Annotated in this window: 47 protein-coding genes and 4 pseudogenes (2 of these 51 cut by a window edge); 14 read left to right on the top strand and 37 right to left on the bottom strand. The window is 65.3% G+C overall.

The window, feature by feature from the left end; genetic code table 11:
- The 3 genes and pseudogenes from VSR71_RS18045 to VSR71_RS18035 all read left to right on the top strand — a co-directional run.
- A protein-coding gene (locus VSR71_RS18045) for a flavin reductase family protein (protein WP_342915209.1) crosses the window boundary here: on the top strand, nt 1–760 show its 3' portion. Its footprint begins 38 nt before the window's first position; only the last 760 of its 798 coding nucleotides appear in the window; the start codon falls outside the window, past its left edge; its stop codon occupies nt 758–760.
- Nucleotides 761–768: 8 nt separating this feature from the next.
- A pseudogene (locus VSR71_RS18040) lies at nt 769–976 on the top strand (CoA transferase); the annotation flags it as partial.
- Between the two features lie 40 nt (nt 977–1,016).
- The gene (locus VSR71_RS18035) at nt 1,017–2,009 is read left to right on the top strand and encodes a tripartite tricarboxylate transporter substrate binding protein (RefSeq protein ID WP_342915208.1); all 993 of its coding nucleotides are present in this window, start codon (nt 1,017–1,019) and stop codon (nt 2,007–2,009) included.
- A 257-nt stretch (nt 2,010–2,266) separates the two neighbouring features.
- Here the strand turns inward: VSR71_RS18035 and VSR71_RS18030 are convergent.
- The 10 genes and pseudogenes from VSR71_RS18030 to VSR71_RS17985 all read right to left on the bottom strand — a co-directional run.
- Nucleotides 2,267–2,443: pseudogene (locus VSR71_RS18030) on the bottom strand (porin); the annotation flags it as partial.
- A 101-nt stretch (nt 2,444–2,544) separates the two neighbouring features.
- Nucleotides 2,545–3,693 carry an acyl-CoA dehydrogenase family protein gene (locus VSR71_RS18025; RefSeq protein WP_342915207.1) on the bottom strand — a complete coding sequence of 383 codons (1,149 nt, stop codon included), beginning with the start codon at nt 3,691–3,693 and terminating at the stop codon, nt 2,545–2,547.
- A gap of 21 nt (nt 3,694–3,714) precedes the next feature.
- Nucleotides 3,715–4,545: an SDR family NAD(P)-dependent oxidoreductase gene (locus VSR71_RS18020; protein WP_342915206.1), complete on the bottom strand. Its 831-nt coding sequence runs from the start codon at nt 4,543–4,545 to the stop codon at nt 3,715–3,717.
- Between the two features lie 83 nt (nt 4,546–4,628).
- Nucleotides 4,629–5,048, bottom strand: coding sequence for a MaoC family dehydratase (locus VSR71_RS18015; protein WP_342915205.1), 420 nt, complete (start codon nt 5,046–5,048; stop codon nt 4,629–4,631).
- A 13-nt stretch (nt 5,049–5,061) separates the two neighbouring features.
- Nucleotides 5,062–5,505, bottom strand: a complete 444-nt coding sequence (locus VSR71_RS18010) for a MaoC family dehydratase N-terminal domain-containing protein (RefSeq protein WP_342915204.1) — start codon at nt 5,503–5,505, stop codon at nt 5,062–5,064.
- Between the two features lie 54 nt (nt 5,506–5,559).
- Nucleotides 5,560–6,750 (bottom strand): lipid-transfer protein, encoded by a 1,191-nt coding sequence (locus VSR71_RS18005; RefSeq protein ID WP_342915203.1) that lies wholly within the window; start codon nt 6,748–6,750, stop codon nt 5,560–5,562.
- 47 nt (nt 6,751–6,797) lie between these two features.
- A complete protein-coding gene (locus VSR71_RS18000; protein WP_342915202.1) occupies nt 6,798–7,718 on the bottom strand; it encodes a TauD/TfdA dioxygenase family protein in 921 nt (306 codons plus the stop codon).
- 109 nt (nt 7,719–7,827) lie between these two features.
- Complete coding sequence (locus VSR71_RS17995; RefSeq protein WP_342915201.1) at nt 7,828–9,465, bottom strand: fatty acid--CoA ligase; 1,638 nt, start codon at nt 9,463–9,465, stop codon at nt 7,828–7,830.
- Between the two features lie 59 nt (nt 9,466–9,524).
- Nucleotides 9,525–10,826: an MFS transporter gene (locus VSR71_RS17990; RefSeq protein ID WP_342915200.1), complete on the bottom strand. Its 1,302-nt coding sequence runs from the start codon at nt 10,824–10,826 to the stop codon at nt 9,525–9,527.
- Between the two features lie 132 nt (nt 10,827–10,958).
- A complete protein-coding gene (locus VSR71_RS17985; RefSeq protein ID WP_342915199.1) occupies nt 10,959–12,383 on the bottom strand; it encodes an aldehyde dehydrogenase family protein in 1,425 nt (474 codons plus the stop codon).
- A 136-nt stretch (nt 12,384–12,519) separates the two neighbouring features.
- Between VSR71_RS17985 and VSR71_RS17980 the strand changes: the two genes are divergently transcribed.
- Nucleotides 12,520–13,443, top strand: a complete 924-nt coding sequence (locus VSR71_RS17980) for a LysR family transcriptional regulator (RefSeq protein ID WP_342915198.1) — start codon at nt 12,520–12,522, stop codon at nt 13,441–13,443.
- Nucleotides 13,444–13,545: 102 nt separating this feature from the next.
- Here VSR71_RS17980 and VSR71_RS17975 read toward each other — a convergent pair whose 3' ends face one another.
- The 5 genes from VSR71_RS17975 to VSR71_RS17955 form a co-directional block, all read right to left on the bottom strand.
- Nucleotides 13,546–14,613, bottom strand: coding sequence for a maleylacetate reductase (locus VSR71_RS17975; protein ID WP_342915262.1), 1,068 nt, complete (start codon nt 14,611–14,613; stop codon nt 13,546–13,548).
- 134 nt (nt 14,614–14,747) lie between these two features.
- Nucleotides 14,748–15,578: an intradiol ring-cleavage dioxygenase gene (locus VSR71_RS17970; protein ID WP_342915197.1), complete on the bottom strand. Its 831-nt coding sequence runs from the start codon at nt 15,576–15,578 to the stop codon at nt 14,748–14,750.
- 17 nt (nt 15,579–15,595) lie between these two features.
- Nucleotides 15,596–16,186, bottom strand: coding sequence for a malonic semialdehyde reductase (locus VSR71_RS17965; RefSeq protein WP_342915196.1), 591 nt, complete (start codon nt 16,184–16,186; stop codon nt 15,596–15,598).
- Between the two features lie 61 nt (nt 16,187–16,247).
- Complete coding sequence (gene tcpA, locus VSR71_RS17960; protein WP_342915195.1) at nt 16,248–17,801, bottom strand: 3,5,6-trichloro-2-pyridinol monooxygenase TcpA; 1,554 nt, start codon at nt 17,799–17,801, stop codon at nt 16,248–16,250.
- A 120-nt stretch (nt 17,802–17,921) separates the two neighbouring features.
- Nucleotides 17,922–18,473, bottom strand: a complete 552-nt coding sequence (locus VSR71_RS17955) for a flavin reductase (RefSeq protein WP_342915194.1) — start codon at nt 18,471–18,473, stop codon at nt 17,922–17,924.
- Between the two features lie 149 nt (nt 18,474–18,622).
- Here VSR71_RS17955 and VSR71_RS17950 point away from each other — a divergent pair, with 149 nt between their 5' ends.
- Both VSR71_RS17950 and VSR71_RS17945 read left to right on the top strand, forming a co-directional pair.
- Nucleotides 18,623–19,594, top strand: coding sequence for a LysR family transcriptional regulator (locus VSR71_RS17950; RefSeq protein WP_342915193.1), 972 nt, complete (start codon nt 18,623–18,625; stop codon nt 19,592–19,594).
- Nucleotides 19,591–19,746 (top strand): hypothetical protein, encoded by a 156-nt coding sequence (locus tag VSR71_RS17945; RefSeq protein ID WP_342915192.1) that lies wholly within the window; start codon nt 19,591–19,593, stop codon nt 19,744–19,746. The genes VSR71_RS17950 and VSR71_RS17945 overlap by 4 nt, the downstream gene beginning before the upstream one ends.
- Here the strand turns inward: VSR71_RS17945 and VSR71_RS17940 are convergent.
- The 14 genes and pseudogenes from VSR71_RS17940 to VSR71_RS17875 form a co-directional block, all read right to left on the bottom strand.
- Nucleotides 19,746–20,513 (bottom strand): annotated as a pseudogene (locus tag VSR71_RS17940) (hypothetical protein); the annotation flags it as partial. The gene VSR71_RS17945 and the pseudogene VSR71_RS17940 overlap by 1 nt on opposite strands.
- Nucleotides 20,514–20,728: 215 nt before the next feature.
- Nucleotides 20,729–22,330, bottom strand: coding sequence for a GMC family oxidoreductase (locus VSR71_RS17935; RefSeq protein ID WP_342915191.1), 1,602 nt, complete (start codon nt 22,328–22,330; stop codon nt 20,729–20,731).
- Between the two features lie 10 nt (nt 22,331–22,340).
- Nucleotides 22,341–24,323 carry a preprotein translocase subunit YajC gene (locus tag VSR71_RS17930; RefSeq protein WP_342915190.1) on the bottom strand — a complete coding sequence of 661 codons (1,983 nt, stop codon included), beginning with the start codon at nt 24,321–24,323 and terminating at the stop codon, nt 22,341–22,343.
- Nucleotides 24,324–24,451: 128 nt separating this feature from the next.
- Nucleotides 24,452–24,916 carry a (2Fe-2S)-binding protein gene (locus tag VSR71_RS17925; protein ID WP_342915189.1) on the bottom strand — a complete coding sequence of 155 codons (465 nt, stop codon included), beginning with the start codon at nt 24,914–24,916 and terminating at the stop codon, nt 24,452–24,454.
- Complete coding sequence (locus VSR71_RS17920; RefSeq protein WP_342915188.1) at nt 24,885–27,209, bottom strand: xanthine dehydrogenase family protein molybdopterin-binding subunit; 2,325 nt, start codon at nt 27,207–27,209, stop codon at nt 24,885–24,887. Before VSR71_RS17920 ends, VSR71_RS17925 begins: the two co-directional genes overlap by 32 nt.
- Before the next feature lie 450 nt (nt 27,210–27,659).
- On the bottom strand, nt 27,660–28,523 hold the full coding sequence (locus VSR71_RS17915; protein WP_342915187.1) for an alpha/beta hydrolase: 864 nt from the start codon (nt 28,521–28,523) through the stop codon (nt 27,660–27,662).
- 169 nt (nt 28,524–28,692) lie between these two features.
- Nucleotides 28,693–30,372: a 2-isopropylmalate synthase gene (gene leuA, locus VSR71_RS17910; RefSeq protein WP_342915186.1), complete on the bottom strand. Its 1,680-nt coding sequence runs from the start codon at nt 30,370–30,372 to the stop codon at nt 28,693–28,695.
- 394 nt (nt 30,373–30,766) lie between these two features.
- Complete coding sequence (gene catA / locus VSR71_RS17905; RefSeq protein ID WP_342915185.1) at nt 30,767–31,684, bottom strand: catechol 1,2-dioxygenase; 918 nt, start codon at nt 31,682–31,684, stop codon at nt 30,767–30,769.
- 45 nt (nt 31,685–31,729) lie between these two features.
- Nucleotides 31,730–32,788 carry a phenol 2-monooxygenase domain-containing protein gene (locus VSR71_RS17900; protein WP_342915184.1) on the bottom strand — a complete coding sequence of 353 codons (1,059 nt, stop codon included), beginning with the start codon at nt 32,786–32,788 and terminating at the stop codon, nt 31,730–31,732.
- A 33-nt stretch (nt 32,789–32,821) separates the two neighbouring features.
- Complete coding sequence (locus VSR71_RS17895; RefSeq protein WP_342915183.1) at nt 32,822–33,184, bottom strand: phenol hydroxylase subunit P4; 363 nt, start codon at nt 33,182–33,184, stop codon at nt 32,822–32,824.
- Nucleotides 33,185–33,208: 24 nt separating this feature from the next.
- A complete protein-coding gene (locus VSR71_RS17890) occupies nt 33,209–34,810 on the bottom strand; it encodes an aromatic/alkene/methane monooxygenase hydroxylase/oxygenase subunit alpha (protein WP_342915182.1) in 1,602 nt (533 codons plus the stop codon).
- Nucleotides 34,811–34,859: 49 nt separating this feature from the next.
- Entirely contained in the window at nt 34,860–35,132 is a 273-nt protein-coding gene (locus VSR71_RS17885; protein WP_011297864.1) for an MmoB/DmpM family protein, read from the bottom strand.
- Between the two features lie 16 nt (nt 35,133–35,148).
- On the bottom strand, nt 35,149–36,171 hold the full coding sequence (locus tag VSR71_RS17880) for an aromatic/alkene monooxygenase hydroxylase subunit beta (protein WP_342915181.1): 1,023 nt from the start codon (nt 36,169–36,171) through the stop codon (nt 35,149–35,151).
- Nucleotides 36,172–36,218: 47 nt separating this feature from the next.
- The gene (locus VSR71_RS17875; protein WP_342915180.1) at nt 36,219–36,482 is read right to left on the bottom strand and encodes a phenol hydroxylase subunit; all 264 of its coding nucleotides are present in this window, start codon (nt 36,480–36,482) and stop codon (nt 36,219–36,221) included.
- 340 nt (nt 36,483–36,822) lie between these two features.
- Between VSR71_RS17875 and VSR71_RS17870 the strand changes: the two genes are divergently transcribed.
- From VSR71_RS17870 to VSR71_RS17855, 4 genes are all read left to right on the top strand, one after another.
- Nucleotides 36,823–38,448, top strand: coding sequence for a sigma 54-interacting transcriptional regulator (locus tag VSR71_RS17870; RefSeq protein WP_342915179.1), 1,626 nt, complete (start codon nt 36,823–36,825; stop codon nt 38,446–38,448).
- A gap of 193 nt (nt 38,449–38,641) precedes the next feature.
- Nucleotides 38,642–39,514 (top strand): LysR family transcriptional regulator, encoded by an 873-nt coding sequence (locus VSR71_RS17865; RefSeq protein WP_342915178.1) that lies wholly within the window; start codon nt 38,642–38,644, stop codon nt 39,512–39,514.
- Between the two features lie 106 nt (nt 39,515–39,620).
- Nucleotides 39,621–41,285, top strand: a complete 1,665-nt coding sequence (gene panP / locus VSR71_RS17860; RefSeq protein WP_342915177.1) for a pyridoxal-dependent aspartate 1-decarboxylase PanP — start codon at nt 39,621–39,623, stop codon at nt 41,283–41,285.
- Nucleotides 41,286–42,403: 1,118 nt separating this feature from the next.
- Entirely contained in the window at nt 42,404–44,503 is a 2,100-nt protein-coding gene (locus VSR71_RS17855; RefSeq protein WP_342915176.1) for a TonB-dependent siderophore receptor, read from the top strand.
- A 122-nt stretch (nt 44,504–44,625) separates the two neighbouring features.
- Here VSR71_RS17855 and VSR71_RS17850 read toward each other — a convergent pair whose 3' ends face one another.
- Nucleotides 44,626–45,087 (bottom strand): isoprenylcysteine carboxylmethyltransferase family protein, encoded by a 462-nt coding sequence (locus VSR71_RS17850; RefSeq protein WP_342915175.1) that lies wholly within the window; start codon nt 45,085–45,087, stop codon nt 44,626–44,628.
- Between the two features lie 311 nt (nt 45,088–45,398).
- On the opposite strand from VSR71_RS17850, the gene VSR71_RS17845 reads away from it, so the two are divergent.
- The 3 genes and pseudogenes from VSR71_RS17845 to VSR71_RS17835 all read left to right on the top strand — a co-directional run bounded on the left by VSR71_RS17845 (nt 45,399) and on the right by VSR71_RS17835 (nt 49,097).
- Nucleotides 45,399–48,101: a DUF3141 domain-containing protein gene (locus tag VSR71_RS17845; protein WP_342915174.1), complete on the top strand. Its 2,703-nt coding sequence runs from the start codon at nt 45,399–45,401 to the stop codon at nt 48,099–48,101.
- 222 nt (nt 48,102–48,323) lie between these two features.
- Nucleotides 48,324–48,527: pseudogene (locus tag VSR71_RS17840) on the top strand (TauD/TfdA dioxygenase family protein); the annotation flags it as partial.
- 9 nt (nt 48,528–48,536) lie between these two features.
- The gene (locus VSR71_RS17835; RefSeq protein WP_342915173.1) at nt 48,537–49,097 is read left to right on the top strand and encodes an RBBP9/YdeN family alpha/beta hydrolase; all 561 of its coding nucleotides are present in this window, start codon (nt 48,537–48,539) and stop codon (nt 49,095–49,097) included.
- Nucleotides 49,098–49,161: 64 nt separating this feature from the next.
- On the opposite strand, the gene VSR71_RS17830 is transcribed toward VSR71_RS17835, so the two are convergent.
- The 6 genes from VSR71_RS17830 to VSR71_RS17805 form a co-directional block, all read right to left on the bottom strand.
- Complete coding sequence (locus VSR71_RS17830) at nt 49,162–50,157, bottom strand: tripartite tricarboxylate transporter substrate binding protein (protein ID WP_342915172.1); 996 nt, start codon at nt 50,155–50,157, stop codon at nt 49,162–49,164.
- A 175-nt stretch (nt 50,158–50,332) separates the two neighbouring features.
- Entirely contained in the window at nt 50,333–51,709 is a 1,377-nt protein-coding gene (locus VSR71_RS17825; protein WP_342915171.1) for an amidase, read from the bottom strand.
- Nucleotides 51,709–52,410 carry a DUF2848 domain-containing protein gene (locus VSR71_RS17820; protein ID WP_342915170.1) on the bottom strand — a complete coding sequence of 234 codons (702 nt, stop codon included), beginning with the start codon at nt 52,408–52,410 and terminating at the stop codon, nt 51,709–51,711. Before VSR71_RS17820 ends, VSR71_RS17825 begins: the two co-directional genes overlap by 1 nt.
- Before the next feature lie 84 nt (nt 52,411–52,494).
- On the bottom strand, nt 52,495–53,826 hold the full coding sequence (locus tag VSR71_RS17815) for an MFS transporter (protein WP_428979425.1): 1,332 nt from the start codon (nt 53,824–53,826) through the stop codon (nt 52,495–52,497).
- Nucleotides 53,827–53,831: 5 nt separating this feature from the next.
- The gene (locus tag VSR71_RS17810) at nt 53,832–54,500 is read right to left on the bottom strand and encodes a hypothetical protein (RefSeq protein WP_342915169.1); all 669 of its coding nucleotides are present in this window, start codon (nt 54,498–54,500) and stop codon (nt 53,832–53,834) included.
- 161 nt (nt 54,501–54,661) lie between these two features.
- The gene (locus VSR71_RS17805) at nt 54,662–55,573 is read right to left on the bottom strand and encodes a LysR family transcriptional regulator (RefSeq protein ID WP_342915168.1); all 912 of its coding nucleotides are present in this window, start codon (nt 55,571–55,573) and stop codon (nt 54,662–54,664) included.
- Between the two features lie 300 nt (nt 55,574–55,873).
- On the opposite strand from VSR71_RS17805, the gene VSR71_RS17800 reads away from it, so the two are divergent.
- The gene (locus VSR71_RS17800) at nt 55,874–56,512 is read left to right on the top strand and encodes a DUF302 domain-containing protein (protein WP_342915167.1); all 639 of its coding nucleotides are present in this window, start codon (nt 55,874–55,876) and stop codon (nt 56,510–56,512) included.
- A 63-nt stretch (nt 56,513–56,575) separates the two neighbouring features.
- Here the strand turns inward: VSR71_RS17800 and VSR71_RS17795 are convergent, their stop codons facing one another.
- Nucleotides 56,576–56,999 carry the 3' end of a LysR family transcriptional regulator gene (locus VSR71_RS17795; protein ID WP_342915166.1) on the bottom strand. The gene runs 476 nt beyond the window's last position, so 424 of the gene's 900 nt are visible here — the last part of the coding sequence; the start codon falls outside the window, past its right edge; the stop codon is at nt 56,576–56,578.

Below are 56,999 nucleotides of genomic sequence, written 5' to 3'. Positions count from 1 at the left end.
GCGCGACCCGGCCGACTTCAAGCGGCTCGACGTGCTGATCGATCCGCAGCCCGGCGAGCGGCTGGAACGCGCCATCGCGCGTATCGGGCGACGCGAGGATGAGGGTCACGTCCGCCTGGCGCCGTCGGTGTTGCGCTTCCTGTCGGGGCATGCGGGCGATCCGGCATGGGAGGACGGCTTCTCCTCCATGGTGGGATACGCGGCGCGGCACGGCTGGGTGGACGAGCGCGGCGACATTCGCGCCCATCTCACCCTCAACGAACAGGACGAAGTCGTCTCCGCGGACGACTTCAAGTCGGCCATGCGTGCGCTGCCGGCCGGCATCAGTGCCGTCACCACCGGCAGCGGCGAGGACGTGGCGGGCATCATCGTCTCCAGCCTGACATCGGTGTCGGCGGATCCGCCAATGGTGGGCTTCTTCGTCCAGAAGTCGGCCTCGGCACACGGGGCCCTGATGCAGACCGGGCGGTTCGTGGCCAATGTGCTGGGCGAAGGACACCGCGCCATCATCGATACCTTCCTCAAATCCCCGCAAGGGCGTGACCGCTTCGTGTCCGGTCAATGGCGCGAAGGCGGGCATGGCCTGCCGGTGCTGGATGACGCGCTGGCCAGCATCGAATGCGACATCGTCTGCACGGAGGCACTGGGCACGCATGACCTGATCGTCGGCAAGATCCGCAAGACCACCTGCAACCAGGCCAGCCCCATCATCAACTTCAACGCCGGCACGCACCGCATTGCGCCGGTATCGGTCCAATAGGAGAACGCATGGCTGGCAAAGGCAAGCCTGCCGGTGCGCTCGCGGGCATCCGCGTGATCGACCTTTCGCGCATCCTCGGTGGCCCGTATTGCGGCCAGGTCCTCGGCGAGCACGGCGCCGACGTGCTGAAGATCGAGCCACCGCAAGGGGGATGACAGGCGCACCTGGGGGCCGCCGTTCAAGGATGGCGTGGCCTCGTACTACCTTGGCCTGAACGCGCGCGCCCCCTGATATAAAATACATTTGGAGACAAGCCATGCATCACTCGCCCGCCCGGCGGCGAACCTGCCTCGGTATCGCCGCATTCCTCGTTTCCCGGTCATGGGCCGGTACCAGTGCCTCGACAAACGGCTGGCCAAAGCGGCCCATCCGGCTGGTGGTGCCCGGACCGGCGGGCGCCGGCATGGACATCTTCGCGCGCGTGATCGCCTCCCATCTCCATCGGGCGCTGGGCCAGCCAGTGGTGGTGGACAACCGGCCCGGCGCCAACAGCCTGATCGGCACCGACATGGTCGCCAAGAGCGCCGCCGATGGCTACACGCTGCTCATAACGCCATCTTCCGCCGTCGCAATCAACCCGGTCATCCAGCCAAAGATGCCGTATGACGCGCTGAAGGACCTGACGCCTGTCGCGCAGGTCGGCGCCGCCGGAATCCTGCTGCTTGCCCATCCGTCCAGCGGGTTCAGGAACCTCGCCGACATGGTGCGCTATGCCAAGGCGAACCCCGGCAAGCTCTCCTACGGATCGTGGGGAAACGGGTCGACCGGGCATCTCGTCATGGAAGGCATCAAGGCGCACTATGGCCTCTCGATGCAGCACGTGCCATACAAGGGCAACGCCCAGCTCGTGACCGACCTGCTGTCCAAGAACATGCTGCTGGGCTTCACGGATATCGCCTCGCCCGTCCCGCACGTCCGCTCGGGCAAGCTGGTGGCCCTCGCCTGCACCGGCTCCGCACGGGGACCGGCATTGCCCGAGGTGCCAACGCTGACCGAGCAGGGCTATCCGTTCAGCAAGGAAGGCTGGTACGGCGTGTTCGCGCCGGCCGGCACGCCGGTGGAGATCGTGCAGCGGCTCAATGCCGAGATCAACCGCATCCTCGCCAATGACGACGTGGTGCAGAAATACGCCCAACAGAACATGCCGCGCCCGGCCACGAAGACCGTCGCCCAGTTTGCCGCCATCGTGCGTGACGACGTCACGGCCTGGCAAAAGCTGGCCAAGGGGGCCGGCTTGCAGATCGACTGAACCTTGCGCAGGATACCGGCCGCGATCGTGGGAGTGGCTGCGAACTACAGAGCGCCGGGCTGGCCAATGCCTACGGCAAGCAGGGCGCCGGGGACGACGCAAGAAGGAAGCATCGAAGGAGCGCCAGTGGATTTGGCGCAAGCGCTGACCGCCGGCCCGCCAATGTTCAGCGCTGCGTTGCGATCGAATAGCCCGGCTGCGGTGCTCAGAAAATGTAAGGTATTGGGCCCGAGAATATCCGGGTCGAGCAGCGCCCTGCCGCGCAGTCCCCAGCGCGAGGGGACCGTGGCCGTCAGGTTGTTCATGCGCACAACACGATCGCTGTCAGCGCCAATGCGATTGACGAACTCGATCCCGGTGTCGACCACCTCTTAGAGCGTGACCGATTGCGCGCTGGCGAGCGCGGGCAACCACCCCAGGCCAGTGGCAGAAATTTCATTTTCAAGAAATGTCTCCTCGATGCGCGGGTCGTAATTCAATCTCTCTCGACCAGGCCTGCAGGATTCGCAGGCCTGCGCGGCCTCCAATCCCGGCGTTACAGCGAACGCGCCACCAGTTCGCGCTGGATCTCGTTGGCGCCGCCGTAGATTCGCTGCACGCGGGCATCGGCATACATGCGGGCAATCGGGTATTCCAGCATGTAGCCATAACCGCCGAAGCACTGCACGCACTTGTCGATCACCTCGCCCTGGCGCTCGGTCAGCCAGAACTTGCCCATCGAGGCAAGTGACGAGTCGAGCGTGCCGTCGATCCAGTGCCTGATAATGTGATCGGCAAAGGCGCGCGAGGCCGTCGCCGTGGCCTTGACATCGGCCAGCACGAAGCGGGTGTTTTGCTGCTCGATCAGCGCCTTGCCGAAGGCCTTGCGCTCCTTGACGTATGCCACAGTCAGTGCGAGGGCCCGCTCCATCTGCGCGGCGGCCCCCACGGCAATCATGGCGCGTTCGTACGGAAGCTGGCCCATGAGTTGGAAGAAGCCCTGGCCTTCCACGCCGCCGAGCAGCGCATCGGCCTCCACCACACAGTCGTCGAAGAACAGTTCGGAGGTGTCACCGGAGTCCTGGCCCACCTTGTCGAGGCACTGCCCACGGCGGAAACCAGGGTTGCTGGAATCTACGATCAGCAGCGAGATGGCCTTAGCCCCCGGTTCCTCGCCAGTCCTGGCGACCACCACCACCATGTCGCACATCTGCCCGTTGGTAATGAAGGTCTTGGCGCCATTGATGACGTACTTGCCATCGGCGCGCTTGCGCGCCGTGGTCAGCACGCCCTGCAGGTCCGAGCCGGTGCCCGGCTCGGTCATGGCGACTGCCGTGATGATCTCGCCGGACGCGATGCCGGGGAGCCAGCGACATTTCTGGGCCTCGGTGCCGTAGCTGCCCAGGTAATGGCCCACCAGGTAATTGATGCCATAGCCGAAGCCGGTGCTACCGGCGTAGCCCATCTCGCGCATCACTACCGCCGCATGCGCCGCCGTGCCGCCCGCGCCGCCATAGGCCTCGGGCAGATCGGGCAGGATCAGGCCGAGTTCGCCGGCCTTGCGCCAGACGTGACGATCGACGTGATGCTGCGCGCGCCATTTCATTTCGTTGGGCTCGATGATGTCCTTGCAGAAGCGCCGCACCGCATCAGCGAACGCGTCCAGGTCCTCATCCATCCACGGCGAACGGAAATTTTCGAGCATGCCAGTTCCCCCTGTTTCGCCTCAGATGCTGCCGATGCCGCCGCCGCAGATCAGCACCTGCCCGGTCACGTAGTTCGACTCCTGCTGGCAGAACAGGTAGACCGAACCGGCGGCCTCGACGGCTGTGCCTGGTCGGCCGAGCGGGATCATCCTTTTCGACTGTTCGACCAGCGCCTCGCTGATGCCGACCTTGATCTCGCGACCTTCGATATTGACAGTGGCATTTTCCTTGCCGGCAACTGGCACCGTCAGGCGGGTCTCGATGTGGCCGAAGGCAACGGCGTTCACGTTGACCTTCAGGCGACCCCATTCCTTGGCCAGCGTCTTGGTCATGCCAAGGATGCCGGCCTTGGCCGTCGAATAATTGGCCTGGCCGACGTTGCCGCCGGCTGACACCGACGAAATGTTGACGATCTTGCGGAACACCTCCCTGCCCTCGGCAGCCTCAGCTTTGGCGGCGGCGCTGATGACCGGGTATGCAGCGCGCAGGATGCGGAAGGGAGCCGTCAGGTGGCAATCCACGATGGCGTACCACTGCTCGTCGGTCATCTTCTGGATCACGTTGTCCCAGGTGAAGCCGGCGTTGTTGACGATGATGTCGATGCCTTGGAAATTCGTGACACCAGTGCTCACCAGGCGGTCGGCGAAGTCGGAAGCGGTCACGCTGCCGACGCAGGCCACGGCCTCCCCGCCTTGCGTTTTGATCAGCTCGACGACTTCGTGCGCCGGCTCCGCGTCGAGGTCGTTCACCACCACACGTGCGCCTTCGGACGCCAGCTTCAGGGCCACTTCCCGGCCGATGCCACGGCCCGAGCCGGTGACGATGGCGGACTTGCCTGCGAGTTTGGTCATTCAGGAATCTCCTTTGGATGCTCTGTCGGGTTCAGCCCCGCTCTCCCGCCGAGGGGCGTGGGGCGTGGGGCGATAGCAATCAGTCAGCACAGCGCGACGATGGCCTCGCCAACCAGCTTGTCCTCGCCATGCTGGTTGGTCGACCTGATCGCTACCTTCACGCGATGCTCGCCGTTAACCTCGAATTTCTCGACGACTTCGCCGGTACATGTTGGCTGGTTACCCAGGTGGGTGATGCCGGTGAACCGGATCGAGATGCTTCGCAGCGCCGACTGTGGCACCCAGCCGGTCAGCAGTCGGCCGAGGTAGGCGGCCGACTGCATGCCGTGCGCGAACACGTCCGGCATGCGCGACTTGCGCGCGAAGTCCATGTCGATGTGGATTGGGTTATGGTCAGCCGAGGCGCCGGCGTACAGCGCCAGCGTGGTACGGTTGATGGCCGGCAGGGCCAGGGCCGGCAGTAAGTCGCCGACCTTCACGTCGTCGTAGCGCGGTGTTTGCATTGGGAATATTTCCTTAGCCACGGCGCTCGACCAGCGTGCTGCGCAGGTCAGCGACGTGCTCGCCCTTCTGGTTGGTGACGCGGGTTTCCTGCACGACGAAGTGCAGCGCGCCGCCCTTTTTGTCGTAGACGTCCGAGACCCGGGTCTCGAAGTGCAGCACGTCGCCGGCGTAGGCCATGCGGTGGTAGTCGAAGACCTGCTCGGCATGCAGGACGCGGCCCAGGTCCATCTGCAGGACTTCCAGCGTCTTGCTCAGTTCGCCCACCTCGCTATTCAGGCAGAAAAGGAAGGTCGGCGGGACCGGCAAGGCCGGATGGCCGTCGTCGCGCGCGGCGGATTCGTCGGTGTAGATCGGATCGGTTTCGCCGATCGCCTTGGCAAAGAAGCGCAGGCGGCCCTTCTCTACGTCGATGGTGCCGTGCGACAACTTGCTGCCTATGAGACTTTGGTCTGCCATGCGGGAATCTCGCTGTTCATATCCGGTGGCGCCGCCATCCGGCGCCACTTCGTCCTAGCCGCGGCCATACAGTGTCACCACGCAGGCGCCGCCCAGGCCGAGGTTGTGTTGCAACGCCAGGTTCACGCCCTCGACCTGCGTCGGCCCGGCCGTGCCACGAATCTGGCGCGTCAGCTCATAGCACTGCGCCAGGCCGGTCGCGCCCAGCGGGTGGCCTTTCGACAACAGGCCGCCCGACGGGTTGGTCACGACCTTGCCACCGTAGGTGTTGTCGCCGTCAAGCACGAACCTCTCGGCGCCCCCCACCGGCGCGAAGCCAAGCGATTCATAGGTCAGCAACTCGTTGTGCGCAAAGCAGTCATGTAACTCCGCGACCTTGATGTCCGACGGGCTGACGCCGGCGGCCTCATACACCTGGCGGGCGGCTTCCTGCGCCATGCTGAAACCCACGACCTCGATCATCGATCGGCTCTCGAAGGTCTTCGGGCTGTCAGTGGTCATGGACTGGGCCAGGATGCGCACGTCGGCGCGCAGGTTGTGCTTCCTGGCGAAGGCTTCCGAGCAAAGAATGGCGGCAGCCGCGCCGCAGGTCGGCGGGCACGCCATCAGGCGGGTCATCACGCCCGGCCAGATCACCGGATCGGCCATCACATCTTCGGCAGTAAGTACCTTGCGGAAGATCGCCAGCGGATTGTTGGCGGCATGGCGGCTGGCCTTGGCACGGATCGCGGCGAAGGTTTCCTGCCTGGTGCCATACCGCTCCATGTGCTCCCTTCCCGCGCCGCCGAACTGCAACAGGGCGATTGGGATGCCTGCAGCCGATGCTTCCTGGTTGAGGTCACGGGTGATGTCCAGCAATGTGCCCAGCGGGGCCGGCCTGTCATCCCACTGCGACTTCAGCGCGCCCGGCTGCATCTGCTCGAAGCCCAACGCGATCGCGCATTCCACCGCACCGCTCTCGACCGCCTGGCGGGCCAGGAACAATGCAGTCGATCCGGTCGAGCAGTTGTTGTTGACGTTGACGATGGGAACTTGCGAGAGGCCTACCGGATACAAGGCAGCCTGGCCGGCGCACGAGTCGCCGTACACATAGCCAACGTAAGCCTGCTGCACAAGGTCATACGAGAGGCCGGCGTCGCCCAATGCCATGCGCGCGGCTTCCGAACCCATCTCAATGTACGTACCGCTGGCGCCTGGCTTCCTGAACGGAATCATGCCAACTCCTGCGACTACGACTCTTGACATATGAATCTCCCTCCCTGGTGGCAGAAAAAAGCTTGACGGTGTGGCACTCAGAACGGCGCGTCGCCGATGATGGTCGCGCGCAGCATGCAACGGCGCGCAGGGAAGTAGTCCTGGACGGCGTAGTGCTGCGTGGACCGGTTGTCCCAGAACGCGATGGTGTTGGCTCGCCAGCGCAGGCGCACCTGGTATTCCGGCGCGCTCGCCTGGCGGAACAGGTAGTGCAGCAGGTCCATCTCCTCGATCCGGAAATCAAAGCCGAATCGATACTGGCTCTCGTGCTGTTCCAGGTAGTTCGACATGTGTGTGGTGAACGCCTCGTTCACATACAGGATCTGCTCGCCGGTCTCGGGGTGCGTGCGCACGACCGGATGTGTCGCCGGCGGGAACTCCTGGCGACGGGCCTCGCGCTGTTCGGCAGTCATGCGCGAGCCAAAGGCCGGCAGGATATCGTGCACGGCTTGCAGGCCGGCAAGCCGCTCACGCACCCCTGCGGGCAGGCCCGAGTACGCTGCGGCCATGTTCACCCACAGCGTATCGCCCCCGACCGGCGGGCATTCGACGCAGCGCAGCAGCGAACCCATTGAGGGAAGCTTGCGCCAGCTCACGTCGGTGTGGAAGATATTCTCGCGCGCCGCCTGCTTGTTGTCGCCACCGAGTATCACCAGCTCCGGGTGGCCGGGGTGGTGGGGAAAGACGGGATGTACCTCGAGGTCGCCAAAGCGACGCGCCAGCGCGACCTGCTGCGCAGCACTGATGTCCTGGTCCCGGAAGAACAACACCTTGTGTTTCAACAGCGCCGCGCGCAATGCCAGATACTGATCGTCTTCGAGTGGCACCCTGAGATCGATGTTGCCGATCTCCGCCCCGAGGCAGGTCGCGACGGGTTCCACCGTGAACGAGGCCTTGCGGACACCCGGGTGGATAATGGCCGGGCTATTCGGCGCCGCGGCAAATGCTTGTTCGCTCATTCCAATCTTCCTTGAGGCAACCGGTCAGGCAACCGGTCCGGTGCTTACCTGACCGCGATTGATGGTTGCGCCTTTCAGCGCCGGAACACCATGGCCAGCACGACGCTGGTCAGTTCTGCTGATAACGTTCGCGCAGGCGCTTCTTGTCGAGCTTGCCCACGCTGGTCTTGTCGATGTGGTCGACCAGCAGGATGCGCTCCGGAATTGCGTACTTCGAGATCGTTCCGGCATCCGCCAGTGCCGCGAGGTGGCAGCGCACGGTGTCGGCGTCCAGAGGGGCATCGCCTGCGCGTGGCACCACTAGCGCCATCGGCCTTTCTCCCCATTTGGCGTCCGGGACGCCGATCACGGCCACCTCGGACACGCCCGCCACCTGGGAGATGGCATCTTCGAGGTCGATCGACGAGACCCACTCGCCCCCGCTCTTGATCACATCCTTGGCCCGGTCCACCAGATGCAGATAGCCATCCGCGTCCAACCGGCCGATGTCGCCGGTATGCAACCAGCCGCCCTCCCACAGCGCGGAACTGGCGTCGGGGTTCTTCATGTAGCCTTGGGTCAGGTAGGGCGTGCGCACTACCACTTCGCCGACGGATACGCCATCCACCGGCACTGGCTGCATATCGGCGCCGACCACCTGCATCTGCGTCAGCAGCGCTGGCAGCCCGGCACCGACGCGGATCTCGATTTCGCGCTCATGTCGCGCCCGGGGGTCGGCGATGTCCTGGGCCACGTCGCTCTTGATCTGGCCCAGGCTCAGCAGCGGGCAGGTCTCGGACATGCCATAGCCGGAGAAGATGTCGATGTTGCGCGCCAGCGCCTGCCTGCACAGCGCGCGGGACAGGGCACTGCCGCCGATCACGACCTTCCATCCGCGGAAGTCGGCGTCCTGCGCCGCCGGCGCCGACAGCACCAGGTGCAGGACGGTCGGCACGCAATGCGAAAAGGTGACGCCCTCCTTGCGGAACAGGTTCACCAGCTTCGATGGCTCGTAGCGGCCGGGGTAGACCTGCTTCCAGCCGCACAGCGTGGCGATGTACGGAAAGCCCCAGGCATGCGCGTGGAACATCGGCGTCAGGGGCATGTACACCTCGTTGCGCGAGAAGCTCGCGTTCACGCCGGACTGCGACAGCGTCGCCAGCGCGGTCAGGCTGTGCAGCACGAGGTCGCGGTGGCTGAACGAGACGCCCTTCGGCAGGCCGGTGGTGCCCGTGGTGTAGAACAGCGTCGCGCGCGTGTTCTCGTCGAATTCCGGGAACGCATGCGCCGGATCGCCGGCGGCAAGCAGCGCCTCGTATTCGCCGGCCCAGTCAAGCTCCGGTGGCACCTTGCCGTCTTCAGCCAGGCAGATAAGGCGCTTGACGCGCGGCAAATGCGCGCGGATTTCGTGGATCAGCGGCAGGAAGTCGACGTTGACCAGCAGCGTCTCCGCCTCGGCATGGTCGAGCGTGTAGGCAATCTGCTCGGGCGACAGCCGAATGTTGGTCTTCATCAGCGTCGCGCCCAGCATCGGCACGGCGAAATAGGCTTCCAGGTAGCGATGGCTGTCCCAGTCGAGCACCGCGACCGTGCTGCCGCGGGCCACGCCCAGCCGGGTGAGCGCGCTGCCGAGCCGGCCGATGCGTTCGACCAGCGTGGGATAGCCAAAGCGCACGCGGTCGTCATAGACAATGTCGTTGCGCGAGCGCTGCGCGATCGGCGTGGCCAGCAACTGCTTGATCAGCAGGGGAAAGTGGTAGGCGGTCATATGTCTCTGCTCCATTCAGTGTCTTTGTCGGGTATTGCTTGCCAGGGCGCCATGGACTGTCACTGGCTCGATGCCGCGGCCTCGCCGCGATAGTGGTGGCCGGGCGTCGCGTGCCGGCGCACGGACAAGGCGGCGCGCGCCGGATCGATCGCCAGGCCCCCGGCCAACGCGCCGGCGACCATCAGCAGCCCGCAGAGGGCAAAGCCCGCCTCATAGCCCGCGTTGCCGCTCATGCCTTGCACCAGGAAGCCGGTGACCAGCGGCGCCAGCACGCCGGCAAACGAAGCAATGGAGTTGTCGATGGCAAGGATGGCGCCGCGCTGCGAATCGGGCACCACTTCCGCCAGGATGGCGGGCCCCACCGCATACATGACCTGCGCCAGGCCCAGCGTGAGGCCGATCAGCGCCGCGCGCCACAACGGCGGCAGTTCTCCCAGCCACACCAGCATGAATGCCGCGCCGCCCATGGCGACGGCCGCCGCGGCCACCTTTCCGCGAGCCGTCCGCGACGACACGCCTTGCGCCAGCAACTGACGCACCAGCCACGATCCCGCGAGGCTGATCGGCAGGCCCATGGCAATGAGTGCCGCGTACAGCCTTCCCGATTCGACGGCGCCATATCCCAGGCCCTTCTGCAGATAGGCTGGCAACCAGGTCAGCGTCAGCGCGAGGCCCCAGTAGGAGACGAATTTCATCGCGATGCAGGCCGCGACCGTGGGTTCGGCCAGCAGCCGGCGATAGGGCACGTGCATGGCCGCCTTCTCCTCGCGCTTATCGGCGTCGGCGCCCCGGCCTTCCTTCCCCAGCGCCATCCACAGCAGCGCCCAAGCGAAGCCGATCACGGCAAGCGCGTAGAAGTTGGCACGCCATCCCCAGTGCGCCGTCACCAGCGGCATGGCCATGCCTGCCAGCAGCAGCCCGATGGCGCCGCCTTGTGCCAGGCAGGCCACCGGCAGTTCGCGCTTCTCATTGGGAAACCATTTGTAGCAAGCGTGGACCGCAATGGGCCACGCCGGTCCTTCGGCGGCGCCCAGCAGCACGCGCGCAGCCACCAGCACGAAGAGGCTGGACGACATGGCCATCGGGATTTGCAGCACCGACCAGGCCAACGCCATCGCCAGCAGGATGCCGGTCGTGGGCCGGCGGTTGGCCAGGAAGCCGCCGCTGACGCCCGCGATGGCGAACAGCCAGAAGAAGCTGCTGCCGATCAGCCCGAACTGTGCTGGCGACAGGTCCAGTTCCGTCATCATCGGCACGGCCAGCAGGCCAACCGCGATCTTGTCGGCGAAATTGATGACCATGTAGACCACCAGCAGCAAGGCGGTGCGCCAGGCCATGGCCGGTTGATAGGAGGTGCTCATGCGTTCTCCGGCAAGGGTGCACGTCTCCGCGGCGGGTCGCCGTCGAAGGCGGCCGCCGGGGAAATCGTCAGTGGGACAGCGTAGGGCGCCGCGGCCCGCAGGCCGCGAGAGAACTGCAGGCGGCGTGCCCGCTCAGGGCGACGTCACCGTCCTGGTCTCGAGGAACTCGGCCAGGCCTTCCGGACCGCATTCCCGCCCGTTGCCTGAGGTCTTGCATCCGCCGAAAGGCGCAGCCAGGTCAAGCATGGCGCCATTGACGAAGACCACCCCGGCGCGCAGTCGCGCCGCCACGCGTTGCGTGCGGTCAGGGTCGGTGCCGGCCACGTAGGCGGCCAGGCCATAGTCGGTATCGTTGGCGATGGCGATCGCCGCCTCCTCACCGTCGTAGGGGATCATTGCGAGCACCGGGCCGAATATCTCCTCGCGCGCGATCGTCATGTCGTTGCGGACGTCGGCGAAGATGGTCGGCCTGGCATAGAAACCGCATTCGAGCCCGTGTGGACGTCCCGCTCCCCCCGCGGCCAGGCGCGCGCCCTCCTCCAGGCCGATGCCGATCATGCGCTGCACTTTCTGGTACTGCGCGCGATTGGAGATCGGGCCCATGCCGGTCTGCGGATCGGCGGGATCGCCCACGCAAATGGCATTGGCCGCTGCCGCGGCAATCGACACCGCCTCTTCGTAGCGCGGGCGCGGCACCAGCATGCGCGTGGGCGCGATGCAGGTCTGGCCGGCATTCATCATGCACTGCGCCACGCCGGTGGTGACGGCAGCCTGCAGGTCGGCATCGTCGAGGATGACCAGCGCCGACTTGCCGCCTAGTTCCTGCGCCACGCGCTTGACGGTTGGCGCGGCGTTAATGGCCACCTCTACCCCGGCGCGGGTCGAGCCAGTGATGGAAACCATGTCCACGTCGCGGTGCGACGACAGCGCCGCCCCTACCACGCTGCCGTCGCCGAACACCATGTTGAAGACGCCAGCCGGCACCCCGGCCGCGTGCAGGATCTCGGCGAACAGCACTGCATCCAGCGGCGCGATCTCCGACGGCTTGAGCACCATCGTGCAGCCCGCTGCAAGCGCCGGCGCCACTTTTGCCGCAATCTGGTTCAGCGGCCAGTTCCATGGAGTGATCAGCGCCGCCACGCCGACCGCCTCCCGCCGGATCCGGCTGCGGCCGCGCTCGCTCTCGAACTCGAAATCACGCAATGCTTCAAGCGTGGCCTGAATCTGGCCCAGGCCGATTGGCGCCTGCAGCGTTTGCGAGAGCGTCACAGGAGCACCCATCTCGCACCGCACCGCGTCTGCCAGTTCGCCCAGACGCGCCTGGTAGCCCGCCATCACGCGCTCCAGCAGCGCGATACGGGTCTCACGCGGGCTGGCGGACCACGACGGCAGCGCTGCCTTCGCGGCCTCTACGGCACGCCCGGCGTCCTCGGCGCTGCCCATGGCCAGCTTGCCGATGACCGCCTCGGTCGCGGGGTCGATGATGTCGGCATAGGCGGCGCGCGCGCACGGGGCTACCCACGCGCCGTTGATGTAGAACTTGTCCAGCACTTTCATGGTGTCTCCGTTTGTCCTGCATCCGGTCCGTCCCGTTCGTCGCCGGGACTTGATGCGCTGACTTTAGGTTTGCCACCCTGATTCGTCAAATGCATAATCAGCATCCGATCAATGCGTTGGACGCAATGCGTGTAGTATGGATCTCCGCCGTCTCAGCCACGTTCTTGCCTTGGCCGATGAGCTGCATTTCGCGCGCGCGGCCGCGCGCGTCCATCTCAGCCAACCGGCGTTCAGCCGCAGCATTCAGGCCATCGAAGCAGAACTGGGCCTGCGCTTGTTTGAGCGAGGCGATGCAGATGTCCGCCCAACGCCGGCGGGACAATTTGTGATCGATGGTGCGCGCAAGCTCCTGTTCGACGCCCGCTGCCTGCAGCGCAACATCGACCTTTATAGGGATGTGGAACTGGGCGACACGGCCTTCGGCGTAGGCCCCTTCCCCGCCGTAACGCTGATGCCGCGCGTCTTGTCCGAGTTGCGGCAACACCATCCCAGAGTCGCGCTGCGGGTGGAGGAAAGCAACTGGAAGCAGTTGCTGGAACGGCTACGCGGGGAAAACATCGAGTTCTTTGTCTCGGACACCAACGAGCTGCCCGAAGAAGCTGCGCTAACCATCCGGCTCCTGCCTGCGCAACGGATCGAGTTCTACGCTCGCGCGGGCCATCCGCTGGCCGGAAATCGCTGCGCATTCGCGCAAATCTGGCAATTCGGGCTGGCGTCGGCGACGCCGCCGGCCATGATGCAGGCCACGCTGGCCGCAACCTTGGGCCAACCGGCCAGCACCACGGTGCCGGCGCTGGAGTGCGACAACTTCGGCATCTTACGTGCCGTGGCACTCAGCACAGAAGCGGTTCTGGCAAGTCCACGTGCACTCGTTGCCGCCGACGTTGAAGCCGGCGCCCTGGTCCAGCTTGCGGTCACGGATGCTCCGGTATTGATCGTGCGCCCGGGCATCGTTTCGCTGACGGGACGAACTCCTTCGCCCATTGCAAGATACGCCATGGAATGCATTGAACGTGTAGCGAACAGCGTGTTGAGGCCAGCCGAAGACTGCCCGCCATGAAAGGAAAGCTCGAGTACACGTCACGCCCAGACCGAAGGCCCTCATACCAGCAAACATAGTGGCGGTTGCCTGAGACCGCGCCAGTAAGGAATCTCTCCCGTGTCAGTCGGGCCGGCGGCCCTCCCACGCATTCTGCAGCAATTCGCGGATCGCCCCGGCTTCGAGTGGACGCGGATTCGGGTACTGGTTCTGCAGGGCGATCTCGCACGCCTTGTCGAGCTCATCCTCCCGCATGCCGATCTGGTGCAAGGCTAGCGGGGCTCCGGTCGTACGCGCCAGATCGAAGGCACCCTGTGCCGCATCGGCTGCGCCCAGGGCCTGCGCGATGGAGACCATGGCGCCCGGTGCCGCCTTCGCGTTGTAGGCCAGCGCGTGCGGCAGGATGATGGTGTGCGTTTCGGCATGCGGCAGGTTGAAGCTGCCGCCGAGCGTGTGGCAGAGCTTGTGATGCAACGCCACGCCCACGCTGCCGAGCACGGCGCCGCATAACCACGCTCCATACAGCGCTTGCGCGCGCGCCTCGTGCAACACGGCCGTATCCCGTTCGCGGACGAGCACCGGCAGCGCCGCCGCGATGGCCTGTATTCCCTCCCTTGCCATCAGGTCCGAAATCGGATTGCGGTCGTGCGCGTACAAGCCCTCGGCGGCGTGCGCCAACGCGTTGATGCCGCTGGTGACGCTGACTGCAACCGGCAGCGAATAAGTCAGTTCAGGGTCGTAGATGACGGTGCGCGGCAGCACTCTCACGTCGGTGCCCGTGCGCTTCACTCCCGCATCGGTGAGGCCGTAGATCGTGGTCATCTCCGAGCCGGCATAGGTGGTGGGAATCGCCAGCACCGGCAGGCTCATCTCAAGGGCGATGGCCTTGGCGAGCCCCGTCGTCGAGCCGCCGCCGATCGCCACCACGCTGTCGGCGCCCAGCTCGAAGGCCATCGCGCAGGCCGCGCGCGCCGTTTCGACCGGCACGTGCATCACGGCACGGTCGAAGATCCCGATCGCGCGAGTACCGAGCAAATCCGTCACCTGTTCGGCCAGCCCGCGCTGCTCGGGGGTACTGAGCACCAGGACACTGGATGCGCACAGCGCATCGATTTCCTTGCCTACCTGCTGGATCGTGCCAGCGCCGAAGACGATGCGCTGGGCACGGGCGGAGTACTGGAATGCTTTCATCATAGGGACTCCATGCTGCTCGGGGCAGTCAGAAAGATAGGCGGGCCATGGCCCAGACCCCGTTGCCTTCCTGGCGATTGCGGGCACCGAACTCAGCCGCGCCGCCGGCAAAGGCGGCGCGCCGGGTTCCGGTGCTAGCGGACCGGATTGAGCACGAAGTCGAAGTCGAGCCGGTAGGTGCCGTCGGTCAGGCGGACCCAGTCGCCGATCAGGGACTTGCGCACGCCGAACACGGCGTCGGAGTCGAGATACTTGTCGCCGCGCCTGAAGACGTGCGTGACCAGCGTCTCGTAACCAGGCGCCTTGATCATGAAGTGCAGATGCGCAGGGCGCCACGGATGGCGCCCGGTGGCGCGCAGCAGCGCGCCGACGGGACCGTCGTCAGGAATCGGATAGGCCTGCGCGACGATGGTGCGGAAATGGAAGCGGCCATCATCGCCCGACTTCAGCACGCCGCGGCCCTGCGCCACTTCAAGCCCTTCGTACTGCACGTCATAGTGGCCGTCAGCGTCCGCCTGCCAGGTTTCCACCACGGCGTCGGCAACCGGACGGCCATCCACACCCGTGACCCGTCCATAGACCATGCAGGGCTCGCCCTTTGCGCCGTTCGCCACATCCGCGCCATGCTCGTAGTGCGGCGCGCCTTCGACGTGGAAAGGACCGAACACGGTGGCCTCGGTGCAGCCTTCCGGCTTCTCCTGGTTCATTGCCACGGTCAGCATCGACAGGCCCAGCACGTCGCTGAGCAGGATGAACTCCTGGCGCTTGTCATCGCACATCTGGCCGGTGGCGGTCAGGTAGTCGATCCCCTGCTTCCATTCGGTCTCGGTCAGCCGTACCTCACGCGCGAAGTCGTGCAGGTGCCGCACCAGGCTGGTCATGATCTCCTTCGTGCGCGGATTGGGCGTATCGGCCAGCCGTGCAATGACGGCCTTGGTCAGGTTATGCTGGTCATACTCTTGCATCGCTGGACTCCCGGCCACTAGGCGAGTTGGCAGGCCTGCTCGAACGACAGGCGCGGACTGCGGGCGAACACCTTTTCGGGGTCGCCGTGCCCAAGGCCGCAGATGAAGTTCGAGCGGATGCTGGTGCCGGCGAAGAAGGCCTGGTCGACGGCCTGGTTGTTGAAGCCGGACATGGGGCCGCAATCCAGTCCCAGCGCGCGCGCCGCGGCGATGAGATAGCCGCCTTGCAGCGTGCCGTTGCGAAACGCCGTGGTGTTGGCGAAATCCACCTTCTCGTCGCCCTCGAACCACGCCCTGACCGCCGGGTTGTGCGGAAACAGCTCCGGCAGCTGGTCGTAGAAGCGGGTGTCGTAGCCGACGATTGCGACAACCGGCGCAGCCATGGTCTTCTCGACATTGCCCGGCGCCAGTGCCGGACGCAGTTTCGCCCGGCCCTCCTCCGTGCGCACGAACACCAGCCGGGCCGGCGAGCAGTTGACCGAGGTAGGGCCGAACTTCATCAGGTCATAGAGCTCCCGCAGCTTGCCGTCGGGTACCGGCGTGGGCAGCCAGCCGTTCTGGCTGCGCGCGCCGCGGAAAATCTTGTCGAGCAGATCACTCGTTTGCATCGTTCACTCCTTGCAAGTTTCGGGTGTTCCGGCCAGAAACGCTGGCCGGAGGGTCAGGCGGTCACACTGTCATCGTGCCGCTCAGGGCCAGTTTTTCCTGGTGGCGCGCCGAATCCAGCGCCTTGGCATAGCCGGCGGTGGCCTTGTATTCGCTCTCGTTGCCTTCGCTCAGCTCGATGCCGCAGACCTTGCGGGCCAGGGTGCCATACGGGCCCGCGCCCGAGAACTCGGCGCGTTGCATGGTCAGCATGCGGATCGCCTGCAGCGGGGTGCCGTTGAAGTTCTCGAAGACGAACAGGCGGTTGCCCCAGTCGGTCAGGAACAGGTCGCGGATCACGCGGCCGATCTTCACGCGGTCGTGCGGCTTGCCCATCGGGCCGTTGTTCATGCGTTCGAACCATCCGTTGAGCGCCTCATCGTTCCACTGGTCTTCGCTCGCGAAGATGAGAGCGCTGCGCCCGGAGAGATCGACCAGCTCATAGATCATCTGCGAGAAATTCTCGAGGTAGAGCGCCCGGCCGAAGTCGTAGATCAGGATGTTCGGCTTGTAGGCACCACCCGGCGTATGGAAGCCCAGCTCTTCGCTGGCGACGATGTGCGCGAGCATGGCCTGGTGGAAGCCGATCAGCTTGGCCACGCGAGTCTGCACGGCCGGGATCTTGCTGGTACCGATATGCTCGGTGATCAGGATCGCCAGGCCGGCCATCAGTTCGGCGCGCACCGACTGGCGGATGAGGGCGTGATAGTGCAGCCAGTCGAACACACGCTGCGGATAGAGCTTGGCGTGCTCGGGATTGCCCAGGTGGAACACATGCGACCATGGGATAAAGACATTGTCAAATACCGTCATGCCGTCCAGTTCGTCGCCCTGCGCGGCCAGAGGGTGCTCGATGGGGTCGTCCTTGACCACGCTCTCACGACAGACGATGGTCACGCCCGGGGTGTTGACCGGCGTGGCGGCGAAGATGACCTGGTCGCCCGGGATACCAGGGCGGAAGAACACGCCGATATGGATCCAGTCCGCAAAGGCGACGCCAGTGCCGATAGCCTTGACCCCTGACACGATGATGCCCTTGTCGTTCTTTTCGATGACGCGCAGGCCGGGCGAGCGCTGCTGGGCATCCGGGCTCGAGCGGTCCATCTGCGGGTCGACGAACTGCGGCGCGCAGTTCAGATCGTGTTTCTTGGCGAAGTTGACGAAGTCGACAATATTCGTCGCCTTCACCTTGCCTTCCGCGCCGATGGTCTGCGTTTCCCAAGGCGACGGATCGTCGATGTACGTCTGGAGTACGTAGTTGTTGACGTCCGGCGTGCGCGGAAACGACGCGCCGGCCATCTCGCGCATGATCGTCTCGTGGTACTTGCGCTTGCGGCGCAGTTGCTCCTTGTTGAAGTGGCCGAACCACTGCATGGTGCGGCGTTCGCCGTCGGTATCGACGAAGGTCATCACGTCCTGCAGGTCGGGACGATGGTGCAGGTCGTAGAAGTCAGCGTGACGCTGCGCGTAGTCCCGCGTCTTGAGGTGCGTCGCGATGTTGTCGATCTTCTCGTTGCCGACCCATACGCTGCGGCCGTCGTTGAGCGATTCCAGGTACTGCTTGCCGGTGCGAATCATCGCGGGGTCTCCTTGGTAGGTATTTTCGGGGTGTGACAGTCCCTGCCCGAAGAAGGGCATATGGACGCGGATTCAAGATTCGGGTGCCGCCTGGCGCGCGCCAGGCCGCCTCGGGCGACCTCAGGCCGCGACTGGCTGCGTGGTGGCGTAGCTGCGGCGGCAGTAGACCAGCGGCGTGTCGTTGCTGCCTTCGGCGCCGGAACTGCGGAGCACCTGCGCGACGAAGACGCTGTGGGTGCCGATCTCGAGCTGGTCGACGACCTTGCAGTCGAGGGCGACCATGGCGGATTTGCTGTATGGCGCGCCGGTGGCGAACACACCCCAGCTGTCACCGTCAAAGCGCTGCGCCATCGGCACCGCTCCGGCTCCGGCGAACAGCTGGGACACCGCGGTCTGGCTGGCGTGGAGCCAGTTGATGCTGACCACCCCGTTGGACTTGATCACGCTGTTTGCCGCGCTGCGGCGATTGATGCAGAAGAGCACGGTTGGCGGCGAATCGCTCACCGAACAGACAGCCGAGCACGTGACGCCGGCGCGGCCGCCTGCGCCGTCGGTAGCAATGACGGTCACGGCGGTGACCGCACGCGACAAGGCGTCGCGGAAGCTGCTGGCGTCGATGGCGGCATCGGTAATGCGACTCGCGCCGGTCTCGATGAAGACTGCGGACGTCATGGCGATCTCCTCCTTGTTGGGGCCTTCCTCGTTGCCCTGCGACAGGGCCTGGATGAAGCGTTGTCTCTGGAAACCTGCTTTCTGATCTGTGTCAGCTGTGTGAAACTAGACTAGAGCCGAGCCGGCCCGTTTGCTAATCACCTTGCATCATGGACACTATTCCCCAGCGTCATGAAGATGAACTCAGCCTGAATCAACTGCTGGTGCTTGATGTGCTGCTAAGCGAGCGCAGCCTCACCAAAGCGGCGCGGGTACTCAACCTGACCCAGCCTGCATTGAGCAAGACGCTGGCGCGGCTGCGCCAGTATTTCGGTGATCCGCTGTTCGTTCGCGTCGGCCTGCGCATGGAGCCGACACCCAAGGCACTGGAGCTGGCCGAGCCGGTACGGGGAATCCTCCAAAGCGTGCGGGCGCTGCGCGCGGACCATGTCGGCTTTGACCCACGCACCAGCCAGCGCAGCTTCAGCTTCTTCCTGCTCGATGCCGGCGCGTCGCAGATGCTGCCGCCGCTGCTGAGCCGGCTGGCGGACGAAGCGCCGGGCATCCTGGTGCAGGCGGTCAACGCCGATGCCACGCATCTCGATATCTGGCTGGAGAACGGCCTTGTCGACCTGGCCATCGGCTCGTTCCCCGGGCTGACGCAGAGCATCCGCCGGCAACTGCTATGGCATGAAACCTACGGCGCGGTCGTGCGCAAGGACCATCCGCGGCTGGCCCGGCTTGGCGATCCGGATGCCTTCATCGCCGAGAAGCATGTGCTGGTCTCCGCGGTGGGCACCGGCCATCAACACCAGAGCATCGAGCGCGCCATCGAAGCCGCCGTGCCGCACACCAACATCGTCTGCCGCGTGCCGAGCTTCGCCACCGCGGGCCTGATCGCCAGGCATTCGGACGCCGTGGCGGTCTTGCCTCTGACCCTCGCCCGTGCGCTTTGCAAGGACCTGGATCTGACGGTGGTAACGCCACCGCTGACGCTGCCCGGCATGGACATCGCCCAGCACTGGCACGATCGCGTGCACCGGGAGCCGGGCAACCAGTGGATCCGCGCGCTGGTGCACAGGCTGTTTGCCAGGCACGATGCCTTGGCGGGCGCGGCTGCCGCGCCGGACATGGAGGAATGAGCGCTGGTTATGGTCACAATGAAGCCAAAGGATGGCGTCCTGCGCAACTGGGGGCCGTGAACGGCATGGCGCCCGTGGTCAGCGACGCGCAGTTCGCGCCGACACCCGGCAGCGCCGTGTCGGTGCGCTTCTTCAGTCCGGCGCCGGCCTAGCCGTCGAGGCACCCGCGCAATGTTCGCGCCAGACGCGACGCTTCTCTCGCATCGGTGACGTTTGCGAAGCCCATTACCAGACCACGCGGTGTGCGTTGCGTGCGCCCGTTCGCATACCAGATCGACAGTGGCAGCACCCCGAGCCCCGCGTCGCGTGCGCGCGCGGCAAAGGCCACGTCGTCGACGGGACCTATTGCGGCACGTTCAGCAAGGTGATGTTCCCCGGACTGCGGCTGGCATATGCCGTGGTGCCGGAGCGCGCTGTCGAACGCGTAGAACGCGTGGCGTGCAGCCATCGGGGCCTTCCGCAAACTGGACCGCGAACTGGATTCCGCCGTGCGGCAAAGCGATAATCATGCGCTCCCCGAACGCTTGCTCCAGCGCATGCGCAATCAGCACGCGTCGCTGTCCGTACAACGCACGCATCCGCTTCACGTGCCGCGCAAAATGTCCCTGCTCGATGAAGTCCGCCACCGCCGCCTGCAATAGCATCGGAGAGCCGGCGTTCATGCGATCACGCGATCGTTCTTGTCGAGGCTTTTCAAAGCCGGCAGTGGCCGGCCCACGTACCGGAATTCGCTGTCGTAGTCGTCTTCGATGATCCAGCGAGACCCTTTCGACGCCCAATCCAGCAGCGCCATGCGCCTGGCCAGCGACAATGTGTGCCCGAGCGGAGCCTGATGCGATGGCGTCACCAGTGCGAAACGCGCTTGCGGGTCCAGCGCGATGCCGCGCTCGACATCGATGCCTTCGCTGTCGATCGGCACCGATCAAGAATAAGGGCGCACCAATTCTGACTCCCGTGAAGTGAATCGGCGCAGCGGCTTCGACCTGCAATGGCGGTCGTGGTAGAAGAGCGCGGCCTGGTTGCGGCAAAGGGCATCGGCAGAACTGGAAAGGCCGCGCAGCAAGCGTTGGCTGGGCCGGAACGACTGCCGAACCTTCAACCACCGCTCGCGCATCATGCAGATGGGGGCCTGCGTCAATCCTGCTCGCGCAGGAGCATCGCCACATTACGCTCCGCGAGTGCCGCGATGGTGCGCGAAGGGTTCAGGCCGAGCGGACGGGGGACGATCGCGCCGTCCATCACATACAGCCCCGGGTAGCCAAATACCCGGCTCCGTGCATCGACGACGCCGTCCGCGGGAGAGGTACCCATGTTGCAGCCTCCCAGCGGGTGCGGCGTGATCAGGTTGTGCCACCGCCGCCAGGTGAGCGGTACCCACGGATCCCCGCCAGTCGCTTCCGAGAGCTGCGTATGCGCTGCGATCATGGCCTCGATGACAGCCACCGAAGCCTGATAAGACCAGTCAAGCCGCAGCACCCGACGCCACGGCGCGTACCATGTGCGGCCCAGCCTCAGCTGGCCATCGCCCGGGTCCACGCCTTGCCCGAACCAGGGCATCATGCTCTCGATCGGATCGCCGTCGTCAAACAGCCCTCCGATCTCCTTCCACACAGCGCGCAGCTTGCGGGAACGCGTTCTCTTCAAATGGCGTCGAATGAAGTTGCCTGCGAGATTCGGGAAGCCACCATCCTCCACGAAGAGGGCCTGTCCGTTCGGGCCGCTGTGGTCCAGCAGGTCGATCGCAGCAGAAATGGTCAGGCCATGGGAAGGCGAGACCGTCCTGTTGCCATAGAAGGCTGGCGTCACGAAGTCGCCATTGTGGGCCCATCCATATCCCAGGCGTGGTGAAAGCCCGGGCAGAGTGCGATGCTCATCCCGGCAGCGCAGCAAAAGCTCGGTGCTGCCGATAGAGCCGGCTGCCACGATCACCCTGGCAGCCGTGACTTCGCCAGGGCTCATCGTGCGGTCTTTCGGGTCGATTTTCCTGAAGCGCACCCGCCAGCCCTGCTGCAGCGGCTCCAGCCTGTCTACCAGGTGCAAGGGACGGATCTCGGCGCCATTGTCTTCAGCCACCGCCAGGTAATTCAGGTCCAGCGTATTCCTGGCCGATACCTGGCACCCCACATCGCAGTTGCCGCAGTGGACACAAGTGCCCTGCCACCTGCCGTGCCGGTTCAGGAATCGTTCTGAATGGCGGTCCGCCCGGGGGTCTCGCCGTGCGGGGTCCCAATGCTCGGAAAAGGTCACGGCCAGCGGCAGTTTGCGGAAGCGGTCGCCCCATCCGCATGCCTGCGCCCCCTCGTGCAATAGCCGGGTTCGCTCGCTCAACTGACTATCCGGAACCTCGCTCACTGCCAGCATGCGCCCGACCTCTTCGTAGTGGGGCTGCAGCTCGGCATAGGTAACCTCTTCCGGCCAGCCGCGCCGGAAGGCCTCTGGCCTGGCTTCCACGGAGACGTTGGCATAGATCAGCGAGCCGCCACCGACGCCGGCCCCGGCGATGACCCAGACATCAGAGAATGTCCGGATATCGGCCCAGCCATTGAAGCGATTTGCGCGTTCCTGGTTCCACAGCCAGGGGTCATTCTCGTCGCGCGGGTAGGTCGCCGGGCTCCAGCGTCGTCCGCGCTCCAGCACCAGCACCTTGCGGCCGGCCTGTGCAAGCCTGCAGGCCGAAACCGCACCACCGAAGCCGCTGCCGATGACGACGACATCGTAGGCAAGCGCATTGCTCATCTGACGCTCCCTATCGTGGGATGATGATTGCCCTCTCCTCAATCATCTGCACCGCCTCCGGCGGCGATACCTCACCGTCCGACGGCACGAAGCGGGGGCCGCTTGCGCCGGGCCTGGCGCGCACGCGCCAGGTGCCGCGGACCTTTGCCAGTCGCTTGACGCCCTCCCCCAGCTTCCACTTCCGGCAAACCTTTTCCAGCTTGAGCGGGTAGATCGTCAATTTCCCGTCCTCGAACCGCATCCGCAGAAAGCACTTGTAATCGGCGATGCGCTGGGAGGAGAACACCTCCTCGGGGTGCAGGCGCCACAGGGCGTTGCCCAGAACCATCCACCCGCCGAACAGCAGGCCGCCGAGGGTCCCGCCCAGCAGCATGGCCTCGACGAGGAAGAGCAGCATGGGTGGCGCATTGTCCGCGCCAAAGCCATGGAGGTTGAAGCGCGTGACGAGCCATAGCATGGCGACCGCCAGTGCCAGATGCAGCAGCCCGTGCAACGCGCCGACAACGCACGCGAGCCCGACACCCCGCCTGACATCCCTGGTCGACAGCGCACCACAACAAAAGACAATGGCTGCCACAAACAACACTGACGCCGGACTGTGCGCCATGACCCGGAACAGTTCGCGATATACCTCGCCGATATTCCCGAATGTCACTTCGAGGTCGACCAGCCTTTGCATGAAGCTGCGGTGATCGCTTCCGGGCAACGGTACGAGGCTCGCGCTTTGAACGATCCAGCCGAACAGCAAGTACACGCTGGCCACCAGTGCACAAAAAGAGAGGTTGCGCCCCGGCAATTGCCACGCCCGATTGCGCAATTGCCGGGAGGTCGCCTTTTCCGGATACGCGGCCTTCAGTTCGTAGAACTGCCTGGCCGGCCCCACGACGATAGGCCTGGGCGGATCCGGCAGCAGATGCGTGCCGTGAAGAAAGGCGCCACCGCCTCCGCAGGTGATGCGGTGCGGGCCCGCCGTGCCCTCCTTTGGCACGTAGTGCGCGAAATGGTGCGAGTTGCCGGCCAGCACAAGCGCGAGCCGGTCGCCCAGCATCCCCTCGATCTCGCTCAGGCTCCGAAAGCGCGGCGTCTTGGTCTCGATCGACGGCACGGCCCGCCGTTCCCCGCGGCGCACGCGCTCCATCTCTTCCACCCAGCTTGCCTCGGGCGCGCACAATACCACGCGATCACCGGGCTGCAACTCCGCAAGCATCTTCTGGAAGTACTCGCGCTGCGGCCGGTCGATTTCCGACTCCAGTTGCAGGTCCAGGCCCCAGATCCACCAGCCGCCGGGCAACTGCAAGGCGTAGTAACCCGTGCGCTGGCGCGTCTCCCAGCCGCCCACGGGCTTGCCAGCGCAGAACAGCCGGGCGAAGCCTCGCAAACCATCGTACCAGTCGTGATTGCCAGGCGTGGCGACCATCCACGGTGCGTCCGGCAACTGGATCTGCTGGTCACTGTACGCGGGGTGCGCCGCCTCGACCGGCGCAGGGAACGCGGCCCGGAAAGGATCGACGAAGCGGGACCGATAGCCGTCATGGGCAGGCGTCGGATACACCTGGTCGCCACCCAGCAACAGTACTTTCGACCGCGGCAACGTCACACCCTGATCGCGCAGTGTCACCCCGTGACTGACGCACAAGGCCATGGAGTATGTCGAGTCCCAACCGTCACCCGTGTCGGACAGATAGTCTACCCAGACACCGCCTTGCTCGTCAGCGGGTACGGGAATCGGCGGATTCGGATTCAGCGTGGAGAGCGCGGCCTGCACCATGCGCTGGTCCGCAAAGGTGCCGACTGCCATCGCCACGGCAACGCGCATGGCGGTGAACGGAAGCTGCAGCGGGCTCAGCCAGTTCACCATGGCTCTTTGCGTATAGAGTTCCACGCGCCCGATCGCAGCCGACACGGATGGATTCGCCGCGGCACCGGCAGCAGCGGCCGCAGGTTTCAACCCGCCCGGATAGAGCGGCGCGGGTGCTGCCCCGGAATCCTTCATCGCTTTTCCCCTGAGATTTCTGGCTCGCCTGCAAGACTGGGGCACGCACGCATGCCGGCGCGATGGCGGCCACTCTCAAATGGCGCCTTTATGCCATCAAGCGCCGATGCCCCGATGCCCTGATGCCCTTACCCCCTCAGCATCCCGACCGCTTCCGCAATCGCCCGCCTGATCCGCGTATACGTGCCGCAGCGGCAGATCACGCAGCTCATCTGGTCGACGATCTCCGTCTCCTTCGGATTTCGCGTGCGCTTGAGCAGCGCGCTCGCAGCCATCAGTTGCGCGCTCTGGCAGTAGCCACACTGCACGATCTCGTGCTTCAGCCAGGCCGCCCGCAGCGCGTTCACTTCGGGGCCCTCGAGTCCTTCGATGGTGACGATCTTCTTGCCTTCCATCTCGCCCGCCTGGTGCTGGCACGACAGCAGCATCTTGCCGTCGACATGCACCGCGCAGGCACCGCATACGCCCACGCCGCACCCGAACTTGGTGCCCGTCAGCTTCAGCTCGCAGCGCAGCACCCACAACAAGGGCGTGCAGCCGTCCGAGCGGATTTCGACGCTCTTACCGTTGACACTGAGCTGGCTGTCTGGCATCGCAGGCTCCGGAAGGCGGCAGGGTCTTCAACAGCGGCAGGTCGCGCAGGCGCTCGCCGGTCGCATTGAACAAGGCGTTCGCCACCGCCGGCGCGATCGGCGGCGTGGTGGACTCGCCCACGCCCTGGGGCGGCCCCATCGAAGGCATCACGTGTACCTGGATGTCCGGGCAGTCGCGCAGGCGCATGACCGGAAAGGCGGTGTAGTAGTCCTCCTTCACCTTGCCCGCATCCAGCGTGATCTTCTGCCACAGCGCCGCCGACAATCCGAACACGATGCCGCCTTCGACCTGCTGCTCGATCAGGGTCGGGTTGACCGGCATGCCGCAATCGATAGCGCAGAAAACGCGATCCACGCGCACCTGCCCCGCGTTGTCCACCGACACTTCGGCCACTTGCGCCACCACACTGCCGAACGACTCATGCATGGCCACGCCCCGCCCCACCTTGGCCACGCCAGGCCTCCTGCGCATAGGCTGGCCCCAGCCCGACATCTTTCTCAGCTGATCGAGCACCGCGCGCTGACGCTCATCCCTGAGCAGGCTCATGCGGTAATCGAGCGGATCCACGCCGGCAGCCACCGCCAGTTCGTCAACGAAGCTTTCCATGAAGAAGGCGTGGTGCGAATGCCCCACCGAGCGCCAGTAGCCCACGGGGATGGCCAGATCCACGGTGTGGTGGCCAACCCATATGGCTGGCCAGGCATAAGCCTGGTCAAAGGCGCCTTCCACCGTGGACTTGTCCAGCCGCGACACGAAGATGTCGGGCACGCCGAAGTTGCGTTTCGCGGTGCTCTGCAGCACCGACTGGCTGGCCGAGATATTGCGCACGGCGATGACCTTGCGGTTCCCGTCGAGCCAGGCCTCGAAGCGCGACACGCTGGCCGGACGGTAGAAGTCATGCTGCATGTCCTCGGGGCGCGACCAGATCGTCTGCACCGGCACGCCCTTGCGCCTGGCGGCGATGGCGGCCGCCTGGCAGATGAAATCCACTTCGAGCCGGCGCCCGAATGCACCGCCGATGGATTGCTGGCGCAGTTCCACCTGGTCCGTGTCCAGGCCGAGCGTCTTCGCCACGCAGCGCCGAGCCAGCCCGGGCATCTGCGTGCCGGCCCACACGATGGCGCGATCCTCCCGGACCAGCACCGTGCAGTTGACCGGCTCCAGCGCGGCGTGCGCGAGATAGGGTGCCGAGTACAAGCTCTGGATGGCGGGCTTGCCCTGCGCCATCGCGCGCCCGTCACCATGCTCATACCAGACGCGCGGGCTGGAGGCGTCGAGCGCCTTCACCAGCATGTCGCGGATACCGGGGCTCGAAAGGCTTTGCGCCTCGCCCGCGTCCCACTTGCACTGAACCTTTTCCACCGCCTGCATGGCAATCCACGCATCGCTGGCGATCACCGCCACGCCACCGCTGCCGCCCGGGATCGGCGGTAGCGCGACAAGGTCGAGCACGCCGGGCAATTTCTTGACATCGTCCGGCGGCGATCCCTGCAGCTTGCCGCCCAGCGTCGGACACATCTGCACGCTGGCGTAGACCATCGCGTCCGCCACCACGTCGATACCGAAGCGGGCGGTGCCGTGAAGCTTGGCCGGCGTATCAAGCCGCGCCGTGCGGGTGCCGATAAGCCTGTAGCTGGCCGGGTCCTTCAGTTCGACCTTGCGCGGCAGGCCCTCGCGCGCGGCTGCCGCAGCCAGTTCGCCGAAAGTGGCACTGCGTCCCGACGGGTGCACGACCTTGCCGGCCTGTGCGCGGCATTCCCCGGCCTTGACGTCCCACTGCCTGGCAGCTGCCGCGCACAGCATCATGCGGGCGGCGGCGCCGGCTTCGCGCATCGGATTCCACAGGTCTCTGATGCTGGTTGAGCCGCCGGTGAACATCATGCCCACCTCGCGCACGCTTTTGCGCACGAACCATTCCGCGGCCCGCCTGGTCCATCCTTTGTCATCCGGCCGGAACGGCAGATTGGCGACCACACCCTCGATGTTGTTGTACAGGTTGTCGACGGCAGACGGCTCGACCCGGACCTGCGACCAGTCGGCCTCCATCTCCTCGGCCAGCAGCATCGCCGCGCCGGTATGCACGCCCTGACCCATCTCGGCCTTGCTCATCACCACCGTGACGGTGTTGTCAGACGCCACCTTGACCCAGCCGTTCAGCGCGATTTGTCCGTCGCGCACTGCCAGCGGCTCGCCGCCCACCAGGCGTTGACGCGGCGGCAGCCAGGCCCATCCAATCACCAGCACACCAGCGGCGCCCACACCGCCGAGCAGGAAGGCTCTGCGCGTCAACATGGCAAGGCTGGCGGATCGATCATCATAGGAAGCCCTCGTGTCGCCGATGGCATGGCCTATATTAGGTCGGGAAGTGCTGCAGCGCGAATGCGAAACGAGGTTGGCGCTATCTCGCAACACCCGGCATGGCCACGCTGCCCTGATGCCTGCCTGCCAGCGCAGGCTGAAGTGCTCCGTGGCGAGTGCCCGCGTTCCGGCAAATCCTTGAGCGTGGGAAGCCTCTCGTGCCCGGCATGCAGTGGCCGCCCCCGATTCGATCCATCAATCGAATTCCTAGTCAAATCAGCGCCTTAGCTCGTGTGCCAGGCAATGCAGCCGTGCGGCAGGGTGCCGGCCCGAGAGACAACATGCGTCATGCCCTAGCACCGCGCTCGCTGGCGCTGCCATTCAGTTGATACCAGCTCCCTGCTCCCTTATGCAAACATGGATGAGTAACGCCTGAACGGGACACTAGCCGGCCAACCCGGCAATCGCCCGATTGAACGCGCCCGGGTTGGCGATATTCATGCCGTGGGAGGCTCCGGCAATTGTCTGGCGCTCAGCGCGCACTATCCATTCATGAAGCTTCTCGACCGTGCTGCGGAACATGCGCGGACTCTTTTGCCCATCGATCAGCAACGTTCGACACTGGACTTCCCGGGCGGCTTCGCGTGTGTAGGCGGGCAACGGGTCACGCAGTTGCTTCGGCAGTGTGAGTGCATTATCGAGTGCCATCCTGCGGAAGCCCTGAGAACTCTTGCTCCAGAAGCCGGGCAGGGTTACCGAGTCTACGAACAGATTCAGGCCGGCATCGAATTCGCCTTGCTCGATCAGTTCTGCGGCCTTCGCTCTCAATGCATGAGTGCCCGGCGGCAATTTTCCTGCCTCGGCTTGCGGCGCTGTCTGCAATGGGCCGCCCGGGTCAGCGAGCGTGAGCGTCTTCACCGCGTGAGGGTATTCGCGCGCCAGATGAAACGCAATGCAACCGCCACGCGAGTGGCCGACCAGATGGACCGGCCCCAGGCCCAGCGCATCGATAAACTCCGCGATCTCGACGACGTGCGCCTCCCAACTGAAGTCGCCGCGTCCGAACGCACTGGTTTCCGGCCAGTAGTGGCCCAGGCTCGGAGCGAAGCAGTGGAAGTTCTTCGACATTGAAGCGAGCTGCGGTTCCCAATAGCGATAATCGCACAGCGACCCGTGCACAAATACCATTGGCTCGCCGCTTCCAGCTTCCACATATGGAACCGGGGTGCCGGAGGCAGTGGAAACAAAAGAAGGTTGTGGCCAGGCACCGGCCAGGGCCAGCGTAGTCAGGGGCGCTCGTGCGTTCATGTTCAACTCCTTGCGCACACTTTGCTGCATCGCCCCCAAAAAGAAAATCGAATAATATTGATGGAATCTTTCAGATTTTCTGATAGCTCCGCGCCGGCAATTGCGCACGGGGTCACCGCCTCGCTCACGGCAATGGCGAGGCAGTGAAACTGCGCCCCGGATTCCCCGCTTACGCCCTCGACGGAGCCTGGGCCCGCCGTTGGCGCAGCAGCCGGTTTGCCACGCCGATCACCGCCTGCACCGAAGCCTCGACGATGTTGTGGCTCATGCCGACGCCGAAGCCTGTCCCCGGCACGCCTTCCAGCGCTGCCTCGACGATGGCCATCGCCTGCGCTTCGGCGCCGGCGCCGGTGGCACGCTCTTCATAGGCGTCGATGCGCATGCGCAAGTCCAGCGCATGCACCGCCGCCGCGATCGGGCCGTTGCCTTGCCCGTGCAGTGTCTTGCGCACGCCGTCGACCGTGACGTCCAGCGCAATGCCCTGCCCGCTCTCGTCCAGCTTGTAGCCGTGGTACACGATTGCGGCGCCCGTCGCGTCGGACGACAGATAGGTTTCGCGGAACAGTTTCCACAGATCCGGGGCACTGATTTCCGTCTCGCTGGCGTCGGTGGCCTGCTGCACCACGGTGCTGAACTCGACCTGCATGCGCCGCGGCATCACCACGCCATGCTCGCGCTCGAGCAGGAAGGCGATGCCGCCCTTGCCCGACTGGCTGTTGACACGGATCACGCTGTCATAGGTGCGGCCAAGGTCCGCCGGGTCGATCGGCAGGTAGGGCACCTCCCAGATTCCGTTGGGATCCTGCGCAGCAAAGCCTTTCTTGATCGCGTCCTGGTGCGAGCCGGAGAACGCCGTGAAGACCAGGTCGCCTGCGTAGGGATGACGCGCGTGGACCGGGATCGAAGTGCACTCCTCGGCGATACGCGCCACCGCATTGATGTCCGAAAAGTCCAGGCCGGGATGCACGCCCTGCGTGTACATGTTCAAGGCGAGCGTAACGATATCCACGTTGCCGCAGCGCTCGCCGTTGCCGAACAGGCATCCTTCCACGCGGTCGGCGCCCGCCATCATGGCGAATTCGGCGGCGGCCACGCCGGTGCCGCGGTCGTTGTGCGGATGCACCGACAGCACGATATGCTCGCGCGGCACGAGGCGGCGGTGCATCCATTCGATCTGGTCGGCAAAGATGTTGGGCGTGGCGTTCTCGACCGTGGTCGGCAGGTTGATGATGACGCGCCGGTCCGCACGGGCGCCCCACGCCTCGATCGCGGCGTGGCAGGTCTGCAGCGACACCTCCAGTTCAGTCGCGCTGAAGGTCTCGGGCGAATACTGCAGCGTCCACTGGGTCTCGGGATGCTGGTCGGTGAGCTGCTTCAGGTAGCCGACATGATGGCTCACAAGGGCCATCACTTCCGGCACGCTCATGCCGAACACGATGCGGCGCCAGGCCGGCGCCGTGGCGTTGTAGACGTGGACGATCGCCTTGCGCGCGCCCTTCACCGCCTCCACCGTGCGCGCGATCAACTCTTCGCGCGACTGCGTGATGACCATAATCGTCACGTCTTCCGGGATCAGGTCTTCGTCGATCAGCTTGCGGATAAAGTCGAAGTCCGTCTGCGACGCCGACGGGAAACCGACCTCGATTTCCTTGAAGCCGATGCGCACGAGCTCCTGGAACAGCCGCATCTTGCGCTCGCCGTTCATCGGCTCGAACAGCGCCTGGTTGCCATCGCGCAGGTCGGTCGAAAGCCACACCGGCGCGGCGGCGATGGCGCGGTTCGGCCAGGTGCGGTCGGTCAAGCCGACGGCGGGGAACGGTTGGTACTTGGCGGAGGGTTGGGCAATCATTATTGGTCCACGAATCAGGTTGCCGGACGGCTTGCAACGGAGCCATGCCGGCGAATAATCAGGCAATCTCGGCTGTGACTTCCCCTGCAGCGCTTCGCATGGCGAAGGCTGGTTCGTGGGCCGGGGTCAGGGGGAAATCAGGCGGCGCGCAGCGAATCGGTTCGATTCAGGCGCCAGAGGCTTGCACAAGCGGACCCCGGCCGAGCACTAGGGCTAGGCGGCTTAGGGATAGGGTCGTGAGGTGCTTGCGGTACATGTGTCGGATTCTAGCAGAGGATCTCGCCAGGCATGGTTGAAAATCTGCGAACTGCGGGTTCGCTGTCAGCGAAGGGGGTGCGCGGCACGACACCACTCACGGTAGTCCGCCCCTGCGCCCCCCGGGCCCCTGCTCGCCTTACGCCGTCACGGCGGCGCGTTGCCGCGCCACTTCGGCCTGCGGCGCGCCAGCATTGTCGGCGTGCAGCGTGAAGTCGAAGCGGATCAGCGAGAACGGCTTGTCCACGCCCAGCGCCTGCATGGCGGCCGCATCCTCGACTCGCGTGACCGGCGGCACCAGTCCCTCGCGCGTGGCGAAGGCGAAGTCGTCCCACAGGTACGGGTCGCCGTCGATGTTGATCTGCGTGGTCAGCTTGCGATGGCCCGGCGCGGAGACGAAGAAATGGATGTGGGCCGGGCGCGTGCCGTGGCGGTCCAGCTGCTTCAGCAGGCGGTCGGTGGCGCCGTCCGGCGGCACGCTGTAGCCCACCGGCACGATGCTGCGGAAGCGGTACCGTCCCTCGCTGTCGGTGACGATGGTGCGCCGCAGGTTAAAGGCGCTCTGGGTCGGGTCGAAGTACGAATAATTTCCCATCGAGTTCGCGTGCCAGACTTCCACGTTGGCACCGGGCAGCGGCTTGCCGGCGCTGTCGAACACCCGCCCTTCCATCACCAGCACCTCGCCTTCGTCGCTGCCGTCGTCAAGGCGCGTTTCGCCCTGGGCGACCGGGGCGCCTGCCACGTACAGCGGCCCTTCGATGGTGCGCGGCGTACCACCCGTGATGCCGGCGCGCGCCTCGGCCTCGTCCATGCGCAGGTCCAGGAAATGATCGAAGCCGAGCCCCGGCGCGATCAGGCCGAGTTCACCCCTGCGGCCGGCATCTGCCAGGTAGTTGAGCCCCGCCCAGAATTCCTCCGGCTGGATATCGAGGTCCTCGATCATGTAGAACAGGTCGCGCACCATCCGGTGCACGATGGCGGCGATGCGTGGGTTGGCATTCTGCCCGGTGCCCTCCTCGATGCGGTTGAGTACGGCGTCGATCGCGATCTTGTCCATGGTTGTCTCCTATGGGCTTTTGGGGTGGTGAAGTGGGGAACGTTGTCAGAGCGAGCGGAACAGCGGACTGCGGGTGGCCTGGCTCGCGTCGGCCGCCGACAGGAACTTCTCGGTGAAGATGTCTTTCTCGAACAGCCGGCCCTGCATCAGCGTGGCGATGCAGGCCTCGATCATCGGCGGCGGCCCGCACAGGTAGGCGCGCCAGCCGCGGAAGTCGTGGCTGAAGTGGCGGCCGGCCAGGTCGTGGACATAGCCGCGCTCGCCGGCCCAGTCGCTTTGCCCGGGCTCGCCCGACAGCACCGGCAGGTAGGTGAAGTTGTCGTGCTGACGGGCCAGTGCCTCGAAGGCCTCGCGATAGTAGAGTTCGCCGGCATTGCGCGCGCCCTGCACCAGCACGATTTCGCGCGGATCGCCGGATTCCAGCAGGTCCAGGATCATCGAACGCGGGCTCGACAGCCCCGATCCGCCCGCCATGAACACCAGCGGCCGCGGGTCGCTCTTGCGCACGAAGAAGCGCCCGAGCGGGCCCGACAACTGCAGGCGATCGCCCGTCCTGAGCTGTTCATGCACGTAGGTGGTCGCGCTGCCGCCCGGCACCAGGCGAATGTTCAGCTCGATCTCGCCAGCGCTCGGCGCGCTGGCGATCGAGAACGCGCGCGGCGCGGCTTCATTGCCGATCCACACATTGACGTACTGGCCCGGCTGGAACTGCAGCGGCTCGCCCTCGATGCGCAGGAACACGCCCTTGATAGTCGGCGTCAGCGGCTCGATGCGCACGACCTCGGCAGTGAAGTCCATCAGCGGCAGGCACTGTGCATCGGGATCGGGCTCGATGTCGGCCTCGATCACCATGTCGGACATCGGCGTGGCGCAGCAGGCCAGGCACTTGGCTTCCTCGCGCTCGAAGTCCATCAGCGCGAACGGCGATGCCTCGCCGTGGTCCAGTTCGCCTTCCAGCGTCTGTACCTTGCAGGTCCCGCACAGGCCGTGGCCGCAGGCATGCGGCAGCCACACGCCGGCGCGCAGGCAGGCGTCGAGCACGGTCTGGCCTTCCTCGATGTCGATGGTCTGCCCGAGGGGCTCGATGGTCAGTTGGTAGGTCATGTCAGCCTCCGTAATACCGTTGCAGCGGCAGCGTCAGTTGCAGGAGCCGGCAATCCCGGCAAGGCCCGGCGTGCGCAGGCGCAGCACCGACTTGTGCCCCAGCCCGTTGGCGACCAGGCTGGCGTCCGCGTCCGGCGCGAAGGGCTTGCCGCCGCGCAGCCACTGCACCTGCGTCCAGTCGATGGCGGCGCCTTCGGGGTGGGCCGCCAGCAGCGGCGCAAGGACGTCGCTGACCATGGTGCCGAACGGCATGTCGGGCGGCAGCGGCAGCGTGAAGGGGCTGCAGAACAGCAGGTGCTGGTCCCAGCCGAAGTACACCAGCTGGTTGCCGTGGAAGTTCTCTACGCGGTCGCGGGTCTCGCCCGCGTAGCCCGGGTTCAGTGCGATGACTGGCATGGTGGTCTCCGGTGTCTCTCGATTTCAGTTGTGTTTGTGGTCGCAGCACGGGGCGCCGCCGCCCTGCTCCGTCGCCTGCTTGCCGTCGGCACCCTCGGCGCCGGTCCAGCGCCGCCAGTTGGCGCGGTCCTGTGAATCGGCATAGTCCCCACGGTCCTCCGGACGCAGGTGGTACCAGTCCAGCACCTCGGGCAGCGTGGCGCCGCCGCAGTTGCCCTGGAAGATCTGGTGCACCGGCAGCCACGCCTGCACGTACTTCTCGGGTTCGCCGAGGAAGATGTCGCGGCAGCCGTCGGAGCAGAAGTGGTAGTGATCGCCGTCGTGCTCGGCCTCGCGGTAGCAGATCTGCGTGGGATCGTCCGGCTCGGTGAAGGCCATCGGGATCTGGCATACCTGGCACAGCATCGGCAGGCCCGGGTTGAACCAGCGCTGCCCCGCCTCATGTTGCTGCTGCCAGTAGTCGAAGCGCGGACGGTAGTGCTTGTCGAAGCTGTCGGGGTACTTCTCCGCCAGCCAGTTCATTTCCGACGGTTCCGGCACCCAGGTGTGGATGGCAGCGGCGTGGTTGAAGTTGTAGAAGATCGACCAGGCGATGTGCGACAGGTGGTCCTTCTCCTTCGCGGCCTGCTCGTGGTACTTGGGCATGCGGATGCCGTAGCGCGCCAGGTCGGCGAACAGCGCGCCGCCGTTCTGCTCGAAGTAGATCTCCCACGCCTCCTTCCAGCTCATCACGCGCTTGGGCAGCATGTAGTCCATCATCATCGCCACCAGCGTCAGCAGCCGGTAGCCGCGCCAGAACCACTTGTCGATCCACTTCTGGATGATCGGGCGGTTGGCCGGGTCCTGCTCCAGCATGAACTTGACCACTTCGAGCCCGAGCGTCATGTGTCGCGATTCGTCCGACTGCGCCGAGAAGCCGAAGGTCACGGTGGCCATGTCGCCGTTGTAGGCCGCGCCCGACATGAACGGCATGAACAGCAGGTTGGTCAGCACGTATTCGAACGAGAACGAGATCGCCGTGATGAACTCGAACGGCCCCGCCGTCATGGCGTCCTCGAAGTACGACTTCGGCACCGACAGGTACCACAGCCGGTCATGCAGGTGGCGCCAGTCGGCAAAGCCGTTGAAGTACTTGTTGTAGTGGCTGATGGTGTGGATCTGGGTCTGGCAGTGGCGCAGCTCGTCGACCGACTGCATCTGGCAGGCCACGCGCGCACCCACGCCGCGCAGGGTGCGGCCGGCCATCGCAAAGCCGCGGTGCGCGGCGTATTCCAGCGGCGACACGCCGGTCAGGAACAGCTTCAGCGCGTTGACGTAGCGCGCGTCGGTGACATTGAGCTGGCCGTTGTTCTGCTGGAACGCATCGATGATCGCGTACAGCTTGCGTTCCTTCTCGGACTGGAATTTCCAGTACGCGTCCATGGTCAGGCGGAACGGGTCTTCCCAGCCGTTCCAGTCATGGATCACGATGCCTTCGAACCTGTCGTGCGGGAACACGGCATCCATCGGCTGGTAGGTGGTCTCCCAGCCCAGGTCGCGCGTCAGCACGGCGTACTTTTCCTTCAGCGACAGCTTGGGCCTGGCGGCCTGCCGCGCGGCGGAGGCGATGGCGGTGGCGGTGGTCATGTCCTTGTCTCCTGGTATTTACGGTTCGATTTGCGGTTCGATCCCCGGCTCAGTGCCAGGCGAGCACGAACTGGTCTTCGGTTTCGTCGATATTGCCGGCCAGCGAGATCAGGCCGAGCTGCAGCTCCTGCACGTCCCACGCGCGTCCCATGCGCTCTTCCACGCTGGCGCGGTTGATCTCCAGCCGCCCGGGCGCGTCGATCTTGACCATGGCCGGATAGCGGTTGACGGTGGCGTGCGGGTTGTCGGCCTCGATGGCGTCGATGACGGGACGCATCTCCTCGTTGGCCTGCAGGGCGATGAATACGATCTGTGCGGTCATGGCGGTCTCCTCGGGGTCAGGCAGCGGCCTTGGCCGGCGTGTCGTCAGTGGCACGGGCCAGGCCCAGTCCTGCCAGCCGCTTCGTCAGCGCGGCTGATGACTCGTCCAGCGCAGATTCAGCGTCGCCTGCGAACAGGCGGCGCGCGAGCGGCGCCAGCGCGTGCTGGAAACGGTCGAGCCAGGCAAAGGCATAGCCGGCGATCACGCCGGCGTTCTCCGGCGATTCCTGCGCCGCGGTCTTGACCGTGGCGTCGACCCAGCGCGCGGTCTCGGCGTACCAGGCGTTCATGAAGTCGGTTACCAGCGAGAACGCGGGGCTTTCGGCCGACAGGCGCGCATCGAGGCGCTGGTAGATGAGCGGGTACAGCAACCCGTCCAGCACCAGGTTCTGCGCCACATGCAGTTCGAACCAGTCGTCGCGCACCAGCAGGTCTTCCACCGCATGGCGCAGCGGCTGCCACGCCAGGTCTTCCATCCATGCGGCCTTGGCGGCTTCGACGGCGGCCTTGTCGCCGGCCAGCAGGCCGATGCGGGTCAGGTACTGCGCGATGCCGAGGCGGTCCATGGTCTGGAACATGGCTGCTTCGGTGATGGCGGAGCCAAAGCCATAGGCGGTGATGGCGGCGTTGTTCATGTTGGCCGCCCACTCGACGTGGCGCAGCGGCACCACGCCCAGCGTCAGCAGCTCGCGCAGCGGTTCGGGCAGCGATGCCAGCAGGCCGCGCTTCTCCACGAATTCCAGGTTCTTCTCCATCGTCTCCTGCTGGCGGGCGCGGGCATTGACGTAGCTGCCGTAGTAGAACTGCCGCGGGTCCTTCAGCGCGTACCAGTCCTGCATCACCACCCGCGTGCGGCGCACGTCGTAGAGTTCGTACTGCGGCTGCCACAGCGGGCGGTAGTGGAAGCTGGTTTCCGGCTGCAGGTCATACATCGCCTCCTGGTAGCGCGAAGCCGGCTTGTCGGCGCCGAGGCGGCGCGCCAGGTTGGCGAAGGTCTGCCGGATCGGGCTGACGCTGTCGGTACGGATATCGATTTGCATGGTGGGTTGCTCCTGTCTCCCTGGTGGCTGTCCGGTGCTGCCGTGGCTCAGGCCACGGTCTCGCACCATTTGTCGCGTTCGCGTTCCAGCTCGCGTCCGAGCTGGTGTGAAACCGTGATGGCGCACTGCGCCGCGCAGAACGCGCTGAACTGCTCGGGGCGCATGACCAGCTCCACATAGAGAGCCGGGTCGCCGAGCGAGAACTCGAACTCGACCCACTGCTGGCCGCGCGACGTCACCCGGACGTAGGGCTGCGAGCGGCGGGAGCCTGGCGAGGCTGGCGAGGCGGATGGGACGATGGGCGTGGTCATGTCTCGCTCCTGTTGCGGCGCACACCGGCTGGTGCGCGCTGTTTTTGGTGGGAGACATATAGCGAAGGCCGTGCCACGGGCCGCGAGCCCATACGGCGCAAGGGCTGGCGGGAAAGCGCGCGGGGTATGCGCGTCGCGGTCGGTTGACGATTTGATGAGGTGAGAAAGCCGGTTTTCACCAAATGATCAAATCGGCCGTTACTGCGCCGCACCATGCCGCCACAAACCCAGATCATGGGCTTGCGTGGTCCCCGAACCGGCGTGATAGGCTACGGAAAACGAGGCAGGAACGCTCCCTCCGGATCGATTCGCGCCCGCAGGCAATCCGTGGAGGATGGAGATGACCGCGCCCCCCAGGCAGAAGCCGTTCGACCTGGCTTCGCTGCTGACGATCGACCCCAAGGCCGCACAGATCCGGCTCGGGGAATCCCGCATGGTGCTGATGCATACCGAAGCGCTCAGCTACCTGCGCAAGGAAATCCTTGACACGCTGGGGCTCGAGCGCGGCAAGGGCCTGCTGATCCGCATGGGCTACGCGCAGGGCATGCGCGATGCCGAGATGGTCAAGCGCGAACGCAAGGAAGAACTCGATCATTCGCCCAACGACGCCTTCCTGCTCGGCCCGCAGCTCCATATGCTCGAAGGCGTGACCCGGGTCGACCCCGTGCGCCTGGAGATCGACCGCGACACCGGCCACTTCTACGGCGAATTCCTCTGGCAGGATTCATGGGAAGGCGAAGCGCCCTTCAACGAAGCGCTGAGCCGCGAGGAAGGCGGCTGCTGGGTGCAACTGGGCTATGCGTCGGGCTACAGCAGCACCTTCATGGACCGCCTGGTCATCTACAAGGAAACCGAATGCCAGCGGCGGCTCGACCCGCTGTGCCGCATCGTCGGCAAGCCGGCCGAGGAATGGGACGATCCTGACTACCTGAAGTACTTCGAGCCCGATTCGGTCATCAGCGACCTGCTGTCCCTGCAGCAGGAAGTGAGCACGCTGCGCGAGACGCTGTGCGGCGCCAACCAGGGCAACCTGATCGGCCAGTCCCCTGCTTTCCGCGAAGCCTTCGGCCTGCTGTCGGCGGCTGCCGACAGCCATATCACGGTGCTGCTGACCGGCGAAACCGGGGCCGGCAAGGAGATGTTCGCGCGCTGGCTGCATGACCACGGCCCGCGCAGCGAGCAGCCCTTCATCGCCGTGAACTGCGCGGCGATCCCGCACGAACTGATCGAGTCGGAGCTGTTCGGCGTGGAGAAAGGCGCGTATACCGGCGCCCAGCAATCGCGCCCCGGCCGCTTCGAGCGCGCGCACGGCGGCACGCTGTTCCTCGACGAGATCGGCGACCTGCCGCTGTCGGCGCAGGTCAAGCTGCTGCGCGTGCTGCAGAACGCCGAAGTCGAGCGGCTGGGCGGCGTCGAGACGCGCAAGATCGATGTGCGCCTGATCGCGGCCACCAACGTCAACCTGGCGCAGGCGATCCGCCAGGGCCAGTTCCGCGCCGACCTGTTCTACCGCATCAGCACCTATCCCGTCGCCATCCCCGCGCTGCGCGAGCGCCGCGACGACATTCCGGAACTCGCGCAGACCTTCATCCAGCGCTTCAACGCGCGCTACCAGAAGCAGGTGCGCGGCCTGAGCCAGCGGGCCCGCGATGCACTGATGCAATACCAGTGGCCCGGCAATATCCGTGAACTGGAGAACATGATCGAGCGCGGCGTGCTGCTTGCGCCCGCGGTGGGGCTCATCGACACCTCCCACCTCTTTGCCAGCCAGCAGGCGGGCCCTGCCGAACCGCCCGAGGATGCCGATGCCCTGCTGCAGAAGCTGCTGGACCAGCAGGTGTCGCTGCCGCAGATCGAGGCCGCGCTGATGAAGCTGGCGATCGATACCACGCGCGGCAATCTGTCATCGGCGGCGCGGATGCTGGGGATTACGCGACCGCAACTGGCGTATCGGTTGAAGAAGTGAGGGATTTTCGTGGGTGTCGGTCCGGCCGGCGAACGGCCGACCGGCTCGACGCCGGTCATCGCCAGGCCGGACCGAACGGATCGTCGCTGCCATACCTTGTTGCATTGGCTGAAGGTCGTTGAGGAAGCAGGACGCTTGACCGCGAAGGTGTCCAGGACCGAAGATGCCGCAACTGATACCCTGAAGGTATGGCATGGAACTTCGACATCTTCGCTATTTCAGCGTCGTGGCGCAGGAGCTCAACGTCACGCGCGCTGCCGAGCGGCTGCATATGGCCCAGCCGCCGCTTTCGCGCCAGATCCGGCAACTCGAAGAAGAAGTCGGCGTATCGCTGTTCGACCGCGTGGGCCGCGGGCTGCGCCTGACGGAAGCGGGACGCTTCCTGCTGGAACAGACCACGCAGATGACCCAGCGGCTGGAAGAGACCATAGAAAGCACCCGACGCATCGGACGCCAGGACAAGCGGTGGTTTGGCATCGGCTTCGTTCCCTCGGTCCTGTACGGCGTGCTGCCGGAGCTGATCCGGGAATTGCGCGGAGCTGAGCAGCAGGTCGAGGTCGGGCTGGCCGAGATGATCACCGTCGAACAGGTCGAGGCGCTGAAGTCCGGCCGCATCGACCTCGGCTTCGGGCGCATCGCCATCAACGACCCCGCCATCCGCCAGGAAGTGGTGATGGCCGAGCCGCTGGTGGCGGCGCTGCCGGCCGGCGAGCCGCTACCCGCGCTGACGCCGCAAGGGCTGGCCGCGTGCCCGTTCATCCTCTACCCGGCGCGTCCCCGCCCGAGCTACGCCGACCACCTGCTGTCGCTGTTCCGGTCGCAAGGCCTGCAACTGCGGGTGGCGCAGGAGGCAAACGAACTGCAGACCGCGCTGGGGCTGGTGGCCGCGGGGGTGGGGATCACGCTGGTGCCGGCCTCGATCGAGCGGCTGCACCGCGACGATGTCCGCTACTGCCCGATCGATGCGCCCGGCTTCGTTTCGCCGGTGATCATGAGCTACCGGGTCGGGGACACCTCGCGCTTTCTGGCGCAGGCCGTGGACTGGGTGATGCGGCAGGTTCGGTGAGCGGGTCGATGGCCCCATACATTGGCGAGAGGACGCTTTGGATGAGACGCACCGCTCCGCTCCGGCATAATACGCGGAGAACCATGGCGGTACTGGATTGAACTGGATGATGCAGAATAAGCCGGACAACTCTCGCGAAGAGACCTTACAAGACACGGACGGTAGCGACGACTGCCCCTTGCGCTGGTTCGACGCCGATCGCGGTGCGTTCGAATCGCTCGAACGATTGATCGCCGAACATCCGGCGGATTTCTTTGCAGGCGAGCGTTTTGATCCTGCCGGCGCGTGCGCCACGCGCGAGGCGGTGTTCGCGTCGGTGGAACTGCCCGAGACCCCGACATCGCCGCAAGCGCATGCCGATCATCTGCTCAACGACGTGTTCCGGCACGTCATGCCCGTGGCTTCGCCAAGGTTCGTCGGACACATGACGTCGTCGCTGCCGTCGTTCATGCCTTCGCTGGCCAAGGTGGTGGCGGCGCTGAACCAGAACGTCGTGAAGCTCGAGACGTCGGGTGCGCTGACCGGGCTCGAGCGCCAGGTCCTCGGCATGCTGCACAAGCTGGTGTTTGCCCAGGACAGCGCGTTCTACGCGAGGTGGCTGCACGATGCCGACCATGCGCTCGGCGCGTTCTGTTCGGGCGGCACGGTCGCCAACCTGACCGCGCTATGGGCAAGCCGCAACAACCTGCTGGGCGCGCGTGACGGCTTCGCCGGCATCCATAGCGCCGGACTCGCGGCTGCGCTGCGCCATTACGGCCATGACGGGCTGGCGATCGTGGTCTCCGAGCGCGGACACTACTCGTTGCGCAAGGCCGCGGATGTCCTTGGCATCGGGCGCGACAACCTGGTGCCGGTCGGGGTCGATGCCGATGGCCGGATGCGCATCGACCTGCTGCGCGAGACCCTGCGCGACCTGCGGCAGCGCAATATCCTGCCGATGGCGATCGTGGGCATAGCAGGAACGACCGAGACGGGCTCGGTCGACCCGCTGGATGCGATTGCGGATGTTGCTCAGGAGGCCGGCTGCCACTTCCACGTGGATGCCGCATGGGGCGGCGCAACGCTGCTGTCGGAACGCGAGCGCTGGCGCTTCGCGGGCATCGAGCGTGCCGATTCCGTCGTCATCGATGCGCACAAGCAGTTCTACGTGCCGATGGGCGCCGGCATGGTGCTGTTCCGGAGCCCGGCGTGGACGCAGGAAATCATCCAGCATGCTAACTACATCGTGCGCAAGGGTTCGGTTGACCTGGGGCGCCATACGCTCGAAGGATCGCGCGGCGCGGCGGCAGTCATGCTCTATGCGAACCTGCACCTGCTCGGCCGCAAGGGGTTGGCGCAGTTGATCGATCGCAGCATCGACAACGCCAGGTACTTTGCATCCCTGATTGCGCAGCAGCCGGATTTCGAGCTCGACAGCCAGCCGCAGCTCTGCATCCTGACCTACCGCCTGGTGCCCGAGACCGTCCGTGCCGCGCTGGCAACGGCTTCGACGGACCGGCGCGAGAAGATCCTGGACGCGCTGGATGCGCTGACCATCAGCATCCAGGAAATGCAGCGTGATGCCGGCCGCTCGTTCATATCGCGCACGCAGTTGACATCGTCACAGTGGGATGGGCGCCCGATTGCCGTTTTCCGCGTGGTGCTGGCCAACCCGGATACGACGCATGCCATGCTGCAGGACATCCTGGACGAACATCGCGCATTGGCGGCGGCAAGTCCGTGCATGGCGCCGCTGATGGCGCTGGTGGAAACGCCGGACTTCAACGGATGAAAGGTTATTGATTTTGGTTTTTTATTGCTGTCGCTGGTGGTGACATGCTGTCGGCTGTTGAACCGCCTGGTTCCGCCCTCCTGGGCGGGTAACTTTTTGTCCGAGCGACAAAAAGTCACCAAAAAGCGCGTTTACGGCCCTGCGGGCGGCCACTCTTATCGTAGTGTGCGAGGGCTTTCGTACGGGGCTGGGCTTCGTTGCAGAGCAGGACTGCCTGACGCCCTGGTGCGCCACGGTGGCTGGAATTGCTCCGGTTTTTGAACGAGCCCAGAGCTGTGGGTGGCCCCTGCTACGGGCGTCAACGCAGGAACGCCTTCGGCTGCGCTGCGCGCCGGCCTTAACGTGGCAGCGCTGGCATCCATGTCCTGGCTTGCGCTTCGGCCTCGGCGTCGCACGCTTGGGGCCGCGCGGACCTGTCCCTGGCTTGCGCTTCAGCCTCGGCCTCGCGCGCTGGCGAGATGGCTGTGCATACGAGGTCTGGCGCGGCGACGGGGAAATTGACCGGCATTACTTCGTGGGGGCTCCGGCCCTCACCCCCGGCCCCTCTCCCGCAAGCGGGAGAGGGGAGCAAACAAGCGGCAGGGAAAGGCTTGCGACTCACCAGCGAAAGCGCCAAGCGAGCGCAGCGACGCGTTCCGTGCCCGGGCCCCTGACCTGAGATACTGCCGGCGCGCAGCGCAGCCGTAGGCGTCCCTGCGTTGACCCAAGCAGCAGGGGCCACCCACAGCTCTGGGCTCGTTCAAACACCGCGTCAATCCCGAGCCACCGTGGCGCACCAAGGCGTCAGGCAGTCCTGCCCTGCAACGAAGCCTAGCCCCGTACGAAAGCCCCAGCCCACTACGATAAAAGTGACCGCCCGCAGGGCAATAAACGCGCTTTTTGGTGACTTTTTGTCGCTCGGACAAAAAGTTACCCGCCCAGGAGGGCGGAACCAGGCGGTTCAACAGCCAACAGCATCTCACCAAGCGCGAGGCAGCGGCAGCAGGCCTTCGATGGCCTCCGCATGAACAGCTCGCAAAAAACTGAACAAATTCCAGCACAGCAACCCGGCTTTGGTAGAAATGCGAATCCTTCTCATTTATGATGCGAAGCTTTCGTTGCTTTCCCCTTGGGCCGTCATGCTTTTCCGCCGTCTTGCCATACCCGCCGCCGCCAGTACCCTGCTCCTTCCCCCTGTTCTTTCCCACGCCGCCGAAGATCTCGCCACGCTGCCATCCGTGACGGTCAGCGCCGCCGGTGACGGGCAAGCCGACGTCGGCTTTGCCACGCGGCGGCCGGCCGAAGTGACCAAATCGGGCCAATCGGCGGCCGACGCCGCGCAATCGATCACCGTCATCACGCGCGAACTGCTCGACAGCCAGCAGGCGCAGAACCTCAGCGATGCGCTGCAGAATTCAGCGGGCGTGGTCACCAACGTCTATGGCAGGCGCGGCTGGGACGACTTCATCATCCGCGGCCAGCGTGCGTCGGAATCGATTTTTGCCGACGGCTTGCTCGTCGACAGCAACAACCGCGTGGCGCAGGAGTTGTTCGGCGTGGAACGCGTGGAAGTCCTCAAGGGACCGGGCTCGATCCTGTTCGGCGCCGTACAGCCGGGCGGCCTGGTCAACATGGTCAGCAAGCGCCCGCGTGCCGAATTGTTCGGCGAACTGGGCCTGACCGTCGGCAACTATGGCTTCCGGCAGATGACGGTCGACGTGGGAACGCCACTGGCCACGGACAGCAAGGCTGCGTTCCGCCTGAACGCGCTGATGATGAACAGCGACGATCCGACCGACTATGTCTGGTATCGCAACCGCTGGATCGCGCCGTCGCTGACGCTGGACTTGGGGGCGCGCACGGATTTCACGATCCTGGCCAGCCATAACCAGCGCAACTATGTGCGCCAGCAAGGCCTGCCCGTGAATGGCACGCTGGTGCCGAACCGCAATGGCGTGGTGCCGAACAACCGCTTCATCGGCGAGCCGGATGCGCCTTCCTATGACGGCGAGCAGAACCGCATCGGTTACGCGCTGGCGCACCGGTTCGACTCCGGCTGGACGCTGAACCAGAACCTGCGCTACCAGACGTCGTCGCTGCACGGCACGCTCGTGTCGGCCGGCACGATGGCGGTCAACAGCCAATTGATGAACCGCAGTGGCACGCAGCAGAGCTTCTCGGGGGACTCGTTCGGTGTCGACACCAACATGCAGCGGACTTTCGCGTTCGCGGGGCACGCCCACAGCGTGACCTTCGGCGTCGACTACCGGCATACGAAGGAAGACCGCCTGCAGAAAACGTGCCGCGTGGCCGCGCTGAACGTCTACAACCCGGTCTATGGCGCGAGCATCAATTGTCCGTCCGCCTATAGCGTGGATGCGACCGATACGCTGGACGCGGTCGGCCTCTATCTGCGCGACCAGATCCGTATTGCCGAGCGCTGGACCATGACTGGCGGCGTGCGCTACGAATCCGCGCGGACGAGCACGACGGACCGGCTGGCGTCGTCGCGCAGCGTGAACGACAACAACGCCGTCACCGGCAGCGCGGGCGTGATGTACGACCTGACGCACTGGGCGCGACCGTACGCGAGCTTCGCCACTTCGTTCCTGCCGAACGCCGGCACCGACGTCAGCGGCGCCACCTTCAAGCCAGAGAAGGGCCGCCAGTACGAAGTGGGCGTCAAGTTCGACATGCCTGACAAGACCGGCCTGCTGACGCTGGCCGCGTTCGACCTGACACGCACCAATGTGCTCAGCAGCGACCCGGTCAACCCGGGCTTCAGCACGGCCGTGGGCGAACAGCGATCGCGCGGGCTGGAAGCGGAACTGACGCAGGATCTTGGCAATGGCCTCAGCGTGTCGGTGGCCTATGCCTACATCGCAAGCGAAGTCACCCAGGACACCACGGCCGCGAACGTCGGCAAGCCGCTGAACAGCGTGCCCCGGCACAGCTTCTCGACCTGGGCCCAGTACCGCTTGCGTGGCGGGCTGGCCGGCTGGTACGTCGGTGCCGGCCTGCGCGGCGAGAGCGCCAAACGCGGCTACAGCTTCAATTACACCGTGCCGGGCTACACCGTGGCCGATCTTGCCGTCGGCTATGTGGCATCGCACTGGCGCGCGGCTTTCAACGTCAAGAACGTGTTCGACAAGATGTACTACGCGGGCGGCCTGAACAATAACGTTTTGCCCGTGGGCAATCCGCGGGTAGCCATGCTGAACGTGACGATGAACTATTGATGTGGCATCGGCGGGCGGCACGCCGGCGGCGGCGCCCGGCCCCGCCATCGACGATGGATTGAGCATGGCACTGCCGCTCGTCCGGGCACATCCGGGACCACGCCGACGATCGGTTCCACTCGTCAGAGCCACCGGCGAACTCTCTCCTTGTATGCACCGTACTGCGGACCAAACAGGGATGACAGCGCGCGTTCCTCGGGAACAATCTGGAACCGGTCGATGTAGAGCACGAACAGAGGCAGGAATAGCAGCGCGAGCCAGTTTGACAAGTACGCTGCCCACGCCAGCAGGTAGAGCAGCAGGCTCAGGTACATGGGATTGCGCGTGATTCGGAATATCCCGCCCGTGACCAGCAATGAAGCCGTAGCGGGCTTGATCGGATTCATTGTGGTCTTCGCCCGCCAGAATGAAACCATGGCCCAGACCCCGATGGCCGCGCCAGTGCACGCAAGCGCTACTGCGACACCTACGCGAAGTCTGAACGGAATTTCAATCCTGGCCATCGACGCAGCTGCCAGCCACATGAGCAAACCGGTCAGCAGCGCCACGACCGGCGGAGGGATCTTGAGTTCAAGCCAGTTCATTGCAATGAACGCGGGGGGATTCGAGGGAGTCGCGCCTTGACGCCGACAAGCGCCAGTATAGGAGCTGGCACCCTTGAAGCTGTTGCGGCGTTACTTGTGAGGCACTTCGCGTTGTGCAAAGCCTCGCCGGCCGTCACCTTTCACCCCCGGCGCATAGAGTAGAGACATGCCTTGCCGACTGCCCCGCGACTGGGGCCGTCACCTTTCTGTCACGGTGTCTGGCTAGTGTAAGCATTGGCCTGTGAAGCCGGCGTTGGCAACCGTCGCGCTGCCGAATCGCGGTGAGCCTGACGCGGAAGGAGTGCATCTACATGGAACGTCGCGCTGACCCGGGCTCTGCTGCCCTTGGCACCATGATTGCCAGTTTCTGGCAGGGATTCGAAACTTTCGCGCGGGTCTGCAGTGACCAACGCAAGGCCAACCGTCTCATAGCCGACGTGGCGTGGAACCACGTTATCCGGCTGCGACGGGAGACAGCCGGATTTGCCGACGATGTGCATACCAGTGCCGAGGCAGAAACTGCCCGGCTGCCAGCGCTTATGGCAGGCGGACCGGCAAGCTGGGCGACCGGCTGGCTGGCCTACGCCACCGATGCCATGCAGCGGCAGATCCTCATGCTCGACACCCTGCGCCAGCGCGGCAACAATTATGTCGAGCATCTGCAAGCCGACATGCCACCTGTGCTGGATTTTGCGTTCGAGCTCCTGGTTGACGGCCGCGAGCTGGAAGCGCCCGTCAACTACTCGCTCGTGCGGGTCATTCCACCCGATGGTGTCACCGTCGACGACGCCAAGCTGCCGTTCATGATCGTCGACCCGCGCGCCGGCCATGGCGCGGGCATAGGCGGGTTCAAGCCGGATAGCCAGGTGGGCGAGGCGTTCCAGAACGGGCATCCGGTGTACTTCGTGGTTTTCCGTCCGATGCCCGAGCCTGGCCAGACGATGGCCGACATTCGCGACGCGGAGGTGGAGTTCCTCCGCGAGATAGCGCGCCGGCACCCGAAATCGCCTCGGCCCGCGGTGATCGGCAATTGCCAGGGCGGTTGGGCCGCCATGGTGCTTGCGGCTTCGGCGCCCGAGCTCGCCGGGCCCGTCGTCATCAACGGCGCGCCGATGTCTTATTGGGCGGGCAGGACCGGCGAAAACCCGATGCGATATCTTGGCGGCCTCGCGGGCGGCGCCTTGCCGGTGCTGATGCTTTCGGATATCGGGCACGGCGTGTTCGATGGCGCGTGGCTCGTGCTCAACTTCGAGACCCTCGACCCCGCCAATCATCTGTTCAAGAAGTACTACCACCTGTACGCGAACGTCGACACGGAGTCCGAGCGCTATCTTGGATTCGAACGCTGGTGGGGCGGCTTTCACCTGATGAACGAGCCCGAGATCCGCTGGATCGTCGAGAACCTCTTCGTTGGCAACCGGCTCGCCCGCGGCGAAGCAAGGCTCGGCGGCGAGGCGATCGACCTGCGCCGCATCGCCTCGCCTGTCATCGTGTTCGCCTCGCACGGCGACAACATCACGCCGCCGCAGCAGGCCCTCAACTGGATCGCGGATCTTTACGCAAACGTGGATGAGATCAAGATGCGCGGCCAGCGCATTGTGTACATGGTCCATCACACCGTCGGGCACCTTGGCATCTTCGTTTCCGCGAAGGTCGCCAACCGTGAGCACGATGCGATCACCGACACGCTGCGCGCGATCGAAGCGCTGCCGCCCGGCCTCTACGAGATGAAGCTCGACGATGCCGAAGACCGCGTGCATATCCGCTTCGAGGCGCGGACGATCGACGATATCCTCGGCATTGACGACGGCCGCGAGGACGAGGAGCTGTTTGCTTCGGTCGCACGCCTGTCCGAGCTCGCCACGGAAGCCTACGACATCGGGATGCGCCCGTGGGTGCGCGCGGTGGTACCACCCGGGGCGGCGCGGGCGACGCGCGAGCTCCAGCCGATTCGATTGCGCCGGCTCGCGTTCTCGGATGGCAATCCGTTCATGAGCGCCGTCGGCGCGTGGGCCGAATGGACGCGCGCGCACCGCCAGCCTGTCGATGGCGACAACCCATTCGTCGGGCTGGAACGGATCAACGCGAGCATCATCGAGCGTCAGCTCAACCTCTATCGGGATGTACGCGATGCCTGGATGGAGACACTCTTTCATTCGATCTACACGATTCCCGCGGTCAAGGGCATCGGCAGTCACGAGCTGCTGAGCGCCAGGCGCCGTCACGACGAGGATCTGCGCACGCTTCCGGAGGTGCGCGCCGCGCTCGGCGCAATGACCGAAGGCGGTGCGGCGGAAGGTGCCGTACGCATGCTTGTGCTGATGGCAAAGGCACGCGGCTACCTGCGGCGTTCGCGGCTTGAGCGCCTGCTCGATCTGGTCACGACCGCGGGTACGCTCGGCGAGTTCGACGAAGCCGCGCTTTCGAAGCTCATCAGGCAGCAGCAGATCATCGCGGACATGGAGCCGGAGCAGGCGCTGGCAACGATTCCGCTGCTGCTTGAAACCGAACCCCAGCGCAGGACCGCACTTGACGCCGTCATGGAAATCTCCGGTTCCGTCGAGACCATGCATCCGGCTGCGCTTGTGCTCCTGCATCGGTTCTACAGAATGCTTGGCGTGGCGGAGCCGCCCTCGCTGGCACACACGCCAACCGCCCCGCTCGCGAGCACCGACTCGCACGATGCAACGCTCGCCGAGACCGAAGATGCCGTTGACGCTGCGGCGGCCTACGTGGCACAGGCCGCCGACAGCACACTCGTGCCCCGGGCGCCCACGATCGAGCCGGACCTCGACGGCGCGCCGCCCGACGATCTCGCAAGCCTCACGGGCGTCGGTCCGCGCACGGCGGAGAAACTCAATCATCTCGGCATCCGGCGCTACGCACAGCTCGCTGCCCTTGAGCCGGAGGAGGCGGCCTGGCTCGACCTGAAGCTCAACGCACGAGGGCGCGTGATGCGCGAGGCGTGGGTCGAGCAGGCACGCGCCCACCTGAACGGCAGCACGGCGGGGTGATGCTGGGGGAAGCGCGGTCAGGGAAATTTGGGACCGCTGCCCCGGCAGCCCGGTGCTCAGGCTTCGCCGTGGTCAAAGGCTATCGAGGGCCGATGCGTTCCCTTATCGCCGCGCCATGAATTGGTAAGTGCCTGTCACGTCCCGTCAAGCGCAAGAAGCCCGCAGCATCCAGACTCACAAGGGTCGATCGGCCGCATCGATCCCTGGAGACAACAATCACCGGACAAGGCGCCGGGCGCCAGCAATTTGCTCGACTACCTGGTCGGCCAGGCCAGCACCCCCTAATACCAGGTGCGTTTCCGCTGGAAGAAAAACAGTGTTGCATTCTGGGACAACCGTTCGACCCAGCACTATGCAGTGATGGATTACCCCCCGTGCCACCGAAAAATGGAGCGCACCGCCATCATGGGCGACGCGCCATATTGAAATCCTGACATGAACTCTACGACTCCAACCGTTCTCATCGTCCCCGGCCTGCGTGACCATGTGCCGGAACACTGGCAGACGCTGCTGGCAGCGAAGCTGCCTCGCGTGGTCTCAGTCGCTCCACTCGAGCAAGACAAGCTGAGCTGCGCTGCCCGGGTCGATGCCATCGAGCGCGCCGCGGCTGCCATCGAGGGGCCGGTCATCATCGTGGCGCATAGCGCAGGCGCGATGATGGTCGCCCATTGGGCGGCCCGGGGCGCCAGACGCGAGATCCTGGGCGCACTGCTTGCGGCACCCGCGGACCTCGAGACGCCCATGCCGGCAGGCTATCCGGCGACCGACACACTGCGCGATCATGGCTGGCTGCCGATCCCGCGCGCCACCTTGCCGTTTCCGAGCATCGTTGCGGCCAGCAGCAATGATCCGCTGACTCGTCTCGATCGCGCCCGTGAGCTGGCGCAGGCCTGGGGGAGCCGCTTCGTCGAACTCGGCGAAGTCGGGCATCTGAATCCGGCTTCCGGCTATGGTGAATGGCCGCAGGCGGAAGCGCTCATTCGCGAGCTCTCGTGAACGAACCATGGCCGGTGCCACCGGCCATGGAGCAGAGGACGGGACCTGCGGACTATTCTTCTGATTATTCCGGCTGGTAGTTGATGGATTTCAGCAGCGCGGCCTGTTGCTGGTATGCCTGTTTCAGGTCCGTCATCATCTCGTCCGAGGTCGCGGGATCGCCCTGCTCCATGCCCATGTCCTTGATGCGATTCTGCACGGCGGGCTCCCTGAAATATGCCAGCGTGGCCTCGCGGATTTTTTGCTGGACCGCCGGCTCGACATCCGGACGCGACCACACGGCGAACCAGCCTGCCAGCGCCAGCTGCGGGTAGCCAAGCTCCTTGAACGTAGGGACATCCGCCATTCCTGCAATCCGGGTCGGATACGCCACCGCGATCGCCTTGATCTTCCCCGCCTTGATCAGCGGCAGCGAGGTAGTCACCCCATCGAACATCAGCGGCACATGTCCGCCCATCAGGTCGTTCAATGCGGGAGGCGAGCCCTTGTAGCCTACGTGCCGCATTGGCACGTGGGTGAGTTGCCCGAGCAGTATGCCCGAGGTGTGGCCCTTCAATCCTGTGGCGTAGGAGGCAAATACGAGCCCGTCCTTTTGCGATTTGCCGTAGTCGACAAGTTGCTTCAGGTTGGAGACCGGAAGATCCTTGTTGGCGACCAGCACCAGCCCCGTGCGGCTGATCTGTGCAAGAGGCTTCAGGTCGGCAAACGGCTTGTAATTGACCTTGGAGGCCAACGGAGCCTCGCTCACCACACCGCCCTGGATGACCAGGAGGGTATGGCCATCCTTGCCAGTGGACTGCATGTCGCTGATCGCCAGCGCACCGGCGGCACCAGGCTTGTTTTCGACAATGACCGGCTTGCTCCATGCCTTATGCAGGCCTTCCGCCAGCAGCCGCGCCAGTGCGTCGGCGCTGCCGCCGGCAGGGCCCGCCACCACCAGCCGGACCGGCTTCGTTGGCCAGGCCGGTTGGGCCTGAGCCACGGGCAGCCAGCCGACGACACCAACGCCGAGCGCCAGGGCGTATCCACGCCACAAAATGTTGTTGGCCTGCTTCTCCATCTCTGTACCTCTTGAATGCTGCTTTGCGTGTTTGGAAGGCTTTGTCGATGACGGACTCGAGGGCGCGCCAGCTTCCGTCCATTCTCGGGTCGCTCCACGCCGACCGGCTTGGCCGATCACGACATGCTTTTACCAATTCGCGCAAACAGAGGGAAAACCCTGTAGAGATACTGCGCTACCCTTCCCGACCGCTCTTGCCAGCCACCGACAATTCGCGATGGCAAAGGCCCTTCTCGATCGCCCCGGCAACCTGCAGGATGCGCGCGTCGGCACCGTGCAGGCCACAGACGCTGAGCGCAATGCCCGGGACGGCCGCGGGTAGCGGAAGGGATACCGCACAGCCATCGAGAAAGTTGATGACGCTCGGATTGCGAAGCACCAGCCCGTTGGTCGAAAAGAAGGCCTCATCGCTGTCGAGCGCATCGAGCCGCGGCGGCCGCACGGCCACGGTCGGCATCAGCCAGGCGTCGGCATCGCGCAGAAGCTCGGCGGCTCTCTGGCGCATGGCGTGCCGTTCCTTGAGCAGCGTCAGATAGTCGGCAGCGCTCAGTTGCTGGCCGCGGCGAATCCGTGTCGCCACACGCGGATCGTACGCAGCGCCGCGCTCGTCCAGCAGAGCGCGATGCCAGTGCCACGCTTCGGCCGCGGTCAGGCCGCCGCCGGCGTTGATGGTCGGCAGGCGGTGAAGCTCGGGGAAATCGAACGGGATGACGTGGGCACCAAGCCGGGACAGGCTGGCAAGCGCTGCATCGAAACCACGCGCGACTTCGCTGTCCAGGGACTCCGTGACGAAGTCGCGCGTCACGTACAGGCGCAGGCCGGCGAGCGCCGCGGGCCGGCTGTCGAGCGATTCACCGCTGAGGACCGCATCGACGGCCGCACAGCAAGCCACTGAGCGCGCCAGCGGGCCGGCCGAGTCGAGCGAGCTCGACAACGGCACGGCGCCCGCCAGCGGCACGCGCCTTGCACTGGGCTTGAAGCCGGTCAGCCCGCAGAATGCGCTCGGAATGCGGATCGAGCCGCCCGTGTCGGTGCCGAGCGCGGCCGCGGCCATATCGAGCGCCACGCTGACGGCGCCGCCCGAGGTCGAGCCGCCGGCAATGCAGGCCTGGTCGAACGGCGTGCGGGGCGTACCGTAGTGCGGATTCAGGCCGAGTCCGGAGAAGGCGAACTCACTCATGTTGGTGCGCCCGACCAGCACCGCCCCCGCCGCGCGCAGGCGCGCCACGGCGGGAGAATCAGCGGCAGCGGCAGCGCCATCCAGCGCCTTTGAACCGGCCCGCGTCACCTGGCCGCGTACATCGAACAAGTCCTTGACGGAAACCGGCAGGCCGGCCAGTGGCGACGCCACATAGCCGGCAGCACGCGCCTGGTCCGCCGTCGCGGCCGCCGCCAGGGCCCCCTTGTCATCGACCTCCATGAATGCTGCACCGCCGGACGCGCGATGACTGTCGATGCGCTCGAGCGCCTGTTCGGTCAGCGCGACGCTCGTCGTCTGCCCGGCATCCAGGCTGGCGGCCAGTTCGGCAATGGTGGGAAGATCGGTGCGCATCAGGGAGCCACCTCCAGGCTAGCCACGCGGTACGCATGGCGTAGCGAGCGCCGCAATACCGGATCGTGCAGCTCGACTTCGAATGCCTCCCCGCCTCCCAGTTCCCCGATCACCGCCTGGGTGCCGCAGAACATCGCGGTACCGGGCGGCAGCTCGTGGCCGCCGTCCATTCCGCCGTCCACTGCGCCGTGCAGGCGGCGGATCAGGTCGCGCGGATCGAGCAGGCGCGTCACCAGCCCTTCCTGGTAGAGCTCGCGCACGCCATGCCGGGTGCGCCAGCAGCGCATCTCGATCCGGTCCCAGTGCGCCGCGACATCGTCGAAGCGCCAGACCTCGCTGCCGACCGGCTTGGCGCACATCTGCTTTGAGACCGTGACATCGTAGGCCTCGACCATGCGGTCGGTATGGTCCGAGCCCACGCCGACATAGAGCGCGTCAGGGCCCGCCATCAGCACGAACTCGATCTCACCCGACGAATCGTCCCGCGGTACTTCCAGCAACGGCGCGGTGGTCAGCAACGAGGCTGCAAGCGGGTAAAAGCATGGGACGATCGATGGCGGCTTCACGCCGATCTCTTCGAGTTCCCGGATGTGGTGGTTGACGGCGTCGGCATCGCGCCCGGTCCAGCCGGCAATGACGAGCCGGTCGATATGCAGCGCCAGCGGTCCTTCGCCGGCAAGTTGGAATTGCAGAGTAGGCATGCGGTAGAAGTTGTGGATGATGAGGCTGCGAGCGGAACGCAGATCGGCGCGGCCCGCCGGACAAGCCGGCGGGGCATTGCCGCTTCAGTGTTCGAGCGGCTTGTGCGCCGTCTCACGGGCAATCAGCAGCGCAACCAGTGTCACGCCCAATGCCGCGCAGACGTAGAGGGACACCGCGCCGGTGCTGCCATAGGCCTTGTACAGGCTGGTGATGATGAGCGGAGCGAAACCGCCGCCGAGGATGCCCGCCAGCGTGTAGGCCAGTGACGAGCCCGCATAGCGCACCCGCGTCGGAAACTGCTCGGTCACGAACGCTGCCTGCGGGCCGTACATGACGGCATGGATCTGCAGACCCAGCACCACGGCCACGCAGATCTGCCACGGCTGGCTGCTGTCCATCAGCATGAAGAACACGAACGCCCACACGATTCCCAGCAGCGCCCCGGCGATGTAGACCGGCCGGCGGCCGAGCTTGTCAGACAGCGCGCCGAACAGCGGCACCGTCAGCGCATTACCGGCCGCGCCCAGCATCGTCGCGGTCAGTGCCAGCGGACGCGACAGGTTCAGCACGCTGGTGACATAGGTCAGCGTAAAGACCACCACCAGCGCATAGAGCACGTCCGAGCCGATGCGCACGCCGCCAGCCACCAGCAGGCGCCGCCAGTGCGAGACGAACACTTCCTTCAACGGGGTCTTGGCCTGGGCATTGTGCGCAGCCATTTCCTTGAACGCCGGCGTCTCGTCCACGCCACGCCGCAGCCACAAGCCGAATACCACCAGCGCCACGCTCGAGACGAACGGGATGCGCCAGCCCCAGGCCAGGAAGTCTTCCGGGCTCAGGAACACCGAGACCAGGGCAATGAAGCCGGTGCCCAGCAGCGTGCCGGCCGACGGACCCACCTGCGTAAAGGATGCATTGCGCCCGCGCTGGTCCTGCCTGCCGTGCTCCATCGCCAGCAGCACCGCGCCGGCCCACTCGCCACCAATCGCCGCGCCCTGCACAAAGCGCAGCGCCACCAGCAGCAGCGGGCTCCAGATGCCCCACGACGCATAGGTCGGCAGCAGGCCCATCACGCCGGTGGCTATGCCCATCAGGATCAGCGTGGTTACCAGGACAAAGCGGCGGCCGAGCTTGTCGCCAAGATGACCGAACACCATGCCGCCAAGGGGCCGGGACACATAGCCGACGGCATACGTGGAGAACGCCAGGATCGTGCCCGTGAGCGGATCGAAGGATGGAAAGAAGATGACGTTGAAGACCAGCGCCGCCATCAGGTTGTAGACGGTAAAGTCGTACCACTCCAGCGTGGTCCCGATCGAGCTGGCCGCGGCCAGGCGGCGCATCTTCGCGCTGGCATTGGCATTGGCTTCGCGCGCGCCGGCTGCGGAACCGGCGTCGGCTGCCGTAGAGATCATTTCGCTCATGACGCCAGTTCCTTTGCGTAGAGTTTCCACTTGAGGATGTAGCGCGTCGCACCTGCGGCATCGGCGTGCAGGCCCTGCGCCGCGAGGCTCTCAGCGAGCTCGCTTGCCTGTTCATCGCTGCTCTCCACGACGAACAGGGGAAGCAGATCGCGGCCTTCGAGGCTCTCGTTGGGCAAGGGTTGACTGAGTTCGTCGTCGGGGACGAGAAGACAGGAGCGGACGAACCCCACACGCAGCGAGAGTTCATCTCCGACCTCGGCTGCGCGATCGATAAGGGACACGACATCGTCGGCACGCGGCAGCGGAAGGACCGCGATCCAGCTGCCGCTGCCCTGCCCCACCGACGCGTTGACCGCGCACACGCGGCGCATCGGCCTGCGCATGCGCCCGAGGTTGGTGACCGACCACGGGGTCTGGTGCCGGAAAGCCTGCTTGTACGCGGCCGAGGTAAACGCGGCCAGCGATTCGGTGCGATAGAGGCCGAGGTACTTCGGCCCACCGTGCACTGCCTGGTAACGCGCGGCCGAGATAAAACCCGGAACGCGCGCGCGCTCCTCTACGTGTTCGCGGTCGTACCAGAGGTTGAAATCGGCTTCATCGGCCGCGTCCACATCGGACGCGACGAACAACAAGCCATGTGGGGGAATGGCCGCAGGATTGCTCATCTGACTCTGTCTCCTCTGTAGGGGTGATCGCCGGGTACGGCGAATGAGTCGATGATCGTTGCAGCAGCGAGTCAGGACAAACGGGAAATTGTTGGTCTTTCCGATCAGTTTTTCTTGTGGATGCGGCCGGGAAACCGCACCAGGGTGGCGCAATGGCCTCCCTAGGCTCCCGAATATGGTGCTGGCAGCGACTGGACGAACTGATCCGATTCGCGGCAGGCCAGTTCGGCAACGAAGCGGATGGCCTCGGAAACGCCATGGTCGTGATAGCTGACCACGACGCGTTGCGGGGGCAGCGGGACATCGCAGGCAAGCAGGCGCAATTCGCCGCGCTCGACCTGCTCGCGCACCGGTGCCAGCGGCATCAGGGCATTGCCGAACCCGCCCCTGACCAGCCTGACAATGGCGGCGATCGAGCTGACGCAATGCACCTTGCCTACCGGCAGTCCGGCCTTGCGATACAGTTCCTTGAGCGCAACATGGGGCTGCGAGCCCCGGCTCATGGTGATGGTCGGATGCTGCAGCAGCCCGGCCAGCACGCCTTCACCCGGCTGCGCTTCACCCGGCGGGCCAACCCAGCCCATCGCCATCGGCAGGCAGGGCATGCTGGCAATGCCCTCGCCGACGGCAGTGTCGGTCTGCAGCGCGATGTCGATCGCGCCGGCGCGCAGGCTCTTGTGCAGCCCTTCGGTCGTCTCGGAGGTGATCTGCACCTCGATGCCGGGATAGGTCGAACTCAGGTGCCGCAGGAAGTCGACCAGCCAGGTATGCACCACGGTCTCTATGGCGCCGATGCGCACCAGCCCGAGCAGTTGCTGGTCGGAGCGGCCCAGCACCATGATCTCGCGCTGCAGTTCGAGCATCCGCTCACCGTAGCTGAGCAGCCGCAGGCCAACCGGCGTCAGCCGCAGATCGCGGGCCTCGCGTTCAAAGACGCGCGCCCCGATCTCCTGCTCGAGCGAGGCGATGCGGTTTGACATGGCAGCCTGCGTGATGTGCAGGTGGTCGGCCGCGGCGCGGAAGCTGCCAAGCCGCGCCACCCACATGAAGGCCTCGATGAAACGTGTATTCAAGGGCACCTCGGCGCAAGGCGGCCTGAAACCACACCATTCATGGTGTTGTCCCCTCGTATTGTGTGTCGGTTTGCCGGGGATTGTACCTGTGTAGTGATGTGTTGCCGGCACTGCCGACCTTTCCCTAGGGATAGCCCCGAGGTGGAGGCGGCGCGATCCTCCTTGACCTCGGCAGCTTCGCTGACTAGCATGTAGACGCCGGATACATCATGGCGAGAACAGCAGGTAGCCGAGACGACGAGACTGAGAGCGGCTCACAGAAATGTCGCAGTCCTTTTGTCGGGCTCTATGGCGATCATCATGCTAGTGATTGAGATGGGAGGAGAAATGAGACTACGACACGCGTTCGCGCTCGCCTTGTCGGTCGCGCTGATCATGCCGCAGTTCGCCGCATATGGTGCTGACCCGGCGACAGGACAGGCAAATCCTGCCGGGGTTCAAGCCAGTTCACAGCCTGTCAGCATCGTGCACAGGACGCTGGAACTACGGATCGATTATGAAGCCTTCACGCGCAGCTTCGAGTCCGTTCTGGGCAAATTCGATCGGGCGGTAATGGCTTCGCTCGCCAGCGACCCCGAGGGGGCGGAGATAAGAATGGCACGCATGGAGGGCGAACAAGGGCTGATGATCTTTGCGGCGCAGGACCATGGTGCGCTGTTCGCTATGACCGGCTCGCACCGGAAGGCCAGGCGCTATCACGTCGGGAACCCGAGGATCGCGCTGCAAATGACCAGCCTTGATATCCGCGCCGGCCTCTACGCACCGCTGTCCCTGCTCGTCTATGAAACTGAACCTGGCGTGGTGAAGGTCGACTTCGACCAGCCTTCCACGCTATTCGGCCAGTTTGGCAACCCGGCTGTTACAGCAATCGGCCTCGCGCTCGATCGAAAGCTGGCAATCGTGATCCAGCGGGCCGCACAGTTGGCGGCCCAACAGTAAGCCTGGCAACAGGGAACTCCGAAATCCCGAACGCCACCGCGCTGCTGGCCAAGTACGCACCAGTCAAGGCTGGGCCCCGGCTCCGGGCCTCTGGGCCTTGTGCAGAAAATTTGCCGTTTTCGCGGGGGTCGCCTCGATTCGCGACGCGAGTGCCAGGCGGATCGAGACCGGGCTGCCAACGATGTCCTTGTAGACAACGCCCTCGACCTGTATCTGGCAAACCGAGGCGGGAACGAGTGAAACGCCGAATTCCGCTGCCACGAGATTCACGACTGAAGAGAGTTGCGGGGCCTCCTGCCCGGCGATGAGATCAAAACCGGCCTGCTTGCAAGCGCCGACAATGACGTCATGCAAGGTCGGACTTGCTTCGCGGGGCAGCAGCACAAAATGGTCTTGCGCCAAGGCGTCGAGGGATATCCGGCGCCGCTTCGCAAGAGGGTGCGTCGCGGGCAGCACGACCTTCATCGGCTCCACGGCAATGTGCTGC

Source organism: Cupriavidus oxalaticus, from assembly GCF_038900635.1.
Lineage (GTDB): Bacteria > Pseudomonadota > Gammaproteobacteria > Burkholderiales > Burkholderiaceae > Cupriavidus > Cupriavidus oxalaticus_B.
The sequence above is the reverse complement of the archived record's forward strand: the minus strand, read 5'-3'. Positions and strand labels throughout refer to the sequence as shown.

Bases quoted from the DNA above. Each gene is read 5' to 3' on its own strand.
- VSR71_RS18035 (WP_342915208.1), top strand. From the start codon at position 1,017: ATGCATCACTCGCCCGCCCGGCGGCGAACCTGCCTCGGTATCGCCGCA.
- VSR71_RS18010 (WP_342915204.1), bottom strand. From the start codon at position 5,505: ATGGCAGACCAAAGTCTCATAGGCAGCAAGTTGTCGCACGGCACCATC.
- VSR71_RS17890 (WP_342915182.1), bottom strand. From the start codon at position 34,810: ATGACCACCGCCACCGCCATCGCCTCCGCCGCGCGGCAGGCCGCCAGG.
- VSR71_RS17915 (WP_342915187.1), bottom strand. From the start codon at position 28,523: ATGAACGCACGAGCGCCCCTGACTACGCTGGCCCTGGCCGGTGCCTGG.
- catA (WP_342915185.1), bottom strand. From the start codon at position 31,684: ATGGACAAGATCGCGATCGACGCCGTACTCAACCGCATCGAGGAGGGC.
- VSR71_RS17965 (WP_342915196.1), bottom strand. From the start codon at position 16,186: ATGCAAACGAGTGATCTGCTCGACAAGATTTTCCGCGGCGCGCGCAGC.
- VSR71_RS18025 (WP_342915207.1), bottom strand. From the start codon at position 3,693: ATGCTCGAAAATTTCCGTTCGCCGTGGATGGATGAGGACCTGGACGCG.
- VSR71_RS17865 (WP_342915178.1), top strand. From the start codon at position 38,642: ATGGAACTTCGACATCTTCGCTATTTCAGCGTCGTGGCGCAGGAGCTC.
- VSR71_RS17990 (WP_342915200.1), bottom strand. From the start codon at position 10,826: ATGAGCACCTCCTATCAACCGGCCATGGCCTGGCGCACCGCCTTGCTG.
- VSR71_RS17980 (WP_342915198.1), top strand. From the start codon at position 12,520: ATGGATCTCCGCCGTCTCAGCCACGTTCTTGCCTTGGCCGATGAGCTG.
- VSR71_RS17870 (WP_342915179.1), top strand. From the start codon at position 36,823: ATGACCGCGCCCCCCAGGCAGAAGCCGTTCGACCTGGCTTCGCTGCTG.
- VSR71_RS18020 (WP_342915206.1), bottom strand. From the start codon at position 4,545: ATGACCAAACTCGCAGGCAAGTCCGCCATCGTCACCGGCTCGGGCCGT.
- VSR71_RS17835 (WP_342915173.1), top strand. From the start codon at position 48,537: ATGAACTCTACGACTCCAACCGTTCTCATCGTCCCCGGCCTGCGTGAC.
- VSR71_RS17925 (WP_342915189.1), bottom strand. From the start codon at position 24,916: ATGCCAGACAGCCAGCTCAGTGTCAACGGTAAGAGCGTCGAAATCCGC.
- VSR71_RS17875 (WP_342915180.1), bottom strand. From the start codon at position 36,482: ATGACCACGCCCATCGTCCCATCCGCCTCGCCAGCCTCGCCAGGCTCC.
- panP (WP_342915177.1), top strand. From the start codon at position 39,621: ATGATGCAGAATAAGCCGGACAACTCTCGCGAAGAGACCTTACAAGAC.
- VSR71_RS18015 (WP_342915205.1), bottom strand. From the start codon at position 5,048: ATGCAAACACCGCGCTACGACGACGTGAAGGTCGGCGACTTACTGCCG.
- VSR71_RS17970 (WP_342915197.1), bottom strand. From the start codon at position 15,578: ATGCAAGAGTATGACCAGCATAACCTGACCAAGGCCGTCATTGCACGG.
- VSR71_RS17930 (WP_342915190.1), bottom strand. From the start codon at position 24,323: ATGAAGGATTCCGGGGCAGCACCCGCGCCGCTCTATCCGGGCGGGTTG.
- VSR71_RS17955 (WP_342915194.1), bottom strand. From the start codon at position 18,473: ATGACGTCCGCAGTCTTCATCGAGACCGGCGCGAGTCGCATTACCGAT.
- VSR71_RS17985 (WP_342915199.1), bottom strand. From the start codon at position 12,383: ATGAAAGTGCTGGACAAGTTCTACATCAACGGCGCGTGGGTAGCCCCG.
- VSR71_RS18005 (WP_342915203.1), bottom strand. From the start codon at position 6,750: ATGTCAAGAGTCGTAGTCGCAGGAGTTGGCATGATTCCGTTCAGGAAG.
- VSR71_RS17945 (WP_342915192.1), top strand. From the start codon at position 19,591: ATGAGCGCTGGTTATGGTCACAATGAAGCCAAAGGATGGCGTCCTGCG.
- VSR71_RS17880 (WP_342915181.1), bottom strand. From the start codon at position 36,171: ATGCAAATCGATATCCGTACCGACAGCGTCAGCCCGATCCGGCAGACC.
- VSR71_RS17935 (WP_342915191.1), bottom strand. From the start codon at position 22,330: ATGAGCAATGCGCTTGCCTACGATGTCGTCGTCATCGGCAGCGGCTTC.
- leuA (WP_342915186.1), bottom strand. From the start codon at position 30,372: ATGATTGCCCAACCCTCCGCCAAGTACCAACCGTTCCCCGCCGTCGGC.
- VSR71_RS17900 (WP_342915184.1), bottom strand. From the start codon at position 32,788: ATGACCTACCAACTGACCATCGAGCCCCTCGGGCAGACCATCGACATC.
- VSR71_RS17800 (WP_342915167.1), top strand. From the start codon at position 55,874: ATGCTAGTGATTGAGATGGGAGGAGAAATGAGACTACGACACGCGTTC.
- VSR71_RS17820 (WP_342915170.1), bottom strand. From the start codon at position 52,410: ATGCCTACTCTGCAATTCCAACTTGCCGGCGAAGGACCGCTGGCGCTG.
- VSR71_RS17845 (WP_342915174.1), top strand. From the start codon at position 45,399: ATGGAACGTCGCGCTGACCCGGGCTCTGCTGCCCTTGGCACCATGATT.
- VSR71_RS17815 (WP_428979425.1), bottom strand. From the start codon at position 53,826: ATGATCTCTACGGCAGCCGACGCCGGTTCCGCAGCCGGCGCGCGCGAA.
- VSR71_RS17950 (WP_342915193.1), top strand. From the start codon at position 18,623: ATGGACACTATTCCCCAGCGTCATGAAGATGAACTCAGCCTGAATCAA.
- VSR71_RS17995 (WP_342915201.1), bottom strand. From the start codon at position 9,465: ATGACCGCCTACCACTTTCCCCTGCTGATCAAGCAGTTGCTGGCCACG.
- VSR71_RS17830 (WP_342915172.1), bottom strand. From the start codon at position 50,157: ATGGAGAAGCAGGCCAACAACATTTTGTGGCGTGGATACGCCCTGGCG.
- VSR71_RS17825 (WP_342915171.1), bottom strand. From the start codon at position 51,709: ATGCGCACCGATCTTCCCACCATTGCCGAACTGGCCGCCAGCCTGGAT.
- VSR71_RS17855 (WP_342915176.1), top strand. From the start codon at position 42,404: ATGCTTTTCCGCCGTCTTGCCATACCCGCCGCCGCCAGTACCCTGCTC.
- VSR71_RS17920 (WP_342915188.1), bottom strand. From the start codon at position 27,209: ATGTTGACGCGCAGAGCCTTCCTGCTCGGCGGTGTGGGCGCCGCTGGT.
- VSR71_RS17810 (WP_342915169.1), bottom strand. From the start codon at position 54,500: ATGAGCAATCCTGCGGCCATTCCCCCACATGGCTTGTTGTTCGTCGCG.
- VSR71_RS17850 (WP_342915175.1), bottom strand. From the start codon at position 45,087: ATGAACTGGCTTGAACTCAAGATCCCTCCGCCGGTCGTGGCGCTGCTG.
- VSR71_RS17975 (WP_342915262.1), bottom strand. From the start codon at position 14,613: ATGAAAGCATTCCAGTACTCCGCCCGTGCCCAGCGCATCGTCTTCGGC.
- VSR71_RS17885 (WP_011297864.1), bottom strand. From the start codon at position 35,132: ATGACCGCACAGATCGTATTCATCGCCCTGCAGGCCAACGAGGAGATG.
- VSR71_RS17895 (WP_342915183.1), bottom strand. From the start codon at position 33,184: ATGCCAGTCATCGCACTGAACCCGGGCTACGCGGGCGAGACCCGCGAC.
- tcpA (WP_342915195.1), bottom strand. From the start codon at position 17,801: ATGATTCGCACCGGCAAGCAGTACCTGGAATCGCTCAACGACGGCCGC.
- VSR71_RS18000 (WP_342915202.1), bottom strand. From the start codon at position 7,718: ATGAGCGAACAAGCATTTGCCGCGGCGCCGAATAGCCCGGCCATTATC.